48 protein-coding genes and 1 pseudogene (2 of these 49 only partly in view) are annotated in these 57,671 nt (G+C 73.0%); 31 read left to right on the forward strand and 18 right to left on the reverse strand.

From position 1 onward, the window contains the following. The 4 genes in view from OG965_RS30980 to OG965_RS30995 are tightly spaced (at most 19 nt apart) and all read right to left on the reverse strand, a layout consistent with a single transcriptional unit that may run on beyond the window. Positions 1–2,427: the 5' portion of an SAV_2336 N-terminal domain-related protein gene (locus OG965_RS30980; RefSeq protein WP_371655335.1), read on the reverse strand. The gene continues 1,482 nt to the left of window position 1, outside the view; the window shows 2,427 of its 3,909 coding nt (coding positions 1–2,427); its start codon is at positions 2,425–2,427; its stop codon lies beyond the left edge, outside the window. After that, positions 2,417–3,460, reverse strand: a complete 1,044-nt coding sequence (locus tag OG965_RS30985) for an AAA family ATPase (RefSeq protein WP_371655336.1) — start codon at positions 3,458–3,460, stop codon at positions 2,417–2,419. The genes OG965_RS30980 and OG965_RS30985 overlap by 11 nt, the downstream gene beginning before the upstream one ends. Positions 3,461–3,479: 19 nt before the next feature. Continuing rightward, positions 3,480–5,216, reverse strand: a complete 1,737-nt coding sequence (locus OG965_RS30990) for a trypsin-like peptidase domain-containing protein (RefSeq protein ID WP_371655337.1) — start codon at positions 5,214–5,216, stop codon at positions 3,480–3,482. Beyond that, entirely contained in the window at positions 5,216–5,596 is a 381-nt protein-coding gene (locus OG965_RS30995) for a CU044_2847 family protein (protein WP_371655338.1), read from the reverse strand. The genes OG965_RS30990 and OG965_RS30995 overlap by 1 nt, the downstream gene beginning before the upstream one ends. 82 nt (positions 5,597–5,678) lie before the next feature. Between OG965_RS30995 and OG965_RS31000 the strand changes: the two are divergent. Beyond that, a pseudogene (locus OG965_RS31000) lies at positions 5,679–5,849 on the forward strand (AraC family transcriptional regulator); the annotation flags it as partial. Between the two features lie 68 nt (positions 5,850–5,917). On the opposite strand, the gene OG965_RS31005 reads toward OG965_RS31000, so the two are convergent. Then, complete coding sequence (locus OG965_RS31005) at positions 5,918–6,310, reverse strand: VOC family protein (protein WP_371655339.1); 393 nt, start codon at positions 6,308–6,310, stop codon at positions 5,918–5,920. Between the two features lie 174 nt (positions 6,311–6,484). Here OG965_RS31005 and OG965_RS31010 point away from each other — a divergent pair, with 174 nt between their 5' ends. The 7 genes from OG965_RS31010 (at position 6,485) to OG965_RS31040 (ending at position 15,538) form a co-directional block, all read left to right on the forward strand. Beyond that, positions 6,485–8,029: a hypothetical protein gene (locus OG965_RS31010; RefSeq protein WP_371655340.1), complete on the forward strand. Its 1,545-nt coding sequence runs from the start codon at positions 6,485–6,487 to the stop codon at positions 8,027–8,029. Between the two features lie 40 nt (positions 8,030–8,069). Beyond that, positions 8,070–9,071 carry a LysR family transcriptional regulator gene (locus OG965_RS31015; protein ID WP_371655341.1) on the forward strand — a complete coding sequence of 334 codons (1,002 nt, stop codon included), beginning with the start codon at positions 8,070–8,072 and terminating at the stop codon, positions 9,069–9,071. Between the two features lie 233 nt (positions 9,072–9,304). Further along, the gene (gene rsgA, locus OG965_RS31020) at positions 9,305–10,429 is read left to right on the forward strand and encodes a ribosome small subunit-dependent GTPase A (RefSeq protein WP_371655342.1); all 1,125 of its coding nucleotides are present in this window, start codon (positions 9,305–9,307) and stop codon (positions 10,427–10,429) included. A gap of 91 nt (positions 10,430–10,520) precedes the next feature. Then, positions 10,521–11,903 carry a DNA-3-methyladenine glycosylase 2 family protein gene (locus OG965_RS31025; protein ID WP_371655343.1) on the forward strand — a complete coding sequence of 461 codons (1,383 nt, stop codon included), beginning with the start codon at positions 10,521–10,523 and terminating at the stop codon, positions 11,901–11,903. 57 nt (positions 11,904–11,960) lie between these two features. Next, complete coding sequence (locus tag OG965_RS31030) at positions 11,961–13,058, forward strand: calcium:proton antiporter (protein WP_371655344.1); 1,098 nt, start codon at positions 11,961–11,963, stop codon at positions 13,056–13,058. A 149-nt stretch (positions 13,059–13,207) separates the two neighbouring features. After that, the gene (gene asnB, locus OG965_RS31035; RefSeq protein WP_371655345.1) at positions 13,208–15,049 is read left to right on the forward strand and encodes an asparagine synthase (glutamine-hydrolyzing); all 1,842 of its coding nucleotides are present in this window, start codon (positions 13,208–13,210) and stop codon (positions 15,047–15,049) included. A 33-nt stretch (positions 15,050–15,082) separates the two neighbouring features. Next, positions 15,083–15,538, forward strand: a complete 456-nt coding sequence (locus OG965_RS31040; RefSeq protein ID WP_371655346.1) for a MarR family winged helix-turn-helix transcriptional regulator — start codon at positions 15,083–15,085, stop codon at positions 15,536–15,538. Positions 15,539–15,541: 3 nt separating this feature from the next. Here OG965_RS31040 and OG965_RS31045 read toward each other — a convergent pair whose 3' ends face one another. The 3 genes from OG965_RS31045 to OG965_RS31055 all read right to left on the reverse strand — a co-directional run bounded on the left by OG965_RS31045 (position 15,542) and on the right by OG965_RS31055 (position 17,565). After that, positions 15,542–15,913: a PPOX class F420-dependent oxidoreductase gene (locus OG965_RS31045; RefSeq protein ID WP_371655347.1), complete on the reverse strand. Its 372-nt coding sequence runs from the start codon at positions 15,911–15,913 to the stop codon at positions 15,542–15,544. Positions 15,914–16,014: 101 nt separating this feature from the next. Then, positions 16,015–16,497, reverse strand: coding sequence for a DUF456 domain-containing protein (locus OG965_RS31050; RefSeq protein WP_371655348.1), 483 nt, complete (start codon positions 16,495–16,497; stop codon positions 16,015–16,017). A 93-nt stretch (positions 16,498–16,590) separates the two neighbouring features. Further along, a complete protein-coding gene (locus OG965_RS31055; protein WP_371655349.1) occupies positions 16,591–17,565 on the reverse strand; it encodes a helix-turn-helix domain-containing protein in 975 nt (324 codons plus the stop codon). Positions 17,566–17,764: 199 nt separating this feature from the next. On the opposite strand from OG965_RS31055, the gene OG965_RS31060 reads away from it, so the two are divergent. The 4 genes from OG965_RS31060 (at position 17,765) to OG965_RS31075 (ending at position 25,897) form a co-directional block, all read left to right on the forward strand. Next, on the forward strand, positions 17,765–21,523 hold the full coding sequence (locus OG965_RS31060; protein WP_371655350.1) for a S8 family serine peptidase: 3,759 nt from the start codon (positions 17,765–17,767) through the stop codon (positions 21,521–21,523). Positions 21,524–21,680: 157 nt separating this feature from the next. After that, complete coding sequence (locus tag OG965_RS31065) at positions 21,681–23,291, forward strand: protein phosphatase 2C domain-containing protein (RefSeq protein WP_371655351.1); 1,611 nt, start codon at positions 21,681–21,683, stop codon at positions 23,289–23,291. A gap of 28 nt (positions 23,292–23,319) precedes the next feature. After that, entirely contained in the window at positions 23,320–25,062 is a 1,743-nt protein-coding gene (locus OG965_RS31070) for a pyruvate dehydrogenase (RefSeq protein ID WP_371655352.1), read from the forward strand. A 376-nt stretch (positions 25,063–25,438) separates the two neighbouring features. Beyond that, positions 25,439–25,897 carry an ATP-binding protein gene (locus tag OG965_RS31075; RefSeq protein WP_371655353.1) on the forward strand — a complete coding sequence of 153 codons (459 nt, stop codon included), beginning with the start codon at positions 25,439–25,441 and terminating at the stop codon, positions 25,895–25,897. Between the two features lie 21 nt (positions 25,898–25,918). On the opposite strand, the gene OG965_RS31080 is transcribed toward OG965_RS31075, so the two are convergent. Both OG965_RS31080 and OG965_RS31085 read right to left on the reverse strand, forming a co-directional pair. Continuing rightward, positions 25,919–26,983, reverse strand: coding sequence for a DUF2637 domain-containing protein (locus OG965_RS31080; protein ID WP_371655354.1), 1,065 nt, complete (start codon positions 26,981–26,983; stop codon positions 25,919–25,921). 193 nt (positions 26,984–27,176) lie between these two features. Continuing rightward, complete coding sequence (locus OG965_RS31085) at positions 27,177–28,013, reverse strand: (2Fe-2S)-binding protein (protein WP_371655355.1); 837 nt, start codon at positions 28,011–28,013, stop codon at positions 27,177–27,179. Positions 28,014–28,138: 125 nt separating this feature from the next. Here OG965_RS31085 and OG965_RS31090 point away from each other — a divergent pair, with 125 nt between their 5' ends. Next, positions 28,139–28,930 carry a GntR family transcriptional regulator gene (locus OG965_RS31090; protein ID WP_371655356.1) on the forward strand — a complete coding sequence of 264 codons (792 nt, stop codon included), beginning with the start codon at positions 28,139–28,141 and terminating at the stop codon, positions 28,928–28,930. A gap of 123 nt (positions 28,931–29,053) precedes the next feature. Here the strand turns inward: OG965_RS31090 and OG965_RS31095 are convergent, their stop codons facing one another. Further along, positions 29,054–29,836, reverse strand: coding sequence for a hypothetical protein (locus OG965_RS31095; protein ID WP_371655357.1), 783 nt, complete (start codon positions 29,834–29,836; stop codon positions 29,054–29,056). 190 nt (positions 29,837–30,026) lie between these two features. Beyond that, positions 30,027–31,700 carry a PucR family transcriptional regulator gene (locus OG965_RS31100; RefSeq protein ID WP_371655358.1) on the reverse strand — a complete coding sequence of 558 codons (1,674 nt, stop codon included), beginning with the start codon at positions 31,698–31,700 and terminating at the stop codon, positions 30,027–30,029. Positions 31,701–31,958: 258 nt separating this feature from the next. On the opposite strand from OG965_RS31100, the gene OG965_RS31105 reads away from it, so the two are divergent. From OG965_RS31105 to OG965_RS31125, 5 genes are all read left to right on the forward strand, one after another. After that, positions 31,959–32,849, forward strand: coding sequence for a xanthine dehydrogenase family protein subunit M (locus tag OG965_RS31105; protein WP_371655359.1), 891 nt, complete (start codon positions 31,959–31,961; stop codon positions 32,847–32,849). A 2-nt stretch (positions 32,850–32,851) separates the two neighbouring features. Next, a complete protein-coding gene (locus OG965_RS31110) occupies positions 32,852–33,445 on the forward strand; it encodes a (2Fe-2S)-binding protein (RefSeq protein WP_371655360.1) in 594 nt (197 codons plus the stop codon). A gap of 5 nt (positions 33,446–33,450) precedes the next feature. Next, the gene (locus OG965_RS31115) at positions 33,451–35,844 is read left to right on the forward strand and encodes a xanthine dehydrogenase family protein molybdopterin-binding subunit (protein ID WP_371655361.1); all 2,394 of its coding nucleotides are present in this window, start codon (positions 33,451–33,453) and stop codon (positions 35,842–35,844) included. Positions 35,845–36,179: 335 nt separating this feature from the next. Further along, positions 36,180–37,637 (forward strand): NCS2 family permease, encoded by a 1,458-nt coding sequence (locus OG965_RS31120; protein ID WP_371655362.1) that lies wholly within the window; start codon positions 36,180–36,182, stop codon positions 37,635–37,637. A gap of 61 nt (positions 37,638–37,698) precedes the next feature. Next, on the forward strand, positions 37,699–38,850 hold the full coding sequence (locus tag OG965_RS31125; protein WP_371655363.1) for an XdhC family protein: 1,152 nt from the start codon (positions 37,699–37,701) through the stop codon (positions 38,848–38,850). Positions 38,851–38,972: 122 nt separating this feature from the next. Here OG965_RS31125 and OG965_RS31130 read toward each other — a convergent pair whose 3' ends face one another. Beyond that, on the reverse strand, positions 38,973–39,959 hold the full coding sequence (locus tag OG965_RS31130; protein ID WP_371655364.1) for a DUF5937 family protein: 987 nt from the start codon (positions 39,957–39,959) through the stop codon (positions 38,973–38,975). 55 nt (positions 39,960–40,014) lie between these two features. Here OG965_RS31130 and OG965_RS31135 point away from each other — a divergent pair, with 55 nt between their 5' ends. Continuing rightward, entirely contained in the window at positions 40,015–41,277 is a 1,263-nt protein-coding gene (locus tag OG965_RS31135) for an MFS transporter (protein WP_371655365.1), read from the forward strand. Positions 41,278–41,331: 54 nt separating this feature from the next. Next, positions 41,332–42,585 carry a GNAT family N-acetyltransferase gene (locus OG965_RS31140; RefSeq protein WP_371655366.1) on the forward strand — a complete coding sequence of 418 codons (1,254 nt, stop codon included), beginning with the start codon at positions 41,332–41,334 and terminating at the stop codon, positions 42,583–42,585. 47 nt (positions 42,586–42,632) lie between these two features. Here OG965_RS31140 and tsaA read toward each other — a convergent pair whose 3' ends face one another. Next, positions 42,633–43,100 (reverse strand): tRNA (N6-threonylcarbamoyladenosine(37)-N6)-methyltransferase TrmO, encoded by a 468-nt coding sequence (gene tsaA / locus OG965_RS31145; protein WP_371655367.1) that lies wholly within the window; start codon positions 43,098–43,100, stop codon positions 42,633–42,635. Between the two features lie 215 nt (positions 43,101–43,315). On the opposite strand from tsaA, the gene OG965_RS31150 reads away from it, so the two are divergent. From OG965_RS31150 to OG965_RS31165, 4 genes are all read left to right on the forward strand, one after another. After that, the gene (locus OG965_RS31150) at positions 43,316–44,356 is read left to right on the forward strand and encodes a ketoacyl-ACP synthase III family protein (protein ID WP_371655368.1); all 1,041 of its coding nucleotides are present in this window, start codon (positions 43,316–43,318) and stop codon (positions 44,354–44,356) included. A 118-nt stretch (positions 44,357–44,474) separates the two neighbouring features. Continuing rightward, entirely contained in the window at positions 44,475–45,476 is a 1,002-nt protein-coding gene (locus OG965_RS31155; RefSeq protein WP_371655369.1) for an FAD-dependent oxidoreductase, read from the forward strand. Further along, positions 45,473–46,336, forward strand: a complete 864-nt coding sequence (locus OG965_RS31160) for a hypothetical protein (protein WP_371655370.1) — start codon at positions 45,473–45,475, stop codon at positions 46,334–46,336. The genes OG965_RS31155 and OG965_RS31160 overlap by 4 nt, the downstream gene beginning before the upstream one ends. Further along, on the forward strand, positions 46,333–46,611 hold the full coding sequence (locus tag OG965_RS31165) for an acyl carrier protein (RefSeq protein ID WP_371655371.1): 279 nt from the start codon (positions 46,333–46,335) through the stop codon (positions 46,609–46,611). The genes OG965_RS31160 and OG965_RS31165 overlap by 4 nt, the downstream gene beginning before the upstream one ends. On the opposite strand, the gene OG965_RS31170 is transcribed toward OG965_RS31165, so the two are convergent. The 3 genes from OG965_RS31170 to OG965_RS31180 are packed head-to-tail and all read right to left on the reverse strand — an operon-like array spanning position 46,565 to position 49,165. Beyond that, positions 46,565–46,864 (reverse strand): muconolactone Delta-isomerase family protein, encoded by a 300-nt coding sequence (locus OG965_RS31170; RefSeq protein ID WP_371655372.1) that lies wholly within the window; start codon positions 46,862–46,864, stop codon positions 46,565–46,567. The genes OG965_RS31165 and OG965_RS31170 overlap by 47 nt on opposite strands. 13 nt (positions 46,865–46,877) lie before the next feature. Further along, positions 46,878–48,125 (reverse strand): MFS transporter, encoded by a 1,248-nt coding sequence (locus tag OG965_RS31175; RefSeq protein ID WP_371655373.1) that lies wholly within the window; start codon positions 48,123–48,125, stop codon positions 46,878–46,880. Then, a complete protein-coding gene (locus OG965_RS31180) occupies positions 48,122–49,165 on the reverse strand; it encodes a 3-oxoacyl-[acyl-carrier-protein] synthase III C-terminal domain-containing protein (protein WP_371655374.1) in 1,044 nt (347 codons plus the stop codon). The genes OG965_RS31175 and OG965_RS31180 overlap by 4 nt, the downstream gene beginning before the upstream one ends. 528 nt (positions 49,166–49,693) lie before the next feature. Here OG965_RS31180 and OG965_RS31185 point away from each other — a divergent pair. Genes OG965_RS31185 through OG965_RS31210 form a run of 6 tightly spaced genes read left to right on the forward strand, consistent with a single transcriptional unit; the run spans position 49,694 to position 55,835 of the window. Further along, complete coding sequence (locus OG965_RS31185; protein ID WP_371655375.1) at positions 49,694–50,656, forward strand: chlorinating enzyme; 963 nt, start codon at positions 49,694–49,696, stop codon at positions 50,654–50,656. Positions 50,657–50,701: 45 nt separating this feature from the next. Continuing rightward, positions 50,702–52,336, forward strand: a complete 1,635-nt coding sequence (locus tag OG965_RS31190) for an amino acid adenylation domain-containing protein (protein ID WP_371655376.1) — start codon at positions 50,702–50,704, stop codon at positions 52,334–52,336. Between the two features lie 17 nt (positions 52,337–52,353). Then, complete coding sequence (locus OG965_RS31195) at positions 52,354–52,626, forward strand: phosphopantetheine-binding protein (RefSeq protein WP_371655377.1); 273 nt, start codon at positions 52,354–52,356, stop codon at positions 52,624–52,626. 7 nt (positions 52,627–52,633) lie between these two features. Beyond that, a complete protein-coding gene (locus OG965_RS31200; protein ID WP_371655378.1) occupies positions 52,634–53,422 on the forward strand; it encodes a thioesterase II family protein in 789 nt (262 codons plus the stop codon). Beyond that, positions 53,419–54,597, forward strand: coding sequence for an acyl-CoA dehydrogenase family protein (locus OG965_RS31205; RefSeq protein WP_371655379.1), 1,179 nt, complete (start codon positions 53,419–53,421; stop codon positions 54,595–54,597). The genes OG965_RS31200 and OG965_RS31205 overlap by 4 nt, the downstream gene beginning before the upstream one ends. After that, positions 54,594–55,835 (forward strand): benzoate/H(+) symporter BenE family transporter, encoded by a 1,242-nt coding sequence (locus OG965_RS31210; RefSeq protein WP_371655380.1) that lies wholly within the window; start codon positions 54,594–54,596, stop codon positions 55,833–55,835. Before OG965_RS31205 ends, OG965_RS31210 begins: the two co-directional genes overlap by 4 nt. 28 nt (positions 55,836–55,863) lie before the next feature. Here the strand turns inward: OG965_RS31210 and OG965_RS31215 are convergent, their stop codons facing one another. Further along, entirely contained in the window at positions 55,864–57,045 is a 1,182-nt protein-coding gene (locus OG965_RS31215) for an aromatic ring-hydroxylating dioxygenase subunit alpha (RefSeq protein ID WP_371655381.1), read from the reverse strand. Between the two features lie 204 nt (positions 57,046–57,249). Between OG965_RS31215 and OG965_RS31220 the strand changes: the two genes are divergently transcribed. After that, positions 57,250–57,671, forward strand: partial view of a cation:proton antiporter gene (locus tag OG965_RS31220; protein WP_371655382.1) — the beginning only. The gene runs 895 nt beyond the window's last position; only the first 422 of its 1,317 coding nucleotides appear in the window; it begins with the start codon at positions 57,250–57,252; its stop codon lies off the right edge, out of view.

Here is a 57,671-nt window from a genome sequence, read left to right on the forward strand (position 1 = left end):
CCACTCCGGCGCCCACAGTTCCGTGCCCGCGACCCGCTCCCCGCGTGCCAGCACCAGCGCGCACAGCATGCGCAGTTCGGGGCCGTCGGACTCGGGGGCCGGGATGCCGTCGACCCAGGCCTCGGGCGGGCCGAGCAGGCGGTAGACGCGGCGGGTGGTGGAGGGGGAGGAGAGCAGGTCGGCGGCGGCGCGGCGGCGGGTTCTGGGGGACTCGTCCAGGAGCCCGCCGATCGCCGAGGCGAGGAAGGGGGCCCGGGACTCGTGCAGAGCAGCCGAGGCCGTGGCGAGGCCCGCTTCCGTCAGCCGCGTGCCGACGGCCATCTCGAAGAGCAGCTCTCCGGCCGCCAGCAGGTCGTCCTCCAGCTTCGGCCCCGGATCGTGCCGGACGCCAGGGTCAGACAACAGCGCCCCCCGCTCGGCCGACAGCAGCACGTTCTCGGCTCGTACGCCGCCGTGGACGATGCCCTCCTCGTGCAGGGCGTCGAGCCCGGAGACCAGTTCCCGCGCGGTGCGCAGGATGTCGACCACCGGCCAGCCGTTCGGGTGGCGCGCCATCGCCTCGCGCAGCGTCGACGCTTCCACCAGCTCGGTCACCAGGCACCACGCGTCCTCGACCGCGAAGGCGTCGAAGTTCAGCAGCAGGTTCGGATGGTGGATGGCGGCGACCTGGCGGGCATCGGCGAGGAAGGAAGACGTGGGGGCGGGCCCCCGGTCCGCCGGGAAGCGGTACAAGGTCACCGCCACCTTCCGCCCCGACGGCAGCTCGGCCGCCCGCCACACCTCGCCGGGTGGACGCGGCCCGATCCGCTCCACCAGCTCGTACCGCCCCGCCAGCACCCGCCCCCCGCCCACCCCCTCCGGCCCGCGCAGCATCCGCACGCTCTCTCGGCTCACCAGCGCGAACGGATCCCCCGGCACCGCCCCCACCGGTCCGCCCCGCGCCGCCACCAGTGCGCGGAACTCGCCGGGGACCGCGCCCGCCAGCGCCTCGATGCGGGCGTTCACCCGGCTCAGCAGGCCGCTGGTGCGGACGTGGGACGTGTGCGGCAGGGTGCCGAGCAGGACCTCGCGCACCCCGGGCCGGAAGTCGTACGCGCCGGGCGGGCCCGGCACCGCCGTGAGCATGCCGCTCAGGACGACCTCGGCCAGGTGCCGCGGCTGGGGGTGCGGCTCCACGGCGGCGTGCACGAGCCGCATCACCGGCAGGTGCGCGCACCCGACCGCCAGATGCGACGCGAGCCGGAACGCGGCCGGGGACGCCACCGACCGGAACCGCAGGACGAGTTCGTCGGCGGGCAGGTCGGGGAGCGGTGTCGCCGCCTCCCCGGCAGGTGGCCAGGGACCCAGCACCGCCGCCGCGCCCGGCACCTGCGTCCCGCCGCGCGCCCCCACCAGCTCCGCCCAGTTGCGCAGCCAGCGCGCCGACGGCTCCAGGACGGGCACCGGGATGCCGCCCGGTACGTTCGCGGCCGCGTCGCGCTCGTACGGCTCGTACGGGAGGAACGTCAGCGACGTCCCGGCCGCGCCCGGGCCCGGCGTGCTCAGCAGTCCGGCGGCGGGCGCGAACGCCGTGTACTGCCACAGCCGTTCCGGCAGCGGCTGGACGACGGCGACCGGCAGGGTGCGGGCCCAGCCGCGCAGCGTGCGGTACCAGCGGCGCCCGGCCGGGCCGTCCCGCCACTGCGGGCCCATGCAGTCGCTGAGGACGAGCACGGCGGTGCGGCTGGTCGCGGCCGGGCGGGCCGGGAGCCCGCCGTCGGCGGCGAGCGGCAGCACCTCCACCGTGCGGAACGCGCCCGTCTGGGCCAGCGCCCGGTGCAGATCGCGCAGCAGCGGCCGCCACATCGCCATGGTCGGGCCCGCGTCGAAGACGATCCGCAGGTGCAACCAGCGCTCCGGGCGGGGGCGCAGCACCGGGAACCACCACTCGGGGCGGTCGCCGGCCAGCGCGCCCCGGTGGGCGGTCGCCGTCTCGTCGAACTCCCGCTCGTACGCCGACGGCACCCGCCGCTTCAGCGGGCGCACGGCCCGCTGGAGCGCCAGGGGATGCGCGAGCATCGCGGGCGCGGGGGCAAGCAGGGGCGCGTGCTCGCCACCGCGCTCCGGCGCGGGCGCGGGGCGGCCCGGCGGCGGGGTGCGCAGGGGTACGCGCTCGGGCGCGTCCGGCCGCTCGGCGGGGGCCGCCTCGACGGGCACGGCGGGCTCGGTGGGCTTGCGTGCCTCCCGCTCCCGTACGTCGTCGGGGAGCGGGGGCAGCGGCAGCCGCGCGTCCGCGCCGCTGCGGACCTCCGGCTCCTGGCGCATGTGCCCCGCCAGCCACAGGGCTTCGGCGAGTTCCCGCCCGGTCGGCGCACGGCCGCCCGCCGCGGCGAGCACATGCCGCAGCCGGTCCACGAGAGGCCGTTCCCGGGCGGGCTCAGAACTCATCGGGCCGCAGCCCCTCCGTCTCCAGCGCCTGGCTCAGATACGGCATCAGATGCTCGGCCAGCTGCTCGCGCGACGGGCCCTGAAGCCCCGAAGTGCGCGTCAGATACACCGCGTTGAGGAGTTGGTCGGTGGCCAGCTCGCCGCCGGAGGCGCGGTGCAGGAACGTGTCGACCAGCTCCAGCGCGTCATCGTCGAGCTGGCCCAGATGCGCGTGCAGGATCGCCTTGAGCTGCTCCTTGTCCGGCTGCTTGAGCTCCAGCGTCACACAGCGGCGCAGGAACGCGGGCGGGAACTCGCGCTCGCCGTTGCTGGTGAGCACGACGAAGGGGAACGCGTGGCAGCGGACGCGGCCCCGGTGCACGCGTACCCGGGCGTCCGCGCCCGCCACCATGACGTCCGAGCCGGGATGGCGATGCGCCGTCCGCACCAGCTCCGGAATCTCGAACTGGCCTTCCTCCAGCACGTTGAGCAGGTCGTTCGGCAGGTCCAGATCGCCCTTGTCGATCTCGTCGATCAGCAGGACGCGGGGGCGCTGGTGGGGGAGGAGTGCGGTGCCGAGGGGGCCGAGCCGCAGATGCGGCGCGATGTCGTTGCGAAACGGCACGCCGAACGGCCTGGGCTCGGGTTGGCTCTCCTCCCGCGCCGCATACAGCCGCGACAGCGGATCGTACTGGTACAGCCCGTCGTCCAGCGTGCTGCGGCTGGTCACGTTCCAGCGCAGCACCGGCCCCAGCATCAGCTCGCGCGCCACCGCGTACGGAAGGCTCGACTTGCCGCTGCCGGGCGGGCCCGTGACCAGCAGCGGGCGCCGCAAGTACAGGGCCGCGTTGACCAGTTCGACGCTCTGGTCGGTGACCACGTACGTCTGCGCGCGGTGGGTGCGGTCCGGCGAGGAGGCCGCGTCGTCGGGGTCCTCGGTCGGCGGCGGCAGCAGCGGCTTCCCGTTGAAGGCGCGCCAGGGCGGCGGCGGGGGGAGCTGGGTGATGCCGTCGTGCGGCTGGCCGCCGCCGGTGTACACGGGCCACAGGGGCATATGGGCTGCTCCAGATCCTTCAGCTCAGCGGGGACCGGTCGGGCGGGGCGACGGCCGGGAAGCGGCGCGGGTCCTCCCAGACGAGGGTGAACCCGGCCGCCCAGTGCGGCCCGTTCTCGTCGTGCATGAACGCCTCCTTGCGCAACTTCAGTACGTGGCCGGGGAGTTCGCCGGGTGCGAGGTCGGCCAGCCAGTGGGCCAGCCCGTCGAGGAAGCCGCTGCCCCGGCACCCGCCGTCGCAGGCGGCCCCGGTGCAGCCGGTGTGCGGCCAGAGCACGATCGGCGAGGGCGCGTTCAGCGCGGCCCCGTGCGGCTCGGTGGCCGTGCGCGCCGGGTCCGGCGGCCGGGCGAACCCCACCGGGCCGTACACGTCCTGGAGTTGTACGGAGAGCTTGTCCGGGCGGGGTGCCCTGCCGCACTCGATGCGGTGCACGGGAGAGCTCCGGCGGCCGTCGAGGGTCTCCCACATCTGGCGCAGCGTCCACTGGAGCCTCGGGTTCTTGCGGCGCAGCCGGTCCATGACGACGACCGGCGACACACAGCCGAGCGGCGGCTCGATGCCCTTGCGCCGCACCCACTGGTCGACCGGCTTGTGCAGCCAGTTGCGCGGCAGCGCGAACGCGACCAGTGCCCGCCCCCGGTCGTCGAGGTCCCCGAACGCCGCGTCGACCCGGTCCAGGACCCACTCGCGCAGCTGTCTCTCGCCGGTGACCGTGGCCGCGTCGACGAGCCTGCGGCTGCCGTCCCGGTACGCGTACACCTCGACCAGCAGCGCGTTCCTGCCCTCGCCGCTGCGGTTGATCTCCACCAGGACCGGCGACCAGCCGAGGTCGGGGGCCCGGCCGGGTCCGCCGCCCGGGTCGTCGAAGCGGGCCCGGTAGGCCCGGGCCCACTCGCGCAGCCCGTGCCCGAGCCCGGGGTCCGGCGCCGGACCCTCGTCGGCCGCCGCCGCGAGCCGCACCGCGAACTCGGCGAGCGGCAGCGCGCCCGCCCTCGGCACCGACTCCGCCAGCAGGTGCCACACCGCCTCCCACAGGTTGGCGAAGCCGCCGTCCGGGGGCGCCAGGCCCAGCGGCCCCACCGCCTGCCGGAACAGCCCGTCCGGGTCGGCCGCGCCCTCGGGCACGCGCGCCAGGAGCGCGGCCAGGGCGCGCTTCTCGGCAGCCTGGTGGCCGGGGGTCGGCACGTGCTCGGCCAGCGGTGGCCAGGACCGGGCGAGGACCTGGGCCGAGACCATCCGTACCGGGTCCATCGAGGAGACCATGCCGACCACCTCGCCCCCCTCGGCCAGGTGCACGCCCGCCCCGCTGAACCCGCCGCTCACCGGCGTCCCGTACCCCTTCCAGTGCTCCAGCTGGGTCCACTCGTTGCTGGTCAACTCGGCTGCTCCGGCGCGCAGTTCGCTGATGACCCCCTCCTCGTAGTCCTCCGGGAAGCCGTGCGCGACGAGCATGGGGGTCGGGTACGCGTACGGCGCGTCGGGGCGGGCGAAGCGGGCGGGGCGGACCGGTACGGGTCCGGCCAGTTCGAGCACGGCCCAGTCGCCGGGGTCCCGGGCGCCGCCCGCCCAGCCGCCGCGCGCCACCACGCGCGCCGGGACCGGCTCGCGCCCCGGGAGCCCCGGAAGGCGGACCTCGGCGCGCTCCTCCTGCCAGACCACATGGGCGCAGGTCAGCACATGGCGGTCGGTGAACAGGAAGCCGGCGCCGACCGCGCCGCCGCACTCGATGTACGCGTGCCAGGAGGGTGACGCCATCACTGAGCTGCCGTGGCTCCCAGGTCCGGGGCGGTGGTGGGCGGAGCGGTGGGAGTCCCGCCGGGCCCCGGTGACCAGGACAGCTTCACCAGGAGGTGGCCCTCGACCGCCGTCTTCGCGATCACCGCGCCCGCCTCGGCGGTCAGCTTCACGCCGAACTCCAGCTCCACCGCGTCCGGCTTGAGGCGGCCGTCCCGGAAGACGTGCAGCGCGGACTCGGCGGCCGCCCGGATGCCCTCAAGGGCGCTGTCGAACGTACGGGCCGCCTCGGACACGGAGTTGTCGCCCCGGCGCACCAACTTGGCGCCGGAGGCGTGCCGTTCCACCTCCACCACGACCTGCGCACCGTCGTCCGTCTTGAACTCCATCAGCGCACCCATCGCCGCCCTCTCGCAGCCGTGCCGGACCGGGCGACCATTGTGGCGGAGCGCCCCCGCCGCTGTCCGGGTTAGCCTCGAAGACGTGTACCGAGAGCGTGCCTCGCGGCTGGCCGGCGCGGTGGTCTGGGCGCGCACGGTGGGGCCGGGCGCCGTCCGCCCCGTCCTGCCGGACGGCTGCATGGACCTGCTGTGGCGCGACGGGAGACTGTTCGTCGCCGGTCCCGACACCCACGCGTACGTACCGGACGCGGCCGCCGGGTGCGCCGACCAGGCCCACCTCGCCCGCGAGATGCGCGACCTGGCCGGGACCACCCTCACCGCCTACGCCGAGGCGGCGAAGAGCGAGACGCCCACCCCGTCCGGGTCGTGGAGCGTCGCGTAACGCTGCCCCCAGAAGGCGTCGAACGGCTTGAGGTGACCGGCGTACCCGGCCGCCACCAGCTCCTCGTACATCCGGTCCACCTCGTCCGGCCCGTCGCAGACGAAGGCCAGATCGGCGCGGCCACCGCCCTGCGGGCGGGTCCAGCCCGGGTCGAAGGAGCGCAGCACCTCCTCGGTGTCCCACAGGATCCGGGTGCCGCCCGGGAGCGTGTGCTCCACGTGCGGCTGGGTGTCGGCCTCGGCCGGGATGTCCAGGCCCAGGCGGCGGTAGAAGGCGAGCGAGGCGGCCATGTCGGAGACGACCAGGCCGATGGAGTCGAATCGTGCGTTCATGGCTTCAACGTAGGCGGGGCCGGACGGCGGGTCTTGTAAGAAACGGACATGCGCGCGTGCCGTCGGGCCTCAGCGGCCGTGGCCCGCGTACGACACGCGCGTTCCCCCGCTCCACACCCCACCCGTTGGCGCACTCTCCCTGCCCTGCCCCGTCCGGCCGCGTACCGTGTGCGCATGGCTGCCGCCGATCAAGCGACCCGGTCCGCGCCGATCCGGGAGGCCGCGCGCCCGCCGCGCCGGGACACCGTCCGGTTGGCGCTGGTCGGGGTCGTCCTCGCGCTCGCCTGCGGCGCGGTCCAGCTGGCCACCGGCGCCTGGCGGCTGCCGCTCGGCTGGGACGAGACCGTGTACGTCAGCCAGGTCGACCCCCGTGTCCCCGACGCCTTCTTCAGCGAGCCCCGGGCCCGTGGCATCAGCTGGCTCGCCGCGCCCGCCGCCCAGTTGACGGGCTCGGTGCCGGTGCTGCGCGCCTGGATGCTGCTGCTCGCGGCGGCCGGGCTCACCCTCGCCTTCCGCCCCTGGCTGACCCTGGTGGGCCGCCGGGTCGTGCTGCTCGCCGCCGTCCTCTTCGCCGGGCTGTGGGTGGTGCAGTTCTACGCGGGCGAGGTCATGCCCAACCTGTACGTGGCGTACGGGGCGCTCGCCGGGGCGGGCTGGTTCCTGCGCGCCGCCGGGGACCGCGACGGGCGGCGCGGCCCGCTGTTCGCGGTGGCGCTGAGCGTGGCGTTCACGGCGCTCGTGCGGCCGTACGACGGCGGCTATCTGGCGGTGGCCCTGCTCGCGGCGGTCCTCGCGGTACGGGCCTGGCGGCGCACGCGCCTCGCCGTCGCCGTCCTCGGCGGCCTGGCCGTCGGAGTGCTGCCCTGGGTGATCGAGGCGTATCTGCGCTTCGGCGGCCTGCTGGAGCGGGTGCACGGCGCGGGCGAGGCGCAGGGCGGGCTGAGCCTGCACAACGCGCTCGGCATGAACCTGATGACCCTCAACGGCCCGCTGCTGTGCCGCCCCTGCACCTCCGGCTGGCCCAACCCGCAGGTGAGCGCGGTGTGGTGGCTGGCCCTTCCCCCGCTCGCCGCCCTCGGCGTGCTGTGCGCGGCCAGGGCGGGGCGGGCGCGCACGGCGCTGCTCGCGGTGTGGTGCGCGGCGGTGCTCGGCGTGCCCTACCTCTTCGGCATCGGCTATGCGGCGCCGCGCTTCCTGATCCCCGCGTACGCGCTGCTCGCGCTGGTCGTCGCGGAGTGCGCGGCCTCGGCGGTGGAGGCGGCGCGGGGGCGGTGGCGGCCGGTGGTGGTGGCCGCCGTCGCGGTGTGCCTGGGGCTCCAGCTCTGGGGCCAGTACGGGATCATGGACCGGCGCACGGCACGGCAGCAGGCGCTGCGCTCCGACGACCAGTGGCTGGTGGCCCGGCTCGCGGAGTACGGCATCCGCCCGCCCTGCACCGTCGTCGGCGAACAGTCCCAGCCACAGGCCTTCTACGGCGGCTGCTCCTCGCAGGCCAGCGACCGCGCCGACCGCACCCAGACGGTGCCGGGCATCGTGGCGGCGGCGCGGCGCACCCCGCTGGCCCTGGTCCAGGCGGCACCGAGCCCGCCCGCGTACGCCCGCTCGTGGCCCGGCCACAAGGTGGTCACGCCCCGGACCGGGACGGTCTGGTACGTCTTCCTGGCACCCGCTCCGGAGTCCGCGCCCCGCGCCCTCGGCGCCCGTCGCGCCGCGAGCTGAGCGGACGGCCCGATCCATAGGGCGGCTCGATACTTGACGGGTGATCGATAGAAATACGCATGGCTCGGCCCGGCCGGTGCGGCGCCCGCAGGACGGCCCGACGGCTGCGGCGGCCCCGCCGGACCGCCCCGTCCGCCCCCACGCTCCCCTCGACCTCACCCACCTGCGCACCTTCCTCGCCGTCCACCGCACCGGCAGCTTCACCGCCGCCGCCCGGCTGCTGAGCCTGTCCCAGCCGACCGTCACCACCCAGATCCGCTCACTGGAGCGGCAGCTCGGGCGGGAGCTGTTCGAGCGGCTGCCGCGCGGGGTGGCGCCCACGCCGTACGCCGACGACCTCGCCGTACGGGTCGCCGCCCCGCTCGACGCGCTCGCCGTCGTCGCCGACCGGGGTCCCGGCGACGGCGCGCCCGCGCGGCCCGTGCACCTGGCCGGACCGGCGGAGTTCCTCTGCGTCACCGCGCTGCCCGCGCTCGCGCCGCTGATCGCGGACGCGGTGCGGCTGCACGTCGTCACCGGCCTCTCCGACGAACTGCTCGACGGTTTGCGCGCGGGCCGCCACGACCTGGTGGTCTCGACCGTGCGCCCACGCGGCCGCACCCTGACCGCCGTACCGCTGGGCGACGAGGAGTTCGTGCTCGTCGCCGCGCCCCGGTGGGCGCGGCGGATCGGCGCCGGGCACGTCGCGGCGGACGGCCCGGCCGCGCTGGCCGGCGTGCCCCTGGTGACGTACGCCGAGGACCTGCCCATCGCCCGCCGCTACTGGCGCCACGTCTTCGGCCGCCGCCTCACCGGCGAGGCCGCACTCACCGTCCCCGACCTGCGCGGGGTCCTGGCCGCAGTGACGGCGGGCGCGGGCTTCACCGTCCTGCCCCGCTACCTGTGCCGCGCCGACCTCGACGCGGGCCGCCTGGTCGCCCTCCTCGAACCCGAGGACCCGCCGATCAACACCGCGTACCTCGTCCAGCGCCCCGGCACCCCCGACAACCCCCAAGTCACCCGGGTACGCGACCACCTGCTGGCCGCCGCGCGCGACTGGTGAGCGGGCGCGGATTAATCAGTTGGCCGGGGTCGGGGCCCGGCGTTATGGTGACTGCGTTCCGTACGGCGGCCGTTGGCCGACGTGCTCCAGCCGTGAGACCGATCCGGGAGGTGTGACCGATGGCTGTCATTGCGATGGGCGCTGCCCTCATCCAGAAGTGCATCAATTCCACTCCCGTGGCCACCGGCTGAACCCAACGCACCGCCGGGGCCGCCCTTGTGAAGGGTCACCCCTTGTCTTCCTCTTCTGCTTCGCAGCAGTCGTCCTCGCACCAGTCCGCCACCTCGCACGCCCTGGCTCCCTACGGCTGGGACGACGCCTGGGCCGCCGATTTCGCGCGCTACGCCGACCAGGGCCTGCTGCCCGGCCGGGTCGTCCGCGTCGACCGGGGCCAGTGCGACATCGTCACCGCCGACGGTCCGGTGCGCGCCGACACCGCCTTCGTCACCCCGCACGACCCGATGCGGGTCGTCTGCACCGGTGACTGGGCCGCCGTCGAACCCGCCGGCGACCCCCGGTTCGTCCGCGCGTATCTGCCGCGCCGCACCGCCTTCGTACGCAACACGTCCTCCAACCGGTCCGAGGGGCAGATCCTCGCGGCCAACGTGGACCACGCGATCATCGCGGTCTCGCTCGCCGCCGAGCTGGACCTCGGGCGGATCGAGCGGTTCCTGGCCCTGGCGTGGGAGTCGGGCGCACTGCCGCTCGTCGTCCTCACCAAGGCCGACCTGGTGCCCGACCCGGTCGGGCTGTCCTACCTCGTCCAGGACGTGGAGACCGCCGCACCCGGCGTCCAGGTCCTGTCCGTCAGCTCGGCGACCGGCGATGGCGTCGAGGTGCTGCGGGCGATCGTGTCGGGCGGCACCAGCGTGCTGCTCGGCCAGTCCGGCGCGGGCAAGTCGACGCTGGCCAACGCGCTGCTCGGCGCGGACGTGATGGAGGTGCAGGCCATCCGGGACGTCGACGGCAAGGGCCGGCACACCACCACGACCCGCAATCTGCTCGCCCTGCCCGGCGGCGGCGTCCTCATCGACACTCCGGGGCTGCGCGGGGTCGGCCTGTGGGACGCCGAGAGCGGTGTCGGGCAGGTCTTCGCGGAGATCGAGGAGCTGTCCGGGCGGTGCCGCTTCCACGACTGCGCCCACGAGGCGGAGCCGGGGTGCGCGGTGCTCGCGGCGATCGAGGACGGCTCGCTGGCCGAGCGGCGCCTGGAGAGCTACCGCAAGCTGATCCGCGAGAACCGGCGGATCGTCGCCAAGACCGACGCGCGCCTGCGCAACGAGATCCGCCGCGACTGGCGCATCAAGTCGGCGGAAGGCCGGGCGAACTACGCGGCCAAGCGGAGCGGCACCCGCTGACGGGCCCGGGAACGGGTTACGGACACGGCGCCCCGAGCGCCGTGTCCGAATCCCGCGAGTCGAACCGCCGGGCCTCGCGCACACTGGATGTGTGACCACGTACGAGGAGACCGACGAGACCCGGTACGAAGCCGTCAGCAGCCGGGACGCCCGCTTCGACGGCGAGTTCTTCTTCGCCGTGTCGACCACCGGCATCTACTGCCGCCCCAGCTGCCCGGCCGTGACGCCCAAGCGCAAGAACGTCCGCTTCTTCCCGACGGCGGCTGCCGCCCAGGGCCACGGCTTCCGCGCCTGCCGCCGCTGCCGCCCCGACGCGGTGCCCGGCTCGGCGGAGTGGAACGTCCGCGCCGACGTGGTGGGCCGCGCCGTCCGGCTGATCGGGGACGGGGTGGTGGACCGCGAGGGCGTCCCCGGTCTCGCGGTGCGCCTCGGGTACAGCACCCGCCAGGTCCAGCGTCAGCTCACCGCCGAGCTCGGCGCGGGTCCGGTCGCCCTCGCCCGTGCCCAGCGCGCCCACACGGCCCGGGTGCTGCTCCAGACCACCGGGCTGCCGGTCACCGACATCGCCTTCGCGGCCGGGTTCGCCAGCGTGCGGCAGTTCAACGACACGATCCGGCAGATCTACGCCCGTACGCCCAGCGCCCTGCGCGAGGAGTCCGGGACCAGGACAGGGCGGGGCTCGGCCGCCTTCGCCGCGGGGATCCCGCTGCGGCTCGCGCACCGGGGCCCGTACGCCGCGCGCGCGGTCTTCGACCTGCTCGCCGAGGAGGCCGTCACCGGGGTCGAGGAGATGACCGGCGAGCCGGGCGGCCGTATCTACCGCCGCACCCTGCGTCTGCCGTACGGCACCGGCATCGTGGCCGTCGACGAGGCGCGCCCGCGCCGGGGCGGCTGGCTGGAGGCCCGTATCCACCTCACCGACCTGCGCGACCTCACCACCGCCGTCCAGCGGCTGCGCCGCCTCTTCGACCTGGACGCCGATCCGTACGCGGTGGACGAGCGGCTCGCGGCCGACCCCCGGCTCGCCCCCCTGGTCGCGGCCCGGCAGGGAGTGCGCTCGCCGGGGGCGGCCGACCCGGACGAGTACGCGGTACGGGCGCTGGTGGGCCGGGCGGTGGCGGGGGAGCTGACCGAGGTGTACGGGAAGCGGCTCGACGTGCCGTGCGGCGCGCTCACCCACCTCTTCCCGGAGCCCGCCGCGCTCGCCGCGCACCCGGATCCGGCCCTGGCCGAGCTCGCCGCCGCGCTCGCCGACGGCAGGCTGCGCCTGGACGCGGGTGCCGACCGAGAGGAGGCGGTACGGATCCTGCGCACGCTGCCGGGCCTCGACGCCCGCACGGTGGCGCAGATCCGCATGCGGGCGCTGGCCGAGCCGGATGTGGGGTGCGACGAGGAGGGCGAACTCTGGCGACCCTGGCGCTCGTACGCCTACCGCCTCCTGAGCGCGGCCGCGGCGCACGGCGCCGCCGCGTAGCGCGCGGACGGCGTCGGCCGACAGGCGCACCCCGCCGCCGTCTGGGAACGTCGGTACATGATCCGTCTCGCCCGCGTCCCCCTGGACCGGTGGTCGGCGTTCGTGCCGGCGCTCGCCGTGGTGCTGCTCGCGCTCACCTGGGGGCGGTCGCTGCCCTCGGCTCTGGTCGCGCTGGTGGCCTGCTTCCTGGCGGGCGCGGTGCTGGCGGCGGTGCACCACGCCGAGGTCGTGGCGCACCGGGTGGGCGAGCCGTTCGGCTCGCTCGTCCTTGCGGTCGCGGTGACGATCATCGAGGTCGCGCTGATCGTCACCCTGATGTCGGACGGCGGCGACAAGAGCGCCACGCTCGCCCGCGACACCGTCTTCGCCGCAGTGATGATCACCTGCAACGGGATCGTCGGCGTCTGCCTCCTCATCGGGGCGCTCCGCCGCCGACTGGCCGTCTTCAACCCCGAGGGCACCGGCGCCGCCTTCGCCACGGTCACCACGCTCGCCGGGCTCAGCCTGGTGCTGCCGACCTTCACCACCAGCAAGCCGGGCCCGGAGTTCTCCACCGCGCAGCTCGTCTTCGCGGCCCTCGCCTCGGTGGCGCTGTACGGGCTGTTCGTCGCCACCCAGACCGTGCGCCACCGCGACTACTTCCTGCCCGTCACCCAGCAGGGCGAGGTGCTCGCGGAGGAGCACGCCGATCCGCCGTCCGCCCGCACCGCGCTGATCAGCGTCGGGCTGCTCGGGGTGGCGCTGGTCGCGGTGGTCGGCCTCGCCAAGGGCGTCTCGCCGACCATCGAGCGCGGGGTGGCCGCCGCCGGGCTGCCCGCGTCCGTCGTCGGGGTGGTCATCGCCCTGCTCGTGCTGCTGCCCGAGACCATCGCCGCCTCCCGGGCCGCCGCCCGCGACCGGGTGCAGACGAGCCTCAATCTGGCGCTCGGCTCCGCGATGGCGAGCATCGGACTGACCATCCCGGCGGTCGCGCTGGCGTCCGTCTGGCTGTCGGGGCCGCTGGTCCTCGGGCTCGGCGCCAGCGACATGGTGCTGCTCGCGCTCACCGTCGGCGTGGGCATCCTGACCGTCGTCCCGGGCCGCGCGACCCTGATGCAGGGCGGCGTCCACCTGGCGCTCTTCGCCGGATATCTGGTGCTCGCGGTCAGCCCCTGACCCGGCGGCCGGAATACGACGTTCCCAAGCCGCCCCGGTGGCGGCCGTGTTGACGCGCCCGGGGGCGATGGCACACGATCGAAATATAGATGCTGGATACATCTGAATCGGCCGGTGTCCCCGCCCGGCCGGAGAGCGGGAGGAACCCCATGTGTGGCATCACCGGCTGGATCTCCTTCGACCGCGACCTGCGGACCGAGCGGGACACCGTCGACGCGATGACCGAGACGATGGACTGCCGGGGCCCCGACGACCGCGGCACCTGGATCTCCGGCCCCGCCGCCCTCGGCCACCGCAGGCTCGCGATCATCGACCTGCCGGGCGGCCGCCAGCCCATGACCGCCCGTACCGACGAGGGCAGCGTCGTCCTGGTCTACTCGGGGGAGACGTACAACTTCACCGAGTTACGCGCCGAACTGGCCGCCCGCGGCCACCGGTTCACCACCGAGTCCGACACCGAGGTCGTGCTGCGCGGCTATCTGGAGTGGGGCGAGGCCGTCGCGGACCGGCTCAACGGCATGTACGCGTTCGCCGTCTGGGACGAGCCGAAGCGGCGACTGGTGATGATCCGCGACCGGATGGGCATCAAGCCGTTCTACTACTACGAGACCGCCGACGGCGTGCTCTTCGGCTCCGAGCCCAAGGCGATCCTCGCCAACCCGCTGGCCCGCCGCTCGGTCGGGGCCGACGGTCTGCGCGAGCTGTTCGTCAATGTCAGGACGCCCGGCCAGGCCGTCTGGGACGGCATGCGGGAGGTCGAGCCGGGCACCGTCGTCACCGTCGACCGGGGCGGTCCGCGCCGACACGTCTACTGGTCGCTGCGGACCCGGCCGCACGAGGACGGCCGCGCGGACACGGTCGCCCGGGTGCGGGGCCTGCTCGACGACATCGTCGGCCGCCAGCTCGTCGCGGACGTGCCGCGCTGCGTCCTGCTCTCCGGCGGGCTCGACTCCTCCGCGCTGACCGCGCTCGCCGCCCGCCGTCTCGCTGCCGAGGGCGAGGCGGTCCGCAGCTTCTCGGTGGACTTCGCCGGCCGGACCGAGAACTTCGTGGCCGACGCCCTGCGCCCCACCCCCGACAGCCCGTACGCCCACGACGTGGCCCGTGGCGCCGGGACCCGGCACCAGGACATCGTCCTCGACTCGCACGCCCTGGCCGACCCGGAGCTGCGCGCCCGGGTGGTCCGCGCCCGCGACCTGCCCACCGGCCTCGGCGACCTGGACACCTCGCTGCACCTGCTCTTCCAGGCGGTGCGCGAGCACTCGACGGTCGCGCTCTCCGGCGAGTCCGCCGACGAGGTCTTCGGCGGCTACCGGCAGTTCTTCGACGAACGGGCCCGCACCGCCCGCACCTTCCCGTGGCTCGTCCACCACGACGAGGACTTCGGCGACGGCACCTCCCTGCTGCGCCCCGAGGTCACCGCCGCCCTCGACCTGCCCACCTTCACCCGGGACAGCTACGACACGGCCGCCGCCGGGGTCGAACGCCTCGACGGCGAGAGCGGGTTGGAGTACCGGATGCGGGTGATGAGCCATCTGCACCTGACACGGTTCGTCCGGATGCTGCTCGACCGCAAGGACCGCGCCAGTATGGCCGTGGGTCTTGAGGTGCGGGTGCCGTTCTGCGACCACCGGCTCGTCGAGTACGTGTACAACGCGCCCTGGGCGCTGAAGTCCTTCGACGGGCGTGAGAAGAGCCTGCTGCGGGAGGCCGCGGCGGACGTGCTGCCCAGGTCGGTCTACGACCGGGTGAAGAGCCCGTACCCCTCGACGCAGGACCCGAAGTACGCCGTCGCCCTCCAGGAGCACGGCAAGGACCTGCTGGCGCGCACCGGCCACCCCGTCTTCCAACTCGTCGACCCAGGAAGCCTGTTGGCCGCCGTGCGCGAGGCGGCCCCGCAGACCACGCAGGCCTCCCGCAGCGGCCTTGAGAACGCCCTCGACCTCGCCGTCTGGTTCGACATGTACGCGCCGGGGATTACACTCGCCTGACCTGAATTCGGTGCGGGGGGCGGCGGACGGGCGATGATCATCGACGACGATGCGGCGCTGCAACTGGTCATCTCGCTCCACCGGTTGCTGCGCAGTCTGCGCCGGGCCGCCCCGGCCGACGGGATCCAGCCCACCCAGATAGTGGTGCTCTCGATGCTCGCCGAGAGCGGGCCCGCCCGCATCGGCGAGCTCGCGGCCCGGGTGCCGTGCTCCCAGCCGACCGCCACCTCGGCCGTCGCGGGCCTGGAGGCGACGGGGCTGGTGCTGCGCGAGAGCGACCCCACGGACGGCCGGGCCGCCCGGATCGTCCTCACCGAACAGGGCGCCCGCGCCCTGGTGGACGCCGCCCGCGCCGAGGCCGAGGTGCTGGCCTGGCGCCTGGGCGCGCTCGGCGCCGAGGAGGCCCGAGCGGTCGTCGCGCTCGGCCCGCTGCTGCGCCGCCTCGCCGAGGCGGCCCACGACGGCTCCGACCCGGCGAGCCGGGCGTAGCGGTCACGCGTCGTCCAGCCCCCAGCTGTGGATCTTCCCCGGGCGGATCCGGATCAGCTCCTCGCTGAAGTGCGGCCCCAACTCGTGCGGCCCGGTGAGCAGTTCGGCCTCGCCCCGGATCTCCACGCCCCGTACCCGCCAGGGCCGTACGCTCACCACGTCGTCCACGACCAGCGAGAGCCGCGGATTCGCCAGCAGGTTGCGCCACTTCTTCGTGGTGCCGAGCGCGTACCCGCCGATCAGGATCGTGCCGTCGTCCTGCGGGAAGAACCCGACCGGGTTCGCCTGCGGCTGGCCCTTGGGGTCGACGGTCGCCAGTCGTCCCAGCCGCTGGGACTTCAGATACGCGCGCTCGGCCGCGCTGAATTCGTCCATGGCCCCAGCCTCACACGCGTACCCGCCGAAGGTCATCGGCTCCGGGGACCAGTGCGCCCGGGCCGCGCGACCTACGTCCCCACCGGCCCCGGCCCACCGGCTCAGGCCCAGATCACCACGCCCGCCCACACGCCCACCACCAGCAGACACGCGAACAGCTCCACCAGGATCGAGTACCCGCCGGACCGCAGCACCGTGCGGGCCGACGTCCAGCCCGCCCCGTGGCTGCCGAGGCGCATCCGCTCCGCCCCGTACAGGCCGCCCAGGAACCCCACGATCGCGCCGACCACCGGGAGCAGGAAGAAGCCGAGGATCGCCGCGACGCCGCCGGTCAGCAAGGAGCGCCGGGGCGCGCCGGCCGCCTTCAGACGCCGGGGCGGCAGCACCAGCTTGAGGGACTGGGCGAGCAGGAGCAGGCCCGTCGCCCCGGCCAGGACCGCCCAGGCCGTGCCGGTGGTGTCGGTGAGGGCCCACCACGCCACGGCGGCCCAGACGATCGCCTGCCCGGGCACCCCGGGCACCAGCACGCCGAGCAGCCCGAGGAGCATCACCAGGCCCATCACCAAGAGCTGCCACACGCCCACCTGCCCAGCGTGCAGTAACCGGGGCGTTTCCGCAGGTCCGGGCCCGGCCCCCGGCCCCGCATCCGGCCGGATCCCGCCCCCGCCGTCCGCCCGCTACCGGGCCACCCAGCCGCGCTCGTACGCGTGCCACCCCAGCTGGAGCCGCGTGGTGACGCCGGTCAGCTCCATCAGGCCCTTCACCCGGCGCTGTACGGTCCGCAGCCCCAGGTCGAGCTGTTTGGCCACGCTCGCGTCGGTCATCCCGGCCAGCAGCAGCGACAGGACCTCCAGGTCCGTGGCGTCGGGGCCGGACGACTCCTCCCGTACCGCCGTGCCCGCGAGCCGCAGCGGCAGCGCGTCCCGCCACACCGCCTCGAAGAGGCCCATCAGGGACTCCAGGAGGCCGCTGGCGTGCACCACCAGGGCGGCGGGCTCCGCGTCCCGGCCGGTCAGCGGCACCATCGCCAGGCTGCGGTCGGCCACCATCAGCTTCGTGGGCACCCGCTCGACCGTGCGGACCTGCTCGTCGCGGCCGAGCGCCGCCGTGACCTCGACGATCCCGGCGGGCAGGGCGAGCACCTCGCGCTCGATGACCACCCGGTAGGCGACGCCCCGGGTCGCGGCCCGTTCCTCGGACTCGTTGTCCATGCCGGTCACCGCGATCGGATTGCCGGTGACCAGCGCGCACACCTCCTCGGCCGCGCCGAGCTGGAGCTGGTGGAAGCGGTGGGCGACGGCGGACGCGCCGGTCACCACCTCCACCAGATCGTGCACGGCGGGCTCGGCGGCCTCGGCCCGGTACTCCTCGGCGAGCAGCGCGGCCGCCAGCTCCGCCTGCTCCAGCTCGTGGCGCTGCTGGGTGAGCAGGGCGCCGAGTGCGACGCCGGGCGGGGCCGCCACCCATCGCCCGGTCCGGGCCGAGGACTGGGCGGCCAGGCCCTGGCGCTCCAGCCGCCGCAGCGCCCGTTCCGTGTCGGGCTCGGGCAGCGCGAGCCGGTGCGCCAGGTCCGCGACCTCGGCCGCGCCCAGCGCCACCAGCGTCCGGTACGCCGACTCCTGCATCTCGTCCAGGCCTATCGCTCCCAGCACCCTCGTCCGCCCCTCTCGCGTCCGCTGTCCACGCGTGGCGGGAAACGGCCACGGCGCAAACCCGCCTCACAACATCATCCCCGCACCTTCCGTCGCTCTGCCAAGGTGGCGCAACCGCAGTACCAACAGCCGTCGGCAACAAGGCATTTGTGCGCTTTGCGCGCGGAGTGTTTTGTTCCGGATTCACCTGGGGAGAGCGATGCGTCCGATATCGCGCACGGTACTGGGGGTGGCGACCGCCGCCGTCCTCGCCGTCACCGCCCTCTCGCCGTCCGTGGCCGCACCACCGGCCGCAGCGACCGCGAAGAGACCGATCACCGGCGGCGAGGCCGCCGCCCGGCAGCAGGGGCGACCGGTCACCGTCACCCTGGTCACCGGCGACCGCGTCCTGGTCGCCCGCGACGCCGCCGGGAAGGCCGTCGCCGCCACCGCGCTGCCCCGCGAGGACGGCACCACCGCACTGGTGCAGACCCGCCGCTCGGGCGACGACCTGTACGTCTACCCGGAAGGCGCCGTCGCCGCCCTCGCCGCCCACCGCGCGGACGAGCAGCTCTTCAACGTCTCCGGCCTGATCCGCCAGGGCTACGACGACGCGCACTCCAAGACCCTGCCGCTGATCGCCGTCTACGACCCGGCCGGCGCCCGCTCCCTCGCCCCGCGCGGCGCCACCCGGGGCCCCGCCCTGCCCGCCGTCGACGGCGTCGCCCTCAAGGCCGACAAGGCGAAGGCCGCCGACTTCTGGGCGGACGTCACCGCACCCCGCTCGCGCGCCGCGAACTCCCTGAAGAAGCTCTGGCTGGACCGGAAGGTCGAGGCGAACCTCGACAAGTCGACCAAGCAGGTCCGCGCGGACCTCGCCTGGGCCGCCGGATACGACGGCAAGGGCACCAAGGTCGCCGTCCTCGACACCGGCGTCGACGCCGAACACCCCGACCTCAAGGGCCGGATCGCCGCCGCGAAGAACTTCACCGACTCCGACAGCACCGACGACCACCAGGGCCACGGCACCCACACCACCTCCACCGTCGGCGGCTCCGGCGCGGCCAGTGACGGCAGGAAGAAGGGCGTCGCCCCCGGCACCGCCCTGCTCGCCGGGAAGGTCCTCAATGACAGCGGCTCGGGCGCCGAGTCGTGGATCATCGCCGGAATGCAGTGGGCCGTCGACAATCAGGCCGACGTCGTCTCGATGAGCCTCGGCAGCCCCGAACCCACCGACTGCACCGACCCGATGAGCACCGCCGCCGAGCAACTGGCGCAGACCAAGGGCACGTTGTTCGTGGTCGCGGCCGGGAACTCGGGCCCCCGCCAGAACACCGTCTCCTCGCCCGGCTGCGCCCCCAGCGTCCTCACCGTCGGCGCCGTCGACCGCGACGACTCCACCGCGTACTTCTCCAGCCGCGGCCCGGCCCCCGTCTCGCACACCCTCAAGCCGGAGATAACCGCCCCGGGCGTGGGCATATCCGCCGCCAACGCGGGCGGGCGCGGCGTCTACGCGTACCAGTCCATGAGCGGTACGTCGATGGCCACCCCGCACGTCGCGGGCGCCGCGGCGATCGTCAAGCAGCGCCACCCCGACTGGAGCGCGCGGCAGATCAAGGCCGCGCTCGTCTCCTCCGCGAAGGCGGACATCCCCGGTGACGTCCGCGAGACCGGCGGCGGCCGCCTCGACGTGAAGGCGGCGATCGACGCCACCGTGCTCGGCGCCCCCGCCGTCCAGGGCGGCACCTTCAACTGGCCGCAGGACAGCGGCGACCGCACCAGCGTCGACGTCCCGTACACCAACACCGCCGACAAGCCCGTCACGCTCTCCCTCGCCGTCCAGGGCGTCACCGGCAACGACGGCTCGCGCGTGCGCTCCTCGGTCGCCTCGCTCGCCCGGCGCACGGTCACCGTCCCGGCCGGGGCCACCGTCAAGGTCCCGCTGCGGCTCGACCCGGCAGCCCATCTGGAGCGGAGCCAGTACGGCGACGTCACCGGCCGGGTGCTGGCCACCGCCGACGGCGTCAGCGTCTCCACCCCGTTCTCGCTCTACGTCCAGCCGCGCACCCTCACCCTGCGGGTCAAGGTCGTCGACCGGCTCGGCAGGCCCGCGAGCGGCCCGTCCTCGCTCGACGTGATCGGCATCGACGACGCCACCGGCGAGCGCCGCTTCAACGAGGGCGCCGCCGACCAGATCTACACCCTGCGCCCCGGCTCGTACTTCCTCTCCTCCTTCGTCGCCACACCGGACGCGGGTCAGGGCGCGACGCTGAACGACTCGCTGTCCTATCTCGGGCGCCCGCAGCTGGAGTTGACGAAGGACACCACGGTCGTCCTCGACGCCCGCAAGGCCCACCGGCTGAGCATCGCGACCGACCGGCCCAGCGAGGCCCGCGCCACCACCCTCGCCTTCTCCCGCGCCTGGGACGGCTACTGGCTGCACGCCGGAACCGCCGCCGGCGGCTCCTCGATCAAGGGCTACTACGCCTCGGTCGAAGGCCGCGCCCACGACGGCACGTTCGAGTTCGGCAGCTACTGGCGGGCCTACGCGCCGCTCGTCTCCGAGCTGCGCACCGCCGACGGCACCGTGCTCCACCCGGTCACCGCGGGCACCGGCTCCACCAACCTCGACGGCACCGGCGGGGCCCGCCTGGTCGACGCCGGATCCGGGACGCCCGAGGAGCTCAAGGCCGCCGGGGCGCGGGGCGCGATCGCGCTCGTACGGATCCCGGACACCAGCACGTCCGTCGGCCAGGTCGCCCACGACGCCGAGGCGGCCGGAGCCGTGGCCGTCCTCGCGTACCGCTCCTCCCCGGCCCGCTGGGTCCCGGCGGGCGGCTTCACCGGGCCCGAACTCCCGGTCCTGGCAGTCGATTCGGGCGAGGCGTCGGCCCTGCTGGCCAAGCTGGGCGCGGGCGAGGTACGGCTGCGCTGGAAGGCCACGGCGAAGAGCCCGTACGTCTACAACCTCGCCTTCCCCGAGTCCGCCGCGGTCGGCTCCGACCGCACCTACCGGGTCCGCGACAGCCGCCTCGGCAAGGCCGAGTCGACCTACCGGGCGATGGGGGTCGCCACCGACTACATCGACAGCACCGCCGCCTACCGCCCCTCCGGCGCGGGCGTCTTCTCCGGCACCATCGACCTCGTCCCGGCGCCGGGCACCCGCACCGAGTACTACTCGCCCGGCGACACCGCCTGGGACCACCTCACCTTCTCCAGCTTCCCGTTCGGCGAGGCGATGACGGACCAGCGCCGCACCTACACGGCGGGCGCCACCCGCCGGGAGAGCTGGTACGACGGGGTCGTCGCCCCGGTCGCCCCGCGCGACACCGAGGGCAGGGAGGTCCTCGCCGCCGAACGGCAGGGCAACCTGATCGGCTTCGCCGCCGCGATGTGGGGCGACAGCGGGCACTACGCACAACCGGGCTCGTTCGGCGACATCGGCAACCTGGCCCTGCGCCGCGACGGCGAGCCGATCGGCGAGAGCGGCTGGCCGTTCGGGGTCTTCGAAGTCCCGGCCCAGGACAGCGCGTACGAGCTGGAGCAGCGCATCGAGAAGATCGGCGGCCCGGCGAAGGTCTGGCAGCGGTCCACGAGCGTCCAGACGGTGTGGAGGTTCCGCTCGAAGCTCGACGGACACGTCTACTCGCAGGGCCTCGGCATCCTCTTCCCGCGCTACTCCCTGCCGGAGGACGGCCTCAAGACCCTCCCGGCGGCGAACGGACAGCGGATCGGCCTCTCGGTGACGGGCCACGCGGGGTACACCCCGGCGGCTCTCACCTCGGCCCGCCTGTCGTACTCGTACGACGACGGCGCCACCTGGACCGAGGCCGCGGTCACCCACCGGGGCGACTCCTGGTCGGCCCTGGTCGACCACGCCGGCGCGGCCGGCAAGCAGGTCACCCTGAAGGCCGAACTGACGGACGCCCACGGCAGTTCCGTCACCCAGACCGTGACGCGCGCGTACGACGTGCGCTAGTCACCGACGCTTCGCCGGGCGGCCCTGCCTGTGGGGGGAAGGGCCGCCCGGCGAAGGCACGTCTGCTCGTGTCCGCGTACGGGGTGCGGATTTGTGTGCTGACCACTTTTACCCGTTCCACCGTTTTCGTACGGCTCTCGCGGTGGACAATAAGGGCATGAGTCAGCAGGGGGAGAGGCGCACCTCGGACGACGACTGGTGGACTCGCCTGTACGACGAGCCCGCCCCGGACAACTCACCCGCAGCCGCGGGCGACACCCTCGACGACCGCTTCAAGTCCGTTGCGGAGGCGGTGAGTCCGCCCGTGCCGGACCCCCGGTCCGGGCCGCTGCCGCCGCAGTACGCACCGCGCGTGCCGGAGCAGTCGGCGCAGCAGGACCGAATCGATCCTGCGGACCCGGCCGAGCCCGTCGACGCACGGGCCGAGCCCATGGACGTACGGGGTGATCCCATGGACGTGCCGCTCGAACCCGAGGACCTGCCGGGTGCGCCGCGGCCGCCCGCCCCCGGGGGGATCCTGCCCCGGGCCCCCTGGCGGCCGCTCGGCGCCGCGGCGCCGCCCGGCTCCGGCCGCACGTCCGGGTGGTGGGAGCCCGCCGACTCCCTTCCGCCGTTGGCCCCGCCGCCGCCCGGGTACGAACCGGCCGTTCTCGCGCCCCCACCGCAGCCGCCAGCGGCCGTGCCGCCGGAACCCCGGCCCGCCCAGCCGCCACCGGCCCCACCCGACCCACCCGCCCCCGTCACCGCCCCGCCCCGAGCGGCCCCCGAACCGCCGCCGCCCCCCTCGCCCCGGCCGTATGTCGGCCATGTGGGGGACCGGCCGCCCACCTATGACGCCGAGCCCACCGCGCTGGCGAACGCGCTCCCCGACGGCCTGGACGAACTCGTCGCGGACACGGTCCTCGACGGCGCCCGGTACGGGGCGTACGTGCTGCGCGCCGCCTCCGTACGCGGCGACTCGGCCCGCTACCGGGGCGAGCCCCGACGCGACGCCCTGCTCACCGCCCGGTTCGGGAACGGCGAGGACGCGCTGGTCCTGGTGGCCGTCGCCAGCGGTATGCGGGCCTTCGAGGGCGCGCACCTCGCCGCCGCCGACGCCTGCCGCTGGATCGGCGGCGCCATCGGGCGCAGCCACGCCCGGCTCGCCGACGACATCAGGGCCGGGCGCCGGGGCGACCTCAAGTCCGGGCTGCACCGGCTCACCGACCGCAGCTACGGCAGGCTGCGCGCCCGCGCCGCCGAGCTCGGCGCGGAGCCCGAGGAGTACACGGCGGGCCTGCGCTGCCTGCTGCTCTCCGCCGACCCCGGCTGCCGTACCCGGGTCTTCTTCGGGGTCGGTCCCGGCGGCCTGTTCCGGCTGCGCGCGGGCGTCTGGCAGGACATCGAGCCCGCCCCGCCCGAGCCGGGCGAGGTCAGCGGCGAGCCCGTCGTCGGGTTCGGCTCGCCGCCCTCCGAGACCCCGGAGGGCGACCGGCTCACCATGGACCTGCAGACCGTGGAGCCCGCCCGTCCCTACATCGACCCGCCGCCCCCGCCGGCCGAACCGTTCCGCTTCCGTGCCTCGGTCGCCCGACCGGGCGACACCCTGCTGCTGTGCAGCGGCGGGCTCGCCGAGCCGCTGCGGGGCGAGCCCGCGCTCGCGAAGGAGCTGGCCGAGCGGTGGGCCGGGGGCGAGCCGCCGGGGCTCGCCGCGTTCCTCGCGGACGTCCAACTGAGAGTGAAGGGGTACGCCGACGACCGTACGGCGGTCGCCGTCTGGGAGGCGTGACGCGGCGGCCCGTGGATGAATGGGAGCCATGGCCAGACAGAACGTGGCAGAGCAGTTCGTGGACATCCTCGCCCGCGCCGGGGTGCGGCGGATGTACGGCGTCGTCGGCGACAGCCTCAACCCCGTCGTCGACGCCATCCGCCGCAACCGTGCCATCGACTGGATCCAGGTCCGCCACGAGGAGGTCGCCGCCTTCGCGGCCGGCGCCGAGGCCCAGCTCACCGGCACCCTCGCGGCGTGCGCCGGATCCTGCGGCCCGGGCAACCTCCATCTGATCAACGGCCTCTACGACGCCCACCGCTCGATGGCCCCTGTCCTCGCCCTCGCCTCCCACATCCCCTCGTCCGAGATCGGCCTGGGCTACTTCCAGGAGACCCACCCCGACCAGCTCTTCCGCGAGTGCTCGCACTACTGCGAGCTCATCTCCAGCCCGAAGCAGATGCCCCGGCTGCTCCAGACGGCCATCCAGCACGCGATCGGCCGGGGCGGCGTCAGCGTGGTCGCGCTCCCCGGCGACGTGGCCTCCGAGCCCGCCCCCGACAAGGCCGTCGAGCACGCGCTGGTCACCGCGCTGCCGTCGGTGCGCCCCGGCGACGCGGAGATCGAGAAGCTCGCCCGGCTGGTGGACGAGGCCAAACGGGTCACCCTGTTCTGCGGCAGCGGCACCGCGGGCGCCCACGCCGAGGTGATGGAGTTCGCCGAGCGCGTCAAGGCCCCGGTCGGGCACGCGCTGCGCGGCAAGGAGTGGATCCAGTACGACAACCCGTACGACGTCGGCATGAGCGGGCTGCTCGGCTACGGCGCCGCCTACGAGGCGACCCACGAGTGCGACCTGCTGATCCTCATCGGCACGGACTTCCCGTACAACGCGTTCCTGCCGGACGACGTCAAGATCGTGCAGATCGACGTGCGCCCCGAGCACCTCGGGCGGCGCTCCCAGCTCGATCTGGCCGTGTGGGGCGACGCCAAGGAGACACTGCGCTGTCTGACCCCGCGGGTGAAGGCCAAGACCGACCGCCGCTTCCTCGACAAGATGCTGAAGAAGCACGCCGACGCGCTGGAGGGCGTCGTCAAGGCGTACACCCGCAAGGTGGAGAAGCACGTGCCGATCCACCCCGAGTACGTGGCCTCCGTACTCGACGAACTCGCCGACGACGACGCGGTGTTCACCGTCGACACCGGCATGTGCAACGTCTGGGCCGCCCGCTACATCTCGCCCAACGGCAGGCGCCGGATCATCGGCTCGTTCAGCCACGGCTCGATGGCGAACGCCCTTCCGCAGGCGATCGGCGCCCAGTTCACCGACCGGCGCCGCCAGGTGATCTCGATGTCCGGCGACGGCGGGTTCACCATGCTGATGGGCGACTTCCTGACCCTGGTCCAGTACGACCTGCCGGTGAAGATCGTCCTCTTCAACAACTCCTCGCTCGGCATGGTGGAGCTGGAGATGCTGGTGGCCGGGCTGCCGTCGTACGGGACGAGCAACCACAACCCGGACTTCGCGGCGATCGCCCGCGCGGCCGGTGCGTACGGCGTGCGCGTCGAGAAGCCCAAGCAGCTCGCGGGCGCCCTCAAGGACGCCTTCAAGCACAAGGGGCCCGCCCTGGTCGACGTGGTCACCGACCCCAACGCGCTCTCCATCCCGCCGAGGATCAGCGCCGAGATGGTGACCGGGTTCGCGCTCTCCGCGAGCAAGATCGTGCTGGACGGCGGGGTCGGCCGGATGCTCCAGATGGCCCGTTCCAACCTGCGCAACGTGCCTCGCCCGTAAGGCCGTTCAGGGAGCCGTAAGGCAGATGTCCACCCCGTCGTCTGGCGATGGGGTGATCCTCCGTGGTCAGTGCGTCTCCCGGCCGGGTGGCCGCAAGGCGGGCGCAACCGCAGGCGCGTCCGGCTGGGCACGCGAGAATCCCGGGCCGGTGGCCCTCTCCACCCTGTGACTCACCTGTGGGTAAGGGGCGCTGCCATGGAGTGCCCTCCTCGCCCGCGATCACCCCGCAGCCGGTGCCGCGAGCCGTGGAACCGCTCCCGCCGTGAATTCCGTCGGTCGTTGCGGAATCACCATGCGTGACGGGGGGTCGCTGGGGCATGCATCCCGTGAGGGTGTTCGAGACGGAAAGGGACGTGACGACGTGCGGGTGGGGGCTATGACTGAGCGTCAGGGAGGGGGCGGGCCGGAAACGACCGGGGCGTTCCGCGGGACGGGTGCGCGTGCGGTGCTCCATGGGCAGCTGCGGCGCAGGGTGGGGCGGTCCGACCTCACGGCGGTGCCGGAAGTGCGGCGCGCGCTGCGGGAGTTGCTGGGGCACTGGAAGCACACGGGGCCGGTCGACGTGGCCGAACTGCTCACCTGCGAGCTGGTGACCAACGCGCTCATACACACGGACCAGGGGGCGGTGGTGACGGCCACGCTCGCTCCGGCCGGACTCCGTGTCGAGGTGCACGACTTCACCCCGATGCTGCCCGGACCGTACGTACCGTCCGCCGACGACGGTACGCACGGCCGGGGGCTCCTGCTGGTGCAGGCGCTCGCGGACGCCTGGGGCATGCGCGCGCACGAGGCGGGCAAGGTCGTCTGGTTCGAGCTCGGCAGCGGGACGGCGTAGCGCCTCTGACGCCGTCCGCACTCAGCCGAACTGCTGCTCCAGATCCTTGAGTTTGCGCTCCAGGTGGTCCAGGCGCGGAAGCGTCTGGGTGTCGTCCTCGGCCGTGAGGTCGACGGTCCTGGACGCCGTCAGGGACTCAGCGTCCGTGACGGCCTGAAGGGAGGGCCGGTTGCGAAGAGGCAGCTGTCCCGGCTCTGCTATGGCGGGCTCCGCGACAGCCTTCGGCTGCCCGGAGCCCGCACTCGTCGCCATCGACTGGACGTCGATCTGGCGGCCGCCGGGCCGCACCCGGCCCAGGTTCCGGCCCTGCCGGCTGAGCGCCTTCAGATGCGCCCGCTCCAGCTTCTCCTGCTCGCGCCGACGCAGCCGGTTCTGCTCCTTGGCACGCCGGTCCTCGCGCACCTCCTCGACCGCCTCGTCCAGCGTCCGCACCCCCTCCAGGAGCATCAGCGACCAGGCGCCGAACGTCTCCCGGGGGGCCCGCAGCCACCGTACGATCCGGATCTGCGGCAGCGGACGGGGCACCAGGCCCTGTTCGCGGAGCGCCGCCACGCGGGTCTGCTTCAGCGCGCGGTCGAAGAGCACCGCCGCCGAGAGCGACATCCCGGCGAAGAACTGCGGGGCGCCTGCGTGGGCCATGCCGCGCGGCGCGTGCACCCAGTTGAACCAGGCGGCCGCGCCCGCGAACGTCCACACGAGTAGGCGCGAGCCGAGCGCCGCGTCGCCGTGGCTGGCCTCGCGCACGGCGAGCACCGAGCAGAACATGGCGGCGCCGTCGAGGCCGAACGGGACGAGGTACTCCCAGCCGTCCGTGAGGCCGAGGTTCTGCCGGCCGAAGCCGACCAGACCGTGGAAGGAGAGCGCGGCGGCGACGGCCGCGCAGCAGAACAGCAGCCCGTAGGAGGCGGTGCCGTAGATGGCTTCCTTCCGGCGGCGGCGTTCCTCGCTGCGTTCCCAGGTGTCCTCGCCGGACGCGCTGTCACCGGAGCGCTTCCCGCGCGTCAGGACGACCAACGCCACGACGACCCCCACGATCATCACGCCGCCCGGAAGCAGCCAGTCCAGAGATATGTCGGTCAGTCGCATGCGGTGTCCCTTGAATCACGTAAGGCGTTCCGGGCGCCATAGTGCTCCTGCCGCACGGGGCCGCAGGGGTTTTCGGGGCAAGAGGCCGCCATTGGCGGCCAGTGGCATACGGATAGGTGCGATCTGCTCGAACTGGCGTGGTGCTGAACCGAGTTGGGTTCGAATCCGGCTCACCCGGACGAGTGGCGTGGATTCAGGACGCGGCACTCAGCTTGGCCACCCGGTCGGCGTCGCAGGTACGCGGACAGGTGACACAGGTGTCCTCGGGGCGCAGGGTGTAGAAGAGGCAGCAGCTGGCGCGGTCGCGGGTCGGCAGCGGCTCGCCCGCCGGACCGCTCAGCTCACGGAAGCCGGCGGCGCCGACGTACGGCTTGGTCGAGCCCGGCAGCAGCAGCTCCAGCTCGCCCATCGCCCGCCGCTCCTCGCCGAGCAGCGCCGCCACGTACCAGAGCCCCTCGACGACCTCGTCGGTCGCCATGCCCCACAGCGCCCGCCTGCCGCGCCGCATCCGGGGGCCGAAGCCGTCCAGCACCGGGCCCAGGTGCTCGGCGACGGCCGCGCGGACCTCGGCGCGCAGCGCCTCCTCGTCCGGGACGACCCGTGCGCCGGGCAGCGCGGCCGCGGGGTCCCCGGGCAGGCAGGCGAACTCCCGCACGCGCACGGTCAGCCGTCCCAGCGTGCGCTGGAAGGACACGTCCTCGACGGGTACGCGCGGCACCCGGCGGTGCAGAAACCACGGCACCGTGATGAGCAGACAGGCGGGCCAGGCGTAGCGGTGGAAGCCGAAGGAGGCGATGACGTCGGGGCGGGCCCGCTGTCCGTAGTCGCGCAGGACCTGCTCGTCGTCCCAGCCGAGGAAGGCGTCCAGGGCGTCGCCGCCGGTGGCGAGCTGGTCCGCGCCGACCCAGCCGGGGGAGCCCGGGGCCTGCTCGCCGTGCGCGAGCTCGTGGACCCGGACGCCGGGGTAGACATCGGCGAGGCGCGCGTAGGACGCGGCCAAGGGGCTCGGGAGCAGCGTGGACACAGCCATCCAGGGACCACCGAATCACGATCGTTTGCAGGTAAGGCTTACCTTAGCGGATGCGCGCGATGTTTGAACTGTCGCTTTGTCCGCCTATGGTGCTGGGGGAATACCGAGCGGTAGGAGGGCCTGGGGTGGAACAGGGCAGAGCGCGCGAGACGGCGGTGCCGCCGTTCGGGTCTCCCCGTGTGCCCGCACAGGCCCGGGTGGAGGGTGACCCCTTTGCGGTCGTACGGGACCGGGCCCCGGAGGCCGCGCGAGGTGAGCACACCCACAGTGAGCCGCCCGCGCCCCAGGTCCGGCAGGTCCGCCGCTATTCCGTACGTGGCCAGATCCTGGAGGCGCTGCGGGCCGCGCTGGTCGACGGCGAGCTGGTGCCGGGCGAGGTGTACTCCGCGCCGGTGCTGGGCGAGCGGTTCGGCGTCTCGGCCACCCCGGTGCGCGAGGCGATGCAGCGCCTGGCCTCCGAGGGCGCCGTCGAGGTCGTCCCGAACCGGGGCTTCCGGGTCACCGAGCACGGTCCGCGCGAGCTGGCCGAGCTGGCCGAGGTGCGCGCCCTGATCGAGGTGCCGGTGATGCTGCGGCTCGCCCGGTCCGTGCCCGCCGCCCGCTGGGCCGAGCTGCGTCCGCTCGCCGAGGCGACCACCCAGGCGGCGGCGGTCGGCGACCGGGCGGGCTACGCCGAGTCGGACCGCGCCTTCCACCGCGCGGTCCTCGCGCTCGCCGGGAACCGGCAGCTGCTCCAGGTGGCCGAGGACCTCCACCGGCGCTCGCAGTGGCCACTGACGGCCGCGCCGGTCGCCCGTCAGGGCGAGCTGGTCGCGGACGCGGCGGAACACCTGGCGCTGCTGGACGCGCTGATCGCACAGGACTTGACGGTGGTCCAGACCCTGGTGCGGGAGCACTTCACGGGGTCTGCGCTGTAGCGCTGCGCGGCATCCTGGGGCGGCCCGAAGGGGCGCACTTTTAGGGGCGCGGGGAACTGCGCGACCAGCCCCCACCGGCCCGCGGACAAACACGCGCCCCTCAGGTTGCCGCCGGTGTCGGCGTCAGGTGGCCGCCGGGGACGGCGTCAGGCTCGCCAGCCACGTCGGCACCCCGCCCAGCAGCCGGACCAGCCGCGCAGCCTCCGTGCGCAGACGGGCCGCCTCCGGCTCCGGTTCGGCGTCGGCCAGGGCCGCGAGTGCCGGGGCCGTGCCGACCAGGTAGCCCAGCTCCTCGCGGATCCGCAGCGACTCCGCGAAGCCGTGCCGCGCCTCCGCCAACTCCCCGTCGCGCAGGGCGAGTCCGGCCAGATGGCGCCAGGTGAAGGAGAGCAGCAGCGTGTCGCCGTGCGCGGTGGCGCCCGCGTGGGCGCGGCGGTAGGCGGCTCGGGCCGCCTGGGGCGCGTCCGCCACGTTCTCGGCGAGCAGGCCCCGCCGGAAGTCGAGCAGCGCGCGGCCCCGCGCGGCCGGGGCGATCAGCGCGGCCGCCCGGCCCAGCGCCGACCGGGCCTCGTCGGCGCGGTCGCGCACCCCGAGCAGCGTGGAGGCGTACGCGAGCTGGCCGCGCTCGCACGCGGCCGCGCCGCGCTCCTCGTCGTCCCCGGCCACCGCCTCGGCGCCGCGCAGCGCCTCCTCGGCCTCGGCCCAGCCGTCGCCGGTGTACAGACAGCGCTCGGTGAGCAGCGCGGCCCGCTGGAGCGCCGCGGCGGGCTCGGCGCCGTGCGGTTCGAGCAGGGCGGCCGCGTCCGTCCAGCAGCCGCGTGAGCGCAGCCGCCATACCGCGGTCTGGAGCGGATGGAGCGGATGGAGTGGATCCCCGTTCTCTGCAGTCGTTCCGGAATCAGACATGGCGGAGTACGCCACGTTGCCCTCCCCGAGCGCGCCATTGAGCCGTTGAGTCCGAGCTGTTGAGTCGTGGGCGAATCTCAGCACGGATTGGCACGCCGGGCCAAGGGCCACGCGTGAATTCCTTCACAAACGGCGAATTGCGGCGCGTCGAGGGGGCGTTCCGGCCTGGTCGCGCCGTCCGCGCGCCCCCTCAGCTCATCCGCAGGGCCAGGAAGAAGTCCAGTTTGTCCTCCAGGCGCGAAAGATCACGACCCGTCAGTTGCTCGATCCGGCCCACCCGGTAGCGCAAGGTGTTGACGTGCAGATGCAGTCGCGTGGCGCAGCGGGTCCAGGAGCCGTCGCAGTCGAGGAACGCCTCCAGGGTCGGGATGAGCTCGGCCCGGTGCCGCCGGTCGTAGTCGCGCAGCGGGTCGAGCAGCCGGGCCGTGAAGGCGCGGCGCACGTCGTCCGGGACGAACGGCAGCAGCAGGACGTGCGAGGCCAGCTCGTGGTGGCCGGCCGCGCAGACCCGGCCCGGACGGGCGGCGGCGACCCGGCGGGCGTGCCGGGCCTCCTCCAGGGCGCCGCGCAGCCCCTCCGCCGAGTGCACGGCGGCGCTGACACCGAGTGTCAGGCGCCCGTCGTCGGCGAGGCCCGCCGAGAGCGGCGCCTGGACGGCGGCGAGCAGCGCGTCCGCGTGCAGCCCGGCGTCCGTGCCCTCACCGACCGAGGGCAGCGGCACCAGCGCGATCGCCTCGTCGCCCGCGTGGGCGACCGCGATCCGGTCCGAGGAGTCGGGGCCCGCCACGGCCGGGTCGACCAGTATTTCCTCCAGCAGGGCCTGGGCGACCGGGCCGCCGGCGATCTCCGCGGTGGTGGCGGCCGACTGGCTCCAGTCGACCCGGGCCACGATCACCTGCCAGTGCGGCGCCGAGCCGAGGCCCGGCAGCAGCACGGGGGCGGCGACCCGCAGCCTGGCCGCGATCTCGGCGGGCGCGGCGCCGGTCTGCACCAGCTCCAGGACCTCCTGGGCGAGCCGGCGGCGTACCGTACGGGCCGCGTCGCGGCGGTCGCGCTCCACGGCGATCAGCTGGGTGACGCCCTGGAGCAGGTCGAGCCGGGCGGCGGGCCAGTCGCCCGCGTCCGCCTCCACGGCGAGCAGCCAGTCCGACAGGACCGTCTCGCGCACATCACGGGCGGCCGAGGCGGCCCCGCGCCCGCTGTGGCGGATCGGGAACAGCGAGTACGTGGTGCCGTGGACCACGGCCCGGTGCGGGCCCCGGCGGCCGGTGCGGGTCGCGCCGAGGTGTTCACCCGCCAGAGTGGCGCCGACGGCCGCGGGGAGCGGTTCGCCCGCGCCCGCGATCTGCCGGCCGGTGGGGGAGAGCACCCAGGCCCGCAGGTCCAGGTCGGAGCCGAGCAGGTCCAGGACGACCTCGGGGCCGCCGCCCGCCGGGCCGGACGTCATCAGCCGCCGGTGCCGGTCGACCACGGCCGCCAGGTCCCCGGCCCGCTCGCCGGAGACCTGGCGCACCACGTGCTCGGTGATGGTGGCGAAGGCGACCGACTCGTTCACCGCGAACAGCGGCAGCCGGTGCTGTGTACACGCACGGATCAGGTCATCCGGGATCGCGCCCAGCTCGGCCTCGCCGGCCGCCAGGCCGACCACCCCGGCTCCGGCCAGGATCCGTACGAATGGCTCGGAATCGTCGGCGTCGCGGCGCCAGGCGAGGCCGGTGAGGACCAGCTCGCCGCCGGAGAGATAGCGGCTCGGATCGCGCAGGTCAGTGGTCATCACACCGCGTACGGTGCGGTCCAGCTCGTCCTCGCCGCCGAGCAGCCGCAGCCCCAGCGCGTCGGTCTCCAGAAGTGCGCGAAGCCGCATCGCGTGTCGCCGCCGATCTGTCTTGTTGTTGCCGGTGGAAAGCGGTGGGGTAACTGAGCACCGCCTTTCATACGAATCTACAAGACGTAGATGGAGACCAGCCAACTCCTTCATGGTTTCGGTGACTGCACCCGACGGAGTGAGGCTTGTGTACTGGGGCCACACAGCGTTAACAGCACATGAACGACTTCATAGCCGAGGGCCGGCCGTCCCCGGGACCCGCGCGAACGACCCCGATTGAGAAGAAGAGAGCCACTCATGGACTTCCTTCGCCCCGCCAGCTGGGAGGAGGCGCTCGCCGCCAAGGCCGAGCACCCCACGGCTGTGCCCATTGCGGGTGGCACCGATGTGATGGTCGAGATCAACTTCGACCACCGCCGGCCCGAGTACCTTCTGGACCTGAACCGCATCGAGCTGCTGCGCGCGTGGGAGACCGGCGAGGAGACCGTACGGCTCGGCGCGTCCGTGTCGTACACCGAGATCATGGAGAACCTGCGGGCGGAGCTGCCGGGCCTGGCGCTCGCCTCGCACACCGTCGCCTCCCCGCAGATCCGCAACCGCGGCGGCGTCGGCGGCAACCTCGGCACGGCCTCGCCCGCCGGTGACGCCCACCCGGCGCTGCTCGCCGCGGGCGCCGAGGTCGAGGTGGAGTCGGTGCGCGGGTCCCGGCTCATCCCGATCGACGAGTTCTACACCGGTGTGAAGCGCAACGCGATGGCGCCGGACGAGCTCATCAAGACCGTCCACATCAAGAAGGCGGACGGCCCCCAGCAGTACTCCAAGGTCGGCACCCGCAACGCGATGGTCATCGCGGTCTGCGCCTTCGGCCTGGCGCTGCACCCGGAGACCCGCACGGTCCGCACCGGCATCGGCTCGGCCGCCCCGACCCCGGTCCGGGCCAAGGCCGCCGAGGAGTTCCTGAACGCCGCGCTCGACGAGGGCGGGTTCTGGGAGAGCGGCAAGATCATCACTCCCTCGATCGCCAAGCAGTTCGCCGAGCTCGCCTCCGCCTCCTGCAACCCGATCGACGACGTACGAGGCACTGCCAAGTACCGCCGGCACGCCGTGGGCATCATGGCCCGCCGCACGCTCGGCTGGACCTGGGAGCAGTACCGCGGCACCGGCCGCTCGCTTGAAGGAGCTGCATAACCATGCGCGTCAATTTCACGGTCAATGGCCGCAAGCAGGAAGCCGACGACGTCTGGGAGGGCGAGAGCCTTCTCTACGTGCTGCGCGAGCGCATGGGTCTTCCGGGTTCGAAGAACGCCTGTGAGCAGGGCGAATGCGGCTCCTGCACGGTCCGCCTGGACGGCGTGCCGGTCTGTTCCTGCCTGGTCGCGGCCGGTCAGGTCGAGGGCCGCGAGGTCGTCACCGTCGAGGGCCTGGCGGACTACGCCAAGCACCGCGAGGACGCCCACCCCGGCGGCGGCTGCGCCTCCGGCGCCTGCGGCACCTCCATCGACGCCGCCCAGCGCTGGCAGGCCAAGCCGCTGGACGGTCAGACTGGAGAGGCGGGCGCCCTTTCCCCGATCCAGCAGGCGTTCATCGACGCCGGCGCCGTCCAGTGCGGTTTCTGCACCCCGGGCCTGCTCGTCGCGGCCGACGAGCTCCTGGAGCGCAACGCCTCCCCGTCCGACCAGGACATCCGCGAGGCCCTCTCCGGCAACCTCTGCCGCTGCACCGGTTACGAGAAGATCCTCGACGCGGTCCGCCTCGCGGCCGCCCGTCAGGAAGAGGCGGTCTGACGATCATGGCCACCACTGGTACTCCCACCAACATCACCCAGGGTTCCAAGACCAAGGGCGGCATCGGCGAGTCGACGCTGCGCCCGGACGGCACCCTCAAGGTCACCGGCGAGTTCGCGTACTCCTCGGACATGTGGCACGAGGACATGCTCTGGGGCCAGACGCTCCGCTCCACGGTCGCCCACGCCGAGATCAAGTCGATCGACATCTCCGAGGCCGTCGCGATGCCCGGCGTCTACGCCGTGCTGACCTACGACGACCTGCCCACCGAGGTGAAGAACTACGGCCTGGAGATCCAGGACACCCCGGTCCTGGCCCACGGCAAGGTCCGCCACCACGGCGAGCCGGTGGCCCTGGTCGCCGCCGACCACCCGGAGACCGCCCGCCGCGCCGCCGCCAAGATCAAGATCGAGTACGCGGAGCTGCCGGTCATCACGGACGAGGCGTCCGCGACGGCCCCCGACGCGGTGCTGGTCCACGAGGGCCGCGACGACCACCACATCGGCCACGTCCCGCACCCCAACATCGTGCACCGCCAGCCGATCGTGCGCGGCGACGCCGACGAGGCCGCCAAGCGCGCCGACGTCATCGTCAAGGGCGAGTACACCTTCGGCATGCAGGACCAGGCCTTCCTCGGCCCGGAGTCCGGCCTGGCCGTGCCGTCCGAGGACGGCGGCGTCGAGCTGTATGTGGCCACCCAGTGGCTGCACTCGGACCTCAAGCAGATCGCCCCGGTCCTCGGCCTGCCCGAGGAGAAGGTCCGTATGACGCTCTCCGGCGTCGGCGGTGCCTTCGGCGGCCGCGAGGACATCTCGATGCAGATCCACGCCTGTCTGCTGGCGCTGCGCACCGGCAAGCCGGTCAAGATCGTCTACAACCGGTTCGAGTCCTTCTTCGGCCACGTCCACCGGCACCCGGCGAAGCTCTACTACGAGCACGGCGCCACCAAGGACGGCAAGCTCACGCACATGAAGTGCAAGATCGTCCTGGACGGCGGCGCCTACGCGTCGGCCTCCCCGGCGGTCGTCGGCAACGCCTCCTCGCTCTCGGTCGGCCCGTACGTCATCGACGACGTCGACATCGAGGCCATCGCGCTCTACACCAACAACCCGCCCTGCGGCGCCATGCGCGGCTTCGGCGCGGTCCAGGCGTGCTTCGCGTACGAGGCCCAGATGGACAAGCTGGCGGCGAAGCTGGGCATCGACCCGGTCGAGTTCCGCCAGCTGAACGCCATGGAGCAGGGCACCCTGCTGCCGACCGGGCAGCCGGTCGACTCCCCGGCCCCGGTGGCCGAGCTCCTTCGCCGCGTCAAGGCCCGTCCGCTGCCGCCCGAGCAGCAGTGGGTGACCGCCGGCGAGCAGGCCGATGTGCGCGCCCTGCCCGGCGGCCTGTCCAACACCACGCACGGCGAGGGTGTCGTACGGGGCATCGGCTACGCGGTCGGCATCAAGAACGTCGGCTTCTCCGAGGGCTTCGACGACTACTCCACCGCCAAGGTGCGGGTGGAGGTCATCAACGGTGAGGCGGTCGCGACCGTACACACCGCGATGGCGGAGGTCGGCCAGGGCGGCATCACCGTCCACGCGCAGATCGCCCGTACCGAGCTCGGCGTCACCCAGGTGACCATCCACCCGGCCGACACCCAGGTCGGCTCCGCCGGCTCCACGTCGGCCTCGCGCCAGACGTACGTCACCGGCGGCGCGGTCAAGAACACCTGCGAGCACGTCCGCGAGGCCGTCCTGGAGATCGGCCGCCGCAAGTTCGGCTCCTACCACCCGGCCTGGGCCACCGCCGAGCTCCTCCTGGAGGGCGGCAAGGTCGTCACCGACGGCGGCGAGGTCCTCGCGGACCTGGCCGACGTCCTGGAGGACGAGGCGGTGGAGCTGGAGCTGGAGTGGCGCCACCGTCCCACCGTGGCGTTCGACCTGCGCACCGGCCAGGGCAACGGCCACGTCCAGTACTCGTTCGCCGCGCACCGCGCGGTCGTCGAGGTGGACACCGAGCTCGGCCTGGTCAAGGTCGTCGAGCTCTCGGTCGCCCAGGACGTCGGCAAGGCACTCAACCCGCTGTCCGTCGTCGGCCAGATCCAGGGTGGCACCACCCAGGGCCTGGGCGTGGCGGTCATGGAGGAGATCATCGTCGACCCGAAGACCGCGAAGGTGCGCAACCCCTCCTTCACGGACTACCTCATCCCCACCATCCTCGACACGCCGACCATCCCGGTCGACGTGCTCGAACTGGCCGACGAGCACGCCCCGTACGGGCTGCGCGGCATCGGCGAGGCCCCGACCCTCTCGTCCACCCCGGCCGTCCTCGCGGCGATCCGGAACGCGACGGGTCTGGAGCTGAACAGGACCCCCGTCCGCCCCGAGCACCTCACGGGCACCGAGTCGTCCTGACCCCCTGAACCCTCCGGGCGGTGCGTGCCTTCCCAGGAACGTCACACTTCCGAACCGCCCGCACCGCCCGGAGCACAGAAGTGCCGCACCGCTCGCGGTCCTTCAGCACCGCACCACCAGCACCACCAGGCAGTACCGAGTGAGCAGTACCCGAATGATCAGCACCACTCCCGTACCGCGGTACCGGAACCGGTACCCCCGCAGTACGCGGAAACGTTCGTCTCGGGCCGTCCCCCGGGTCGTGCAGCCCACGCACCATCCCAAATCCCGCAGCTTGTCTGACTGAGATCTCAAGTCTTATGCGGGTGCCCCTGTGAACCTTGGGAGTAGGCACCATGACCCAGCAGTCTCTGGAGCCGAAGACCACCGCCGAGGAGGCGGGCTCCGGCTCGCGCGTCCCCGCCGGCAGGTCTTGGCTCGACCGGTACTTTCACATAACGGACAGAGGATCCACGGTCGCGCAAGAGGTGCGCGGCGGCATCACCACCTTCATGGCGATGTGCTACATCCTCCTGCTCAACCCGCTGATCCTCTCGACGCCCGACGTCGACAAGCACACGCTGAGCCATGCGGGCCTGGTGACGGCGACCGCCCTCGCGGCCGCGGTCAGCACGCTGCTGATGGGCTTCATCGGCAAGGTCCCGCTCGCACTCGCCGCCGGACTGAACGTTTCCGCGGCCCTGACCACCCAGGTGGTCCCCAACATGACCTGGCCGCAGGCCATGGGCATGTGCGTCATGTACGGCGTGGTCATCATGCTGCTGGTCGTCACCGGCCTCCGCGAGATGATCATGAACGCCATCCCGCTGGCGCTCAAGCACGCGATCACCATGGGCATCGGCATGTTCGTCGCCCTGCTCGGCCTGGTGAAGGCCGGATTCGTCGGCAAGGGCCAGGGCGGCCCCGTCACCCTCGGCGCCACGGGCGAGCTGGTCGGCTGGCCGGTCCTCTTCTTCGCGGTGACCCTGCTCCTGATCTTCGCCCTCCAGGCGCGCAACATCCCCGGCGCGATCCTGATCGGCATCGTGACCGGCACGGTCCTCTCGCTCGTGGTCACCAAGGTGGGCGGTCTGACCGACAAGGACTGGGGCGGAGCCGCCCCCGGCCTCGACGGCAGCGCGGTCGCCAATCCCGACTTCGGACTCTTCGGGCACGTCGAGTTCGGCGGCTGGGAGCAGATCGGCGCCATCGGCGTCGGCATGATCGTCTTCACCCTCGTCCTGGCCGGGTTCTTCGACGCGATGGCCACCATCATCGGCGTCGGCCAGGAGGCCAAGCTCGCCGACGACAAGGGCCGGATGCCGGGCCTGTCCAAGGCGCTGTTCATCGACGGCGCGGGCGGCGCGATCGGCGGCGTCTCCGGCGCCTCCGGCCAGACCGTCTTCATCGAGTCCGCGACCGGCGCCGGCGAGGGCGCCCGCACCGGCCTCTCCTCGGTCGTCACCGGTCTCTTCTTCGCGGCCTGTCTCTTCTTCACCCCGCTCACCCAGCTGGTCCCGGCCCAGGTGGCCGCCGCGGCCCTGGTCGTGATCGGCTCGATGATGATGAGCGCGGCGCGGCACGTGGACTGGAACGACCGCTCGGTGTCGATCCCGGTGTTCCTCACCGTGGCCCTGATGCCGTTCACGTACAACATCACCGCCGGTGTCGGCGCGGGCGTCATCGCCTACACCGTCATCAAGGCGTCGCAGGGCAAGTGGCGGGAGATCGGCGGGTTCATGTGGGCCCTGTCCGGCATCTTCCTCGTCTACTTCGCGCTCAGCCCCATCGAGAGCTGGCTGGGCGTCAAGTAGGACACGATCAGGGCGTACGACCGGACGCCCTCCACTCATCCGTTCCGTAAGGAGACCGAACATGCTGGACATCGCCGAAGAGCTCAACCGGTGGGTCGAGCAGGGCCGTGACTTCGCCGTCGCCACCGTGGTGGCGGTTGGCGGCAGCGCGCCCCGGCAGCCGGGCGCCGCGCTCGCCGTCGACGGCGAGGGCACGGCGATCGGGTCGGTCTCGGGCGGATGTGTGGAGGGCGCGGTCTACGACCTGTGCCAACAGGCGCTGGCGGACGGCGAACCCGTCCTGGAACGCTTCGGCTACAGCGACGAGGACGCGTTCGCGGTCGGCCTGACCTGCGGCGGCATCATCGACATCCTGGTGACCCCGGTACCCGCGGACTCGCCCGCCCGGGCGGTGTTCGCCGCGGCACTGGCCACGGCGGCGCGTGGCGAGGCGGCAGCGGTCGCCCGCATCACCGAAGGCCCCTCCGACCTGGTTGCCCGACCGCTCCTCGTCCACCCCGACGGTACGTACGAGGGCGCCCTCGGCGGCCACCCCGAGCTGGACCGGGCGGTGGCGGGCGAGGCGCGGGCCATGCTGGACGCGGGCCGTACGGGCACGCTGACACTCGGCGCCGACGGCCGCCTGTGCGGGCAGCCGCTCACGGTCCTGGTCGAGTCGAGCGTCCCGCCGCCGCGGATGATCGTCTTCGGCGCGATCGACTTCGCGTCGGCGCTGGTACGGGTGGGCAAGTTCCTCGGCTACCGGGTCACGGTGTGCGACGCGCGCCCCGTGTTCGCCACGGCGACGCGGTTCCCGGACGCGGACGAGATCGTGGTGGAGTGGCCGCACCGGTACCTGGAGTCGACGCAGGTGGACGCGCGCACGGTGCTGTGCGTCCTGACGCACGACGCCAAATTCGACGTGCCGCTGCTGGAGCTTGCGCTGCGGCTGCCGGTTTCGTACGTGGGCGCGATGGGTTCGCGCCGCACGCACGAGGACCGCAACGCGCGCCTGCGCGAGGTCGGCGTCACCGACCTCGACCTCGCCCGTCTGCGCTCCCCGATCGGCCTCGACCTGGGTGCGCGCACGCCCGAGGAGACGGCGCTGTCGATCGCGGCGGAGATCGTGGCGAGCCGCCGGGGAGGGACGGGTGTGTCCCTCACGGGAGCCCACACCCCGATCCACCACGACGGCCCGGAGCAGCCACTGGGCCGAATCGGCTCGGTGGCCTGACTTCCCGGGGCTCCGCCCCGGCCCCGTTTGTCTGCGTCTGCGCGACCAGCCCAGCACGGTCCGCAGCCGAAAACAGCGGGGTGCAGGGGCCGCAGGCCCCGCCCGGAACGGGCGGGGTGGGGTCACTCCTCCGGGGACGCGAGCGCATCCCCCACCCCCGTCCGGGCATACAGCACCACCCTCCCCGCCCGAGCCCGGCTCACCAGCCCCGTCCGGTGCAGCACGGACAGGTGGTGGGAGACCGCGCTCGGGGTGACGGACAGGCGGCGGGCGAGTTCCGTCGTGGACGCGGGGCCGTCCAGGGACAGCAGCAGCGCCGCCTTGGGCGCGCCCACCAGGGAGGCAAGCGCGCCGCGCGGACGCGGCGGACGGGACTCCCACAGCGTCCCCACCCCCCGCGCCGGATACGCGATGGTGGGCGGCTCATCGGGCCCCACCGGACTGATCGTGTGCTGCGCGAACAGCGTCGGCACCAGCCACAGGCCCCGCCCGTCCACCGCCGCCCCCAACTCCAGGTCCCGGTGGACGAACAGCGTCAGCTCCCCGCCCCGCCACACCGCCGTCGGATCCAGCGACGTGAGCACCGCCGCCGCGCCCTCGTGGGCGAGCAGCCGCGCCCGCCACACCATGTCCGCCTCCAGGACGGCCCGCATCCGAGGCCAGTGCGGCGCCATCGCCAGCTCCCAGTAGGCCTCCAGCACATCCGCCATCGCGTCCCGCAACCCGCGCGGATCCGGGGCCAGTTCGGCCAGGCGCGGCGGCAGGGCACGCCCCGCGTACGCCGTCCGTACGTCCGACAGCGCCTTCGACGGCGACGTCGCCCGTACCCGCCGCAGCTCTTCCCGTACATCCGGCAGCGGTGAGTCGGGGCGCGGTGTGATGAAGTCCGGGAGCCAGCCGCTGCCGCGCACGACCAGTTCGTCGAGCAGCGCGGTGTCCAGGCCGATGGCCTCCTCCAGCGCCGCCCGGGTCCGCCGCACCCACGGCAGGTGCAGCGCGTACTCGTCGGCGCGCTGAAGCGCCCACAGGCTGGTGGCGGCCTCCAGGAGCGGCGAGCAGGCGAAGCGCATGTCGGCGAGGTCGTCGACGCCGAGTCGGTAGCTGAGCATTGAGCCCCAGCCTAAATGTCTGTCGGTGCGCGGCGGAAGGCCGTTGGCTGGGGGCATGTCCTCCACCTCCTCCGGGGTGGCAGCCGTGCTGCCACCCCGCGGTCCGCTGCGCGCGTACGCCCTCACCACCCTCGTCGACTGGATCGGCAACGGCCTCTTCCACACCGGCGCCGCCCTCTTCTTCACCCGGGTCGTCGGGCTCGGCGCCACCCAGGTCGGCCTCGGCCTGACGATCGCCGCCCTGCTCGGCCCGGCCGTCGCCGTCCCGGCCGGGCGGCTCGGTGACCGGTTCGGCCACCGCCGGGTCTATCTGGCCACCGTGGTCGTACGGGCCGTCGCCTTCGCGGGATATCTGCTCGTCGACGGCTTCGCCGGCTTCCTCGCCGTCGTCTGCGCGATCGCCCTGGCCGAGAGCGCGTCACGGCCGGTCCGCGGTGCCTACCTCGCCCGTATCGCGGACGCCTCGGCGCTGGTCGCGGCCAGCGCGTACACCCGCGTGATGCTCAACATCGGCTTCACACTGGGCAGTCTGGGCGCGGGCGCCGCCCTGGCCGTCGACTCCCGTACCGGATACGCGGCCCTCATCCTGGGCAACTGCGTCTCGTACGCGATCGTCGCCGCCATCGTGACCCGGATGCCGGACGACCGCGCGCGGCCGGCACCGGAGGCCGCCGCGCGGCCCGCGAGCCGCCTCGGCGCCCTGCGCGACCGCCGCTTCCTCGCCCTCGCCGCGCTCTCCGGGCTGCTCTACATCAACGCCGACGTCCTCAACCTCGGCCTCCCGCTGTGGATTTCGTCCCGTACGCACGCGCCCACCTGGTCGGTCGCGGTGCTGATGCTCCTCAACACCGCGCTGGTGATCCTGCTCCAGGTGCGGGCGGCGCGCGGTAGCGACACCGTCGCCGGGGCGGCGGTCGCGGGCAGGCGCGCCGGCTGGGCGCTGCTCGCCGCGTGCGCGGTGACGGCCACGACGGCCGCGCTCCCGCCGGTGCCCGCCGTGCTGGTGCTCGCGGTCGGCGTGGCCCTGCTGACGGCGGGCGAGCTGCTCTCCTCGGCGAGCGGCTGGGGCATCTCGTACGGCCTCGCCGACCCGCACCGCCAGGGCGAGTTCCTGGGCGCCTGGAGCCTCGGCTCCGACCTGGCGAGGGCGGGCGGCCCGCTCCTGGTCGCGGCCCTGGTCACCCACGGGGGAGCCCCGGGCTGGCTCCTCCTGGGCACCCTGTTCCTGGCGGCGGGGACGGTCACCGTGCCGCTGGCGGCACGCGCCGAGCGCGTGGCCGTCGACCACGGCCGGGCCACGGCACCCGCGTCCAGCTGACCGGCCCCCCGAAATACGGATGACTGTCCTATTCGGTCGGGTTAGTGTCGAAGGATGGATCAGCTGCGCTTCAGTGATGTGCCCGAAGCCCATGTCGACCGCGCCCTCGAACTCGGATACCTCGTCTTCCATGAGCGCCCCGAGGACGAGGAGATCCGCAAGTACCACCGCGAGGCACTCCTCGACTGCGACCGCGTGGGTGCCTACGACGGGGACGTCCTCGTCGGTTTCCTCGCCGCCTTCCGGTTCACGATCTCCGTCCCCGGCGGTGAACTCCCCTGTCCCGGGCTGACGTTCGTCTCCGTGGCGCCCACCCACCGCCGCCGTGGCGTCCTCACCGGCATGATCGGGGAGCTCTTCCGCCGCAGCGCCCGCGAGGGGCGCGCGGTTGCCGCGCTGTGGGCCTCCGAGGCCGTCATCTACGGCCGCTTCGGCTTCGGTTCGGCCACCCACGGCGCCACCGTGGAGATCGACTCCAGCCGTCCGCTCGCCCTGCGCATCGCCCCCGACGAGCGCCCGCTGCGCCTGGTCGACCCGCTGGACGCCCCCGCCCTCCTCGGGCCGTACTACGACGCCACCCGCGCCCGCAGGCCCGGCCGGATCGCCCGCGACGAGGTCCGCTGGCGCAAGGAGTGGCTGGCCGACAAGGACGAGGAGGACGACGAGCTGAGCCCGCCGAGGATCGTCGCGCTCGGCGCCCCGGACGAGCCGCTCGGCGGGTACGCGGTGTACCGCACCAAGGGCGGTGACTACGACGCCGGTACGCCGGGTCTGGTCCGCGTCGACGAACTGGAGGCCGACACCCCGGCCGGTGCCGCCGCGCTCTGGCGCTATCTGGCCGCGATCGACCTCACCGGCCGGGTGCGGTACTGGGGCGGCGCCCCGGACGACCCGCTGCACCACTTCGCCGCCGACCGCGACCAGGTCCGGGTCACCCGGACCGAACCGGCGCTGTGGCTGCGTCTGCTGGACGTGGGCGCCGCGCTCACCGCGCGCTCCTGGGCGGCCCCGGCGGACCTGGTCGTCGAGGTGCGCGACGAGCGCGTACCGGCCAACGCGGGCCGCTTCCGTCTCACGGTCGCACCGGGACCGGGCACCGACGCGTACACCGCCTCGTACGAACCGACGGACGCCCGGCCCGACCTGGCCCTGGACGTGCGCGACCTCGGCGCCTGCTACCTCGGCGGCACCGACCCGCGCCACCTCGTGGCGGCGGGGCTGGTCACCGAGCACACCCCGGGCGCGGCGGCGGCCCTGGGCGCGGCGCTGAGCACCGACCGACTCCCGCACACCGTCGACGAGTTCTGACCTCCCGGATCCCCGCGCCGAGGCCGACCAGATCCACCGGACAGGCCCTAGTCGGACTCGGGCGGGGTGTCGGACGTCGGCGAATACGGCTTGATATCGAGCACCGGCGTGCCGTCGACCAGATCCACGCCGTCGAAGTGGAGCACATGGCCCTTCACCTCGCGCACCCGCACCAGGCTCAGGCCGATGCGGTTGTGCCGGTTGGGCGTACGGGTGGCGTAGACGCCGGTCGTGCGCCCGCTCCGCTCCCAGCCGCGCGGCACCACCTGGAGCGGTGCGGTCTCCTCCTCGGTCTGGTCGTGCAGCCAGGTCAGCAGCCATACGTACCAGCCGTCGGAGATGCCGTCGAGGCCCCCCGCGAACGGCTCGAAGACCACGACTCGGCCCTGGTCCCCGTAGGCCAGAGTCGCCTGCGGCGGTGCCTCCTGGGGGCGGGCGTACTCCGTCACGACATAGCCGATCGGCGACAGCGGAACGACCGCGTCGGCGCCGAGAGGGGCGGGCGGATGGGACACCACGTATCTCCTCACACTGGGGAACCACGTCAACCAAGCAGAACGACGGTCCATGCTGAACGACACCCCGCGCCGCCCCGGCGCGGACCGCCTGAAACACGCCGTTTGTGCGCCAAATTGAGAGACAGACGCCTGACAGTCAATAACACTGACAATATAGTGGGAAGCCGGGAGGTACGGCCCGAGTCGACGGGCCGGTCCGAGGAGGCAGCCCCGTGAGACTGAGTCCGCCGTTACCCGAACCGCCGGGCATAGCCGCCGCCGTGCTCTGGCTCCCGTCCCGCCGTCTGGACACCGCACGGGCGGTGGCGGCCGGGCGGCTCGACCAGGAGACCGCCGACCGGCTCGGCTACCGCGCGCTGAGCGAGAGCCCCGACCGGGCGGCCCCCGAAATGGCCGTGCTCGCGGCCCAGAAGGCGCTCGCCGACGCGGGCTGGTCCGGCGACGACCTCGGCCTCGTCGTCCACTCCTGGATCTACCACCAGGGCCACGACTTCTGGTCCGCGCCGCACTACGTGGCCCACGGCATCGGCGCCCGCCACGCCACCCCGCTCGGGGTGCAGCAGACCTCCAACGGGGGCGTGGCCGCCCTGGAGGTCGCCGCCGCCCGCCTCGCCCTGGACCCCACGGTCAACCGGTGCCTGGTGACCACCGCCGACCGGTTCGTGGGGCCCGGCTTCGACCGCTGGGCCGGCGACATCGACGTGGCGTACGGGGACGCCGCCACCGCGCTGCTCCTCGACCGCGACGCGGGCCCCTACCGGCTGCTCGCCATCGCCTCCGTGAGCGTTCCCGAGTACGAGGTGCTCTACCGGGGCGACGACGCCTTCACCCCGGCGCCGCGCAGCGCGTACGACACGATCAGCGCCCGGCGCACCAAGCTGTCCTTCCGGGCGGGCGGCGGCTGGCCCAAATTCGTCGCCGTACTGCGCCGGTCCGTGCAGCGCGTGGTGCTCGACGCCATCGCGGACGCCGGACTCACCCCGGCCGACCCCCGGCTGCGCTACCTCGTCCTGCCGCGCCTCAGCACCGGCGCGCTCAGTCAGTTCTACGGGCCGTCCGTCCACGAACTCGCCCTGCCCCACACCGAACTGCTCGACCTGGGCCGCGACACCGGGCACCTCGGTGCCGGGGACCCCGTGGCCAACCTCGCCACCCTCCAGGCCGACGACCGGCTCGCGCCGGGCGAGGTGGCGCTGTTCCTGAGCGCGGGCAACGGCTTCACCTGGTCCTGCGTCGCGATTTCCCACGAGTAGACCGGCGGGTGTCACACCCGGCGGCCGAGGAACGTCTTTCCGGTGCGGCATCCCCGTACGGCTCTCTTGAATTCCAAACATCTTCCACGACAGCTTCCCCATGAAGAGGTGCAGTCCCATGACAGAGCGAAACGAGGCCCTGGTCATCGGCGCCGGTGTGGCCGGACTGACCACGGCGGTGTGCCTGGCCGAGCGCGGCTTCACGGTCCGGGTCGTCGCCGAGCGCGCGCCCCGGCAGACCACGTCGGCCGTGGCCGGAGCGATCATCGGCGGCCCGGCGATCGCCGACGAGACCGAGGCGGAGGCCAAGTTCGCGCCGACGGCGATCACCCGGCCCTGGCACCAGTCGAGCCTGGCCGAGTTCGCCGCGCTGGCCAAGCAGCCGGACAGCGGCGTCCATCTGACCCGTGGCCGCCTGGTCAACCGGCAGGCCGCCGGCGGCCACGAGTGGGCCGCCCACCTGCCCGGCTACGCGCCGTGCGGCGAGGCGGACAGCGGCGGGTTCCCGGTGGCGTTCCGGGTCGACCTGCCGACCGTGGACATGCCCGTGTACCTGGAGTATCTGGCCTCCCGGGTCACCGCCGCCGGAGGCAGCGTCGAGGTGGGCGTGGTGGACTCCCTGGAGGCGGCGGCCGCCGAGGCGCCGCTCGTCGTCAACTGCACCGGGGTGGGCGCGCGCGCCCTGGCCGACGACCCGAAGGTCTTCCCGGTGCGCGGCCAGCACGTGATCGTGGAGAACCCGGGGATCGACGAGTTCTTCTTCGAGCAGAACCCCGGCCCGAACTCGACGAGTTACTTCCCGCACGGGCGCCGTCTGGTGTGCGGCGGCACCGCCGAGCGAGAGGTGTGGAGCATGGAGCCGGACCCGGCCCGGACCGAGGAGATCCTGGCGCGCTGCATCGCCGTGGAGCCCCGGATCGCCGGGGCCGAGGTCATCGGCGTCGAGATCGGCCTGCGGGCCTCGCGGCCGCAGACCCGCCTCGAAGTGGAGCCGGTCGGCTCCGCGCGGGTGATCCACAACTACGGCCACGGCGGCATCGCGGTCGGCCTCTCCTGGGGCTGTGCCCAGGACGTACTGCGGCTGGCGCTCGGCGGCGCCACCGCCGAAGTCGTCTCATGACACCGGCCCCGGCGGACGGCCCGGGTCTGCAAGCCCTCCCGCCGGGCGCGACCGTCCTGCTGAAGCGGCTCGACGCGCTCCTGGAGGGCTGGGGGACCGGGAGCGGCGCGGCCCCCATGATCATGCCGCCGCTGCTGCCGGTCGCCGCGCTCTCCCGCCTCGACGTGTACGACAACTTCCCGCACCAGGCGCTCGTGGTGAGCACACTCGACCTGACGCACCATCAAGAAGGTGGATTGCGCGAGGAGTTCACGCCGAGCGACCTCGAACCCGCGCTCTTCGGGCTTCCCTCGGCCGCCTGCTTCGCCGTATACCTCCACCACGAGGGCCGCGCCCTTCCCGACGGTACGACGGTGACCGTGCTCGGGCGCTGCTTCCGCCGCGAGGAGCACTACGACGGGCTGCGGCGCCTCCTCGGCTTCCATATGCGCGAGATCGTGGCGCTCGGCTCGCACGAGTTCACCCAGGAGCACCTGCGGCGGTTCGAGGAGCGCATCACCGCCCTCGCGGACGCGCTCGGCCTCACCCTGCGCAAGGAGGCCGCGACCGACCCCTTCTACGACCGGGGCGGGCAGCGCGCGCTGCTCCAGCGGCTCTCGCCCGTCAAGCACGAGTTCCTCGTCGACGACCTCGCGATAGCCTCGCTCAACGTCCACCGCAACTTCTTCGGCGAGCGGTGCGGGATCACCCTCGACGACACCGGCCAGGCCGTGCACACCAGTTGTGTCGCCTTCGGCCTGGAGCGCTGGCTGTCGGTGCTGTACGCCAGGTACGGAAGCTGGGAGGCGGCGACGGAGGCCGTGGAGAAGGCGGCCGTGGCGCTCGGCGGGGCGGCCTCGACCGGCGGGGCCGAGCGGTGAGGGCGGCCGCCGCCGAGCTGGCGGAGGTCGTCGCCTGGATCGGCAGGCGCCACCCGGAGGCGGCCGTGATCGGCCCGGACGACGACCTGATCGAGAGCCGGCTCATCGACTCGCTGGGCTTCCTGGAGTTCATCGTGCTGATCGAGCGGCTCAGCGGGCGGCCCGTCGACGTCGAGACCCTCGACCTCGACGACTTCCGCTCGCTGAGCCGGATCGAGCGGGCGTTCTTCAGTGAGTCGGACCCTCGGCCGTCGGATCGTAGCTCGGCGGGCTGATCAGCGGATACACCTCGAAGTCCAGGTGCAGTCCGGCGGGGCTGCGGTACAGCAGCTGCATCAGCTGCTCGTGCGACTCGACGTCGTAGATGTTGAGCCCCGCCGAGGCGCCGACCAGGATCCAGCGGTCCCTGATGAGCCCCTTCTCCTCCAGCTCCTGGGTGTACCGGAAGCCCTCGGCCAGCTTCTGCTGGAACTCCTCGATGCTGATGCCGACCGGGGCCCGCTTCGCTATCACCGCGAACAGCGCCATGGATGTCTCTCCTTCACTTGAGTGTGTTCGGGGCTTCCTGGTCCACGGGCGGCCCGGTGGGCATCCGCATGGCACGGTCGGAGCGGGCGAAGCGCGCCCGCGCGAGGGTGCCGACGATCGACACCGGTACGGTCGCGGCGGCCGCGATGCCGAACAGCAGCCCGAAGTCGCCGCGCCCCGCGAGCGGGCCGACGGCGGCCGTGCTGATGGCGGCGCCGGTGAAGACCGAGCAGGCGATGAGCGCGACGGCGCTGCCGCGCACCTCGGGCGCGGCCGCCTCCAGGATCCACGCCTGGAACGCGGACTGGCCGACGGCGAGGGCGAGTCCGGCCAGCGCGCTGGCGATCAGGATGCCCGCGATCGACTGGGTGAACGCGGCCGTGAGATAGCCGATGAAGAGCAGACCGGTGCCCCAGCCGAACATGCCCGCGCCGGTCGCCCGGGTGTCGACGGCCCGGACCACCACACTGCCCCCGATGGCCGCCACGCCGTACGCGCTGGTCACCAGGCCGGACATCAGGACGCTGCTGCCGTGCTTCTGGAGAGCCGCGTTGAAGAAGTTGAACAGGCCCATCATCGCCGCGCCCTCGACGACGGCGAACGGGATGAAGAACCGGAACCAGCCGTCCCCGAGCACCCGGGCGAACCGCTCCCGTACGCTCGGCCCCTCGACGGCCCGCACCCGGGGAGCCTCCGGCAGCCGGGTGGACACCAGGGCGAGCAGCGGCCCCGCCACGGCCGGGATGAGCAGCGCCGAGCGCCAGTCGAGCAGTTCGGTGAGCGCGCCCGCGACGACGGTCGCGGAGGCGGCGCCGACCGCGCTGGAGGACATGATGGCCGCCATCGTGCGCTGGCGGCGCTCCATCGGGATGTGGTCGCCCACGTACGCGACGGTCACCGGGATGAGCGCGGCGGCGAAGCCGCCGGCGAGCGCGCGGCCCGCGATCAGCAGCGCCGCATTGGGCGCCAGGGCCGCCGCCAGGTCCGCGACGCCCAGCCCGAGGAGCGCGGTCCGCAGCACTCGCACCCGGCCCACCCGGTCCGAGATCGCGCCGTGCACCGGCTGCATGATGCCGACCATCGCCAGATAGCCGGTGAGGGCGAACGTGGTGGTGCCCAGACTGACGCCGAAGTCCTTGGACAACGGGACCAGGATCGGGTTGATGACGACGAGGTCGAAGTCGAGCAGGAAGAACCCGGCGCACAGGACGGCCACGATCCCGCGGTCGGTGAGCTCGCCGCCCACCGGCCGCGCTCTCATCGCGTCACCGCCCGCACCGCGACGCACGACCAGCTGAACCCGCCGCCCAGGCTGAGCAGCAGCGCCACCTCGCCCTCGGCGAGCCGCTTCTCGGTGTGCAGGGTCGCCAGGTTGGCGGCGGAGTCCCCGGCGCCCAGGTGCCCGGTCCCGCCGCCCAGGTTGAGGATCTCGGCGTGGCGCAGCCCGAGGCGTTCGACGGCCGGGTGGAAGAACTCCTCAAGCGGTCCGGCGCCGAGCCGGGGGAGCGCCAGGAACCGTACGCGTGGGTCGTCGGGGGCCAGCCCCGCCTCGGTGAGCGCGGTGGTCACCACCTCGACCACGGCCTCGACGAGCGCCGCGTCGAACCCGGGCTCGGCCCCGGAGGCGACGAACGCCCGCTTGGTGCGGCGTACGTCGACCCGGGGCAGGGTGCGCGGCATCGAGCTGAACTCGTCGTCGCCGCGGTGCATCGTCTCGTACTCCGAACGGGCCACGGTGGCCACCGAGAGCAGCTCGTACGGGCCCTGGGTCCGGTCCAGGAGCAGGGCGGTCCCGGCGTCGCCGTAGACGAGTTCGTAGTCGCCGAGCCAGCGGTCGAAGGCGGGCGGCAGGAAGCGGTCGCCGGTGGTGACCGCGGCGCGCGCCACACCCGGGTCCGCGATCATGCGGGCGGCCGCGACTTCGAGTGCGGCGGCTCCGCCGTTGCACATCTGCTGCACGCCCACGGCGTTGGCGGTCGAGGCGCCGATGTGGTGGGCGACGTAGTTGGCGGGCGACCAGAAGTCGTGGCCCTGGTGGTAGGTCCAGGCGTGCGCCACCATGCCCAGGTCCGCGCCGCCCCACCCGGCCGCCGCCAGCGCTTCGGTGGCGGCGAGGACCGCCATCTCCGGCGCCGCGTGGTCGGGGCTGACGGTGACTTCGCGATAGCCGAGCCGGGTCGCCGTCTCCGCGTCGACCCGGCCGGCCGCCAGCGCGGCCTCGGTGGTCTCGCGTCGGTCCGGGAGCCAGAGCGTCGCGGCCGCGATCCGCAGCGGCGTGGATAAGGGCGGGGACAGACGCAATGGGTCCTCCCGGAAAGGGCCCCGGAGGGCATCGTCAGTGATGCGGATTATCAGCGAGAGTCTTGTCCACCTCAGGATGCCGCGTCAAGGGCCGAAAGGCGCAAGTCGCGCGCCCTCGGGGGTTGTGGTGCGCCCCGCCGGAGGCCCGTGGGAACACAGCGTGTGCGCGGTGCGGGCGACCCCCGTCTCCGGGCGTCGGCAGCGCACCCCTTTTGGGCGCCTATGCAACCTTACGCCCGAAGCCCTCGCGCGCGGCCGATTGTGCGCGGTCCCGGCAGGCCGCGCCGCCCGCCCTCCCGCCCGCCCATGCCTGATCCATACAACGATCCACCGGCCCCCCATGCCCCGCCACCCGCACGATGTCCACCGCCGTGCGATCGCTGTGCAACTCCGGGGAATAGAAGCGTCCGGAGGAGGTCGTGTGTTAAACAGAGCACAACTCGCCCTCTGCTGGCGAGAGTTGACCGGAACAGCACGCATTTACCCGTCCGCTGTCGCAGCGGAGTGTCGCTTACACAGAGGTGATGCATGGACGACCTGGCCGGCACCACGAGCACCGACTTCTCCCTGAGTGCCCGGGAGATCGAGCAGTTCCACCGGGACGGTTACATCGGCCCGTTCGACATGTACGAACCCGCCGAGATGGAGAAGAACCTCCGCGCCCTGCGCCCCAAGCTGCTCAACACCAAGCGGGCGATCTACGGGCAGGAGAAGGCGGTCTCCGGCGTCACCAACCTCGCCAACTACGACCGCCACCTCGACGTCGACTTCCTCGCCGACCACATCACCCGCCCCGAGATCGCCCATCGGGTCGCCAGCCTCCTGGGCCCCGATGTGCTCTGCTGGCGCACCGAGTTCTTCCCCAAGTACCCCGGCGACGAGGGCACCGACTGGCACCAGGCCGACAACTTCTCCAACGTGGCCGGTTCCAAGCACCCCCAGATCGTCTGGCCCGAGGACTCCGAGTTCGGCGGCACCATCACCGTCTGGTCGGCGTTCACCGACGCCAGCGTCGAGATGGGCTGCCTCCAGTTCATCCCCGGCTCGCACCGGACCATGAACTACGACGAGTCCAAGGTCATGACGTACGACGCGGACTCCATCGGCAAGGTGGAGAAGGACGGCGTGCGGCGCGGCTTCTTCGGCTACGACTACCGCCAGCTCCAGAAGGACCCGAACTGGAGCCCGGACGAGTCCAAGGCCAAGTCGATGGTGCTCAAGCAGGGCCAGTTCATCGTCTTCTGGTCGACCCTGATGCACGCCTCGCACCCGCACGCGGGCCTCACCGACAACATGCGTCTGGGGTACGCGTCCCGCTATCTGCCGACCCAGGTGCAGGTCTACCCGTTCTCGGACGCCCTCCAGGAGTTCGGCGGCGAGGCCAGCCTCGACAAGTTCGGCTGTGTGCTGGTCTCCGGCGAGGACACGTACAAGCACAACCGCTTCGTCGAGCAGACCGTCAACGGCACGCCCTTCCGGGCGGCCCGCTGACCCTCGTCCGACGACCACCACTTCGACGTCGCCACATCCCGAGGGGTGTCTGCGCTGGAAAGAACAACGGGGACCCGACTCACCGGCACCCAGGAGGCGTTCGCCCTCCACCGCCGGATCAATCGGACCGCATCCGACTATCCGCGGGACAGCTCGGTGCCCGCGCTCTTCGCCGCGAGCGTCGCCCGCGACCCGGACGCGCCCGCGGTCGTGCAGGGCGGGCGCGCGTACACCTACGGGGAGCTCGACCGGCTCTCCAACGGGCTCGCCCGGCGCCTGCTCGCCGAGGGCTGCACGCCCGGGTCGACCGTCGGGGTCTGCCTGGCGCGCTCGCCCGAGCTGATCGTGGCGCTGCTCGCGGTGCTGAAGTGCGGGGGCACGTATCTGCCGTTCGACGTGGGCTGGCCCGACGAGCGCCTGCACGGCCTGTTCGCGGACGCCGACTGCCGATGGGTGCTGACCGACCGCCATGAACAGCTCTCCCGAAGGCTGACAAAGTGTCAAGTCCTTGCTGTTGAGGGCGAGTTGGCACAAGCCGAGGCCGCCCCGGCGGTCGAGGTGACCGGTGACTCCCTCGCGTACATCAACTTCACCTCGGGCTCCACGGGCCGTCCCAAGGGCGTGGCCGTCCGCCACCGCAGCATCGCCCGGCTCGTCCTCGGCGCCCGCTTCGCCCGGCTGGACGCGGACAGCCGGCTGCTCCAGCTCGCGCCGGTCACGTTCGACGCCGCGACCTTCGAGATCTGGGGCGCGCTCCTCAACGGCGGCACCTGCGTGCTCTACCCGGACGGCCTGGTGCGGCTCTCCCGGCTCGGGCGGGTCATCGACGAACACCGCGTCACCGTGGTCTTCCTCACCACTGCGCTGTTCAACGCCGTGGTCGACGAGGCGCCCGAGGCCGTCGACGGGACCGAGACCGTTCTGATGGGCGGAGAGCTCCACTCGATCCCGCATGTGGCCGCGGCGCTGGAGCGGTACGGACCGGGCCGTCTGGTCCATGTGTACGGGCCCACCGAGGCGACCACCTTCGCCACCTACCACCCCGTCGACCGGCTGCTTCCCGACTCGGGGCTGCTGCCGATCGGGAAACCCATCCAGAACACCCGGCTCTATGTGATCGACGGCGACACCCTGTGCGAGCCGGGCCGTACCGGTGAGATCTGTCTGGCGGGCGACGGGCTCTCGCCCGGCTATGTGGGCATGCCGGACCTCACGGCGGAGCGCTTCGTCGACCGGAGGGTCGACGGTGTGGCCGAACGGCTCTACCGGACCGGCGACCATGGAACCCTGCTCCCCGACGGCTCGCTCGTCTTCCAGGGCCGCGAGGACGACCAGGTCAAGCTCAACGGCTTCCGGATCGAGCTGGGCGAGGTCGCCCACCACCTCGATCACCACCCCGCGGTGCGGCGCAGCCATGTGACGGTGAGCACCGCACGCGCCGAACGGGCCCTGGTGGCCTTCGTGGTGACGGACGACCAGTCAGTCACACCCACCTCACTGCGCCACCATCTGCGGACCCGGCTCCCCGCGTATCTGGTCCCGGCCCGCATCCACCTGTGCGAGGCGCTGCCGCTGACGGCGACCGGCAAGGTCGACGGCCGCGCACTGCTCGCCGCGCACGACAGCCACACCCCACCACCCGCCGCCCCGGCCGCACAGCCGGTGGCCTCGCGGGACTGACGGACGGAGGAGACACCATGACTTCCCAGGACTCGCAGGCGGCGCTCGGCGCGGCGCCGATGACCGCTACCGAGGAGGCGATCGCCGAGATCTGGCGCGGTCTGTTCGGGATCACCGAAGTGGCCGTCGGCGACGACTTCTTCGAGCTCGGCGGCAACTCGCTCACCGCCATCAAGTTCCTGTCCCGGGTGGAGGAGCGCTTCGCCGTCGATGTGCTGCTGCCCGAGACGCTCTACGAGGACGCCAGGCTGAGCAGTCTGGCGAAGGCCGTCGACGAGGCGATGGCGTAGGCCCGCCGTGCGCCCCCCACCCCGCGCCGCCGCGCCGCCCGGGACCGCGACGGGCAGCCCGTTCGCCCGGTTCTCCGGCGACACGGCGGTCACCACCCGGCTGTTCTGCTTCCCGTACGCGGGTGGCGGCACCCAGGTCTTCCGCAGCTGGCAGGAGCGGGTGCCGCCGGGCCTCGGGGTGACCGGAATCCGGCTGCCCGGGCGCGAACAGCGCTTCCGCGAGCGGCCCTTCGACTCCTGGCCGCAGGCGCTCGGGGCGCTGTCCGAGGCCCTGGCCCCGGAGACCGAGCGCGGGCCGTACGCCTTCTTCGGCCACAGCCTGGGCGCCCGGCTCGCGTACGAACTCACCCACCGGCTCACCGCCGACGGCCACCGCCCGCCCGAGCTCCTGGTCGTCTCGGCGTGCCGCGCGCCGGGCGTGGCACCGCGCACCCCGCCGATGCACACCATGGACGGACCCGCGCTGCACCGAAGGCTGCGCGAGATGAACGGTGTGCCGCCCGAAGTCCTCGCCAGCCGCGCCCTGATGACGCTGCTTGAGCCGGTGCTCCGGGCCGATCTGCGGCTCGCCGAGACCTGGGAGCCGTCACCCGGGCGGATCGCGGCGCCGGTCCTGGCGCTGTGCGGCGAGGACGACGACATCGATCCGTACGAGGACATGCTGGCCTGGCAGCACCACACCACGGCGGAGTTCACGATCCGGGCCCTGCCCGCCGGGCACTTCTTCCTGCGGGACGAGGAGGAGGCCGTGCTCGCGGCGATCTCCGGCCGACTGGGGACGGGGGGTGCCCGATGACGGACCCGCTGAGCAGCCCGTCACCCCATTTCACCGCGGAACACGAGGAGTTCCGCGCCTCGGTCCGTACGTTCTTCCGCAAGGAGGTCGTGCCGTACGCGGCGGAGTGGGAGCGGCGGCGCGCGATGCCCCGCTCGGCCTGGCACGCCTTCGCCGCCGAGGGGTTGCTCGGCCTCAACCACCCCACCTCGGTGGGCGGCGCCGGTCTCGACTTCTTCCACTCGGTGGTCTTCCTGGAGGAGCTGGGCCGGACCGGCTTCGGGGGAGTGCGGTTCGCGGTCGCGCTCCACGCCTACATGGGCACCAGCTACCTCGCCACCAACGGCTCGCCCGAGCTGCGACAGCGCTATCTGCGCCCCGCCGTGGCCGGCGATCTGATCGCCGCCCTCGCGATCACCGAACCGCAGGCGGGCTCGGACCTCGCCCGGCTGGAGGCGACGGCCGTCGAGGACGGCGACCATCTGGTGGTGGACGCCGAGAAGCGTTTCATCGTCAACGGCGGCTTCGCGGACTTCTTCGTGACGGCGGTACGCACGGGGGAGCGCCAACTGCGCGTCAACCAGGGAAACTTGTCACTACTCGTCGTCGACCGCGCCGCCGAGGGCGTCCACGTACTCCCCAACGACTCGATCGCCTGGCGGGCCTCGGGCATGGCCGACATCAGCATGCGCGGGGTGCGGGTACCCAAGGAGAACGTGATCGGCCGCCGCAACTCCGGCTTCGTACAGATCATGAAGAACATGCAGCTGGAGCGGCTGGCGGCGGGGATCTCGGCGGTCGGGGACGCCGCCAACTGCCTGGACACCACCTGGAGATACCTGAAGCGACGCGGCATGTTCGAGTCGACGCTCAGCGCCAAGCAGGCCGTCCGCCACAAGATGGCCGATCTGCTCACCGAGGTCGAGGCGGCCCGGCAGCTCGCCCACCACGCGGCCTGGAGTTACGCCCGCGACCCACTGTCGATCACCGCCTGCTCGATGGCTAAGCTCAAGGCCACCGAAGTGGCCCGGACCGTCGCCGAGGAATGCCGCCATCTGCACGGCTCCGAGGGCTTTCGTGAGGGCGCGCCGATCGTCCAGACCGTGCATGACGCCCAAGCCGCCACCGTCGCCGCCGGGGCGAGCGAGGTCATGCGCGACATCGTCGTACAGAGCGGATACGAGGAGTTGTCTTGACCACGTCCGAGACGGAGGCGGCGAGCGCCGGCGGTCCAGCAGGCCCGAAGCCGGATCCCCAGCGGGGCCCGAGCCCGGTGTCCGACCTGGTCAGGGCCGGGACGGTCGGGCTGATCGCCGCGTTCGTCGGGTTCTCCAGCTCGTTCGCGATCGTCCTCGAAGGCCTCACGCGGGTCGGCGCGAGCCGCGCCGAGGCGGCGTCCGGCCTGATGGCCCTCTCGGTCTCGATGGGCGCCTGCGCGATCTTCCTCAGCCTCCGGCTGAAGATGCCGATCAGCGTGGCCTGGTCGACGCCGGGGGCGGCGCTACTGGCCGGTGCGGCCTCCGTCGACGGCGGATTCGGCGCGGCCGTCGGCGCGTTCCTGGTGGCTGCCGCGCTGATCGTGATCACCGGACTGTGGAAGCCACTCGGCCGCTGGGTCTCGGCCATCCCGAAACCACTGGCCAACGCCATGCTCGCGGGAATCCTGCTGCCCCTGTGCCTGGCCCCCGCGAAGGCGGTCCAGGAGAAACCGGCGCTTGGCCTGGCGATCGTCGTGGCCTGGGCAATAGTCGGCACCTTCAAGAAGCTGTACGCGGTACCGGCCGCGGTCGTCGTCGCCGTGGTCCTCATCACCGCGACCACCCACATCTCCGCCGCCGACCTCGGACCGCTGTGGCCCAAGCCGGTCCTGGTCACCCCCGACTTCACGGCGGCGGCCGTGATCGGCATCGCCCTGCCGCTGTACGTGGTGACGATGGCGTCGCAGAACATCCCGGGCATCGCGGTCCTGAACGTCAACGGCTATGAGCCCGAGCCGGGCCCGCTGTTCGGCTGGACCGGCGCGTTCGGCCTGGCCTCGGCGCCCTTCGGCGGCCACGCGGTCAACCTCGCCGCGATCACCGCCGCACTCTGCGCCGACGAGAACGCCGGCCCCGACCCGCGCAAGCGCTACCGGGCGGCGGCGATCGGCGGCGGCACCTACATCCTGCTCGGCCTGGGCGCGGGCGCGGCGGTCGCCTTCGTCGGCGCGGCCCCGCCCACCCTGATCGAGGCGGTGGCGGGTCTGGCGCTGCTCGGCGCGCTGGGCAACTCGCTGGTGGGAGCGGTGACGGACCCGGACGACCGCGAGGCGGCGGTGGTCACGCTGGTGGTGACGGTGTCGGGGGTGCAGTTCTTCGGGGTCAGCGGCGCGTTCTGGGGGCTGCTGGCCGGGGGCGCGTTGTACGCGGTGAAGCGGCGGCTGCCGACGAAGTGAGGCGGGGGCGGGCGGTGACGGTGGGGTTTCACTCTTCCCCGACGTCTCCGACTTCTCCGACTTCCCCGACTTCTCCGAAAAGGTGCGCCTCGATGGCCTCGTTGTACTTCTGGAGCGCGAACTCCTGCGTACCAAAGCAGTGTTCGTCATTGGCCCCGCTGGTCAGACCGATCTGGATCTCACGGTAGATTTCGAGGTCCTCGTACTGCACCTGATAGGTCAGCTGCCGGTTTTCCTCCCACTGCTCGATGCTGCCCTCCTGCACCGATCCCTTGGGCACGATGAGACGCAGCTTCACGAGCGTACGGGTCGGGCCCAGCGGATGACTGGTAATCCACAGGAAGTGGTCGGACTGGTGCAGCACCGTCTCGTTGGGAAAGACGGTGTGGATCACGTTCGCGACCGACAGAAGACTCCGTTCGCTGCGCTCGGTCCTGGTGATGAAGTTTATCGATCGCTTCGGCAGGATCGAGCGCAGATGGGGCCCGAAGCTGTCGAAGAAGAACGTGCTGTTCTCGAAGAGCGGGTTCGCGCTCTTCGCATGCAGGAACGGGAAGTGGTAACCCTCCAGAGTGCCTTCGACGACCAGCTTCCAATTGATCTCCCACTCCTGGCTCTCGGCGCCGTAGATCTCGTACGAGGAGAGATCGAGATCCGCGATGTCGGGCCGGAAGTCACCCAGGAACGCGTCGAGGTCGGCCCGGCCCGGATTCTCCTCGGGCATCAGCCAGACGAACCCGTACGCCTCCACCGCCGGGAGCGCCACCAGGTTGCGTTTCCCCCGCTCGACGCCGGGGAAGCAGTGCGGGCTCGGGATCGCGGCGAGGGTGCCGTCCAGGTCGTAACGCCAGGCGTGATAACCGCAGGTGAACTGTTTGCGCTCACCGGAGGGCTCCTTTTCCAGGCGCGCCCCGCGATGCCGGCAGGCGTTGAGGAAGACATGCGCCGCGCCGTCCTGGTCGCGGCTGACGATCAACGGCCTGCCGAAATGCTCCAGGGTCGCGAAGGTGCCGGGAGACGGAATCTCCGAGCTGTGCACCAGCATCGAGGGCAACTTGGTGAAAATGCGGTCGAGTTCCGCCTGGTACCACTCCGGTGACTGATAGCGGTCGACGCTGACCCGGGTGTCCGAGTCGGTCAGCGGGAGTCGCTTGTCGCGAAGGTGCTCCAGGGCGCGGTCAAGGATCCGGAGTTCCTCGTCGCGATCCATCCGCCAACTCCCTCCAAGGCCCGTTCGGCGTTCGGGTGCGCCGAAATTCTATAGCGGTTTCTCAGGGGTGACGAGACCTGTTCAATGTCAAAAAAAGCGCGGTTGAACGGGGTGTTGAACGCTGTGTTGAACGGGAGTTGTGCCATTTCGTGAATCACCGGTAGAACAGCGGAACACCCTGCGGCCCGACAGGAGTGAGCCGACGTGCAGACGCATCTCCTACTCGCCGGATCCACCGCGCCCCCCACCGGACGGTTCCTCCTCGCCCTCGCCGTCATCCTCGCGGTGGCCTTCGTACTGGCCCGCCTGGCCCAGCGGGTACGGCAGCCCGCCGTGATGGGCGAGATCATCGGCGGCATCCTGCTGGGCCCGAGCCTCCTCTCCCTCTTCCCGGGCGACCCGGAGACCCGGCTGGTACCGCCGTCGACCCTGCCCTACCTCCAGCTCCTCTCCCAACTGGGCCTGGTGCTCTTCATGTTCGGAGTGGGCTACCAGTTCGACATCGGGCATCTGCGCACGCCCACCGCGAAACGGCAGGTGGCGGCGGTCTCGCTGAGCTCGGTGGCGCTGCCGTTCGCGCTGGGCGCCGGCCTCGCGTACGGGCTCTACCCCTGGCTGAGCAAGTC

This window comes from Streptomyces sp. NBC_00224 (assembly GCF_041435195.1).
In the GTDB taxonomy this organism is placed as follows: Bacteria; Actinomycetota; Actinomycetes; order Streptomycetales; family Streptomycetaceae; genus Streptomyces.

Bases quoted from the DNA above. Each gene is read 5' to 3' on its own strand.
- OG965_RS30985 (WP_371655336.1), bottom strand. From the start codon at position 3,460: ATGCCCCTGTGGCCCGTGTACACCGGCGGCGGCCAGCCGCACGACGGC.
- OG965_RS30990 (WP_371655337.1), bottom strand. From the start codon at position 5,216: ATGGCGTCACCCTCCTGGCACGCGTACATCGAGTGCGGCGGCGCGGTC.
- OG965_RS30995 (WP_371655338.1), bottom strand. From the start codon at position 5,596: ATGGGTGCGCTGATGGAGTTCAAGACGGACGACGGTGCGCAGGTCGTG.
- OG965_RS31005 (WP_371655339.1), bottom strand. From the start codon at position 6,310: ATGAACGCACGATTCGACTCCATCGGCCTGGTCGTCTCCGACATGGCC.
- OG965_RS31010 (WP_371655340.1), top strand. From the start codon at position 6,485: ATGGCTGCCGCCGATCAAGCGACCCGGTCCGCGCCGATCCGGGAGGCC.
- OG965_RS31030 (WP_371655344.1), top strand. From the start codon at position 11,961: ATGATCCGTCTCGCCCGCGTCCCCCTGGACCGGTGGTCGGCGTTCGTG.
- asnB (WP_371655345.1), top strand. From the start codon at position 13,208: ATGTGTGGCATCACCGGCTGGATCTCCTTCGACCGCGACCTGCGGACC.
- OG965_RS31040 (WP_371655346.1), top strand. From the start codon at position 15,083: ATGATCATCGACGACGATGCGGCGCTGCAACTGGTCATCTCGCTCCAC.
- OG965_RS31045 (WP_371655347.1), bottom strand. From the start codon at position 15,913: ATGGACGAATTCAGCGCGGCCGAGCGCGCGTATCTGAAGTCCCAGCGG.
- OG965_RS31060 (WP_371655350.1), top strand. From the start codon at position 17,765: ATGCGTCCGATATCGCGCACGGTACTGGGGGTGGCGACCGCCGCCGTC.
- OG965_RS31065 (WP_371655351.1), top strand. From the start codon at position 21,681: ATGAGTCAGCAGGGGGAGAGGCGCACCTCGGACGACGACTGGTGGACT.
- OG965_RS31070 (WP_371655352.1), top strand. From the start codon at position 23,320: ATGGCCAGACAGAACGTGGCAGAGCAGTTCGTGGACATCCTCGCCCGC.
- OG965_RS31075 (WP_371655353.1), top strand. From the start codon at position 25,439: ATGACTGAGCGTCAGGGAGGGGGCGGGCCGGAAACGACCGGGGCGTTC.
- OG965_RS31080 (WP_371655354.1), bottom strand. From the start codon at position 26,983: ATGCGACTGACCGACATATCTCTGGACTGGCTGCTTCCGGGCGGCGTG.
- OG965_RS31085 (WP_371655355.1), bottom strand. From the start codon at position 28,013: ATGGCTGTGTCCACGCTGCTCCCGAGCCCCTTGGCCGCGTCCTACGCG.
- OG965_RS31095 (WP_371655357.1), bottom strand. From the start codon at position 29,836: ATGTCTGATTCCGGAACGACTGCAGAGAACGGGGATCCACTCCATCCG.
- OG965_RS31100 (WP_371655358.1), bottom strand. From the start codon at position 31,700: ATGCGGCTTCGCGCACTTCTGGAGACCGACGCGCTGGGGCTGCGGCTG.
- OG965_RS31105 (WP_371655359.1), top strand. From the start codon at position 31,959: ATGGACTTCCTTCGCCCCGCCAGCTGGGAGGAGGCGCTCGCCGCCAAG.
- OG965_RS31110 (WP_371655360.1), top strand. From the start codon at position 32,852: ATGCGCGTCAATTTCACGGTCAATGGCCGCAAGCAGGAAGCCGACGAC.
- OG965_RS31115 (WP_371655361.1), top strand. From the start codon at position 33,451: ATGGCCACCACTGGTACTCCCACCAACATCACCCAGGGTTCCAAGACC.
- OG965_RS31120 (WP_371655362.1), top strand. From the start codon at position 36,180: ATGACCCAGCAGTCTCTGGAGCCGAAGACCACCGCCGAGGAGGCGGGC.
- OG965_RS31125 (WP_371655363.1), top strand. From the start codon at position 37,699: ATGCTGGACATCGCCGAAGAGCTCAACCGGTGGGTCGAGCAGGGCCGT.
- OG965_RS31130 (WP_371655364.1), bottom strand. From the start codon at position 39,959: ATGCTCAGCTACCGACTCGGCGTCGACGACCTCGCCGACATGCGCTTC.
- OG965_RS31135 (WP_371655365.1), top strand. From the start codon at position 40,015: ATGTCCTCCACCTCCTCCGGGGTGGCAGCCGTGCTGCCACCCCGCGGT.
- OG965_RS31140 (WP_371655366.1), top strand. From the start codon at position 41,332: ATGGATCAGCTGCGCTTCAGTGATGTGCCCGAAGCCCATGTCGACCGC.
- OG965_RS31155 (WP_371655369.1), top strand. From the start codon at position 44,475: ATGACAGAGCGAAACGAGGCCCTGGTCATCGGCGCCGGTGTGGCCGGA.
- OG965_RS31160 (WP_371655370.1), top strand. From the start codon at position 45,473: ATGACACCGGCCCCGGCGGACGGCCCGGGTCTGCAAGCCCTCCCGCCG.
- OG965_RS31170 (WP_371655372.1), bottom strand. From the start codon at position 46,864: ATGGCGCTGTTCGCGGTGATAGCGAAGCGGGCCCCGGTCGGCATCAGC.
- OG965_RS31175 (WP_371655373.1), bottom strand. From the start codon at position 48,125: ATGAGAGCGCGGCCGGTGGGCGGCGAGCTCACCGACCGCGGGATCGTG.
- OG965_RS31185 (WP_371655375.1), top strand. From the start codon at position 49,694: ATGGACGACCTGGCCGGCACCACGAGCACCGACTTCTCCCTGAGTGCC.
- OG965_RS31195 (WP_371655377.1), top strand. From the start codon at position 52,354: ATGACTTCCCAGGACTCGCAGGCGGCGCTCGGCGCGGCGCCGATGACC.
- OG965_RS31205 (WP_371655379.1), top strand. From the start codon at position 53,419: ATGACGGACCCGCTGAGCAGCCCGTCACCCCATTTCACCGCGGAACAC.
- OG965_RS31215 (WP_371655381.1), bottom strand. From the start codon at position 57,045: ATGGATCGCGACGAGGAACTCCGGATCCTTGACCGCGCCCTGGAGCAC.